The organism is Cellulomonas sp. ICMP 17802 (genome assembly GCF_041295535.1).
Taxonomy (GTDB): Bacteria; Actinomycetota; Actinomycetes; order Actinomycetales; family Cellulomonadaceae; genus Cellulomonas.
The window spans coordinates 1-45,129 of the sequence record NZ_JBGFQZ010000030.1 but is presented as its reverse complement, the minus strand read 5'-3'; the positions used below and the strand labels follow the sequence as shown (position 1 = coordinate 45,129).

Annotated in this window: 40 protein-coding genes; 30 read left to right on the top strand and 10 right to left on the bottom strand. The window is 74.5% G+C overall.

The genetic code is table 11. The features are described from left to right. Positions 1-168: 168 nt before the first annotated feature. From AB5970_RS16545 to AB5970_RS16530, 4 genes are read left to right on the top strand one after another with little or no spacing between them, the layout of a single operon-like run. Entirely contained in the window at positions 169-681 is a 513-nt protein-coding gene (locus AB5970_RS16545; RefSeq protein WP_370505047.1) for a YbjN domain-containing protein, read from the top strand. A 5-nt stretch (positions 682-686) separates the two neighbouring features. Then, positions 687-1,643: a tRNA (adenosine(37)-N6)-dimethylallyltransferase MiaA gene (miaA, locus tag AB5970_RS16540; RefSeq protein WP_370505046.1), complete on the top strand. Its 957-nt coding sequence runs from the start codon at positions 687-689 to the stop codon at positions 1,641-1,643. After that, positions 1,640-2,596 carry a diaminopimelate epimerase gene (gene dapF, locus AB5970_RS16535; protein WP_370505045.1) on the top strand — a complete coding sequence of 319 codons (957 nt, stop codon included), beginning with the start codon at positions 1,640-1,642 and terminating at the stop codon, positions 2,594-2,596. The genes miaA and dapF overlap by 4 nt, the downstream gene beginning before the upstream one ends. 2 nt (positions 2,597-2,598) lie before the next feature. Further along, the gene (locus tag AB5970_RS16530; RefSeq protein ID WP_370505044.1) at positions 2,599-2,928 is read left to right on the top strand and encodes a TlpA family protein disulfide reductase; all 330 of its coding nucleotides are present in this window, start codon (positions 2,599-2,601) and stop codon (positions 2,926-2,928) included. Here AB5970_RS16530 and AB5970_RS16525 read toward each other — a convergent pair. Next, positions 2,877-4,244, bottom strand: a complete 1,368-nt coding sequence (locus AB5970_RS16525) for an MFS transporter (RefSeq protein ID WP_370505043.1) — start codon at positions 4,242-4,244, stop codon at positions 2,877-2,879. The genes AB5970_RS16530 and AB5970_RS16525 overlap by 52 nt on opposite strands. Then, the gene (locus AB5970_RS16520; RefSeq protein WP_370505042.1) at positions 4,241-4,846 is read right to left on the bottom strand and encodes a class I SAM-dependent methyltransferase; all 606 of its coding nucleotides are present in this window, start codon (positions 4,844-4,846) and stop codon (positions 4,241-4,243) included. The genes AB5970_RS16525 and AB5970_RS16520 overlap by 4 nt, the downstream gene beginning before the upstream one ends. A 107-nt stretch (positions 4,847-4,953) precedes the next feature. Here AB5970_RS16520 and hflX point away from each other — a divergent pair, with 107 nt between their 5' ends. Genes hflX through AB5970_RS16505 form a run of 3 tightly spaced genes read left to right on the top strand, consistent with a single transcriptional unit; the run spans position 4,954 to position 9,587 of the window. Further along, complete coding sequence (gene hflX / locus AB5970_RS16515; RefSeq protein WP_370505041.1) at positions 4,954-6,477, top strand: GTPase HflX; 1,524 nt, start codon at positions 4,954-4,956, stop codon at positions 6,475-6,477. 29 nt (positions 6,478-6,506) lie between these two features. Next, complete coding sequence (locus AB5970_RS16510; RefSeq protein ID WP_370505040.1) at positions 6,507-8,579, top strand: ATP-dependent DNA helicase; 2,073 nt, start codon at positions 6,507-6,509, stop codon at positions 8,577-8,579. Positions 8,580-8,588: 9 nt separating this feature from the next. Continuing rightward, the gene (locus AB5970_RS16505; protein WP_370505039.1) at positions 8,589-9,587 is read left to right on the top strand and encodes an L-lactate dehydrogenase; all 999 of its coding nucleotides are present in this window, start codon (positions 8,589-8,591) and stop codon (positions 9,585-9,587) included. A gap of 66 nt (positions 9,588-9,653) precedes the next feature. Here AB5970_RS16505 and lexA read toward each other — a convergent pair whose 3' ends face one another. Further along, complete coding sequence (gene lexA / locus AB5970_RS16500) at positions 9,654-10,406, bottom strand: transcriptional repressor LexA (protein ID WP_370505038.1); 753 nt, start codon at positions 10,404-10,406, stop codon at positions 9,654-9,656. Positions 10,407-10,725: 319 nt separating this feature from the next. On the opposite strand from lexA, the gene AB5970_RS16495 reads away from it, so the two are divergent. From AB5970_RS16495 to AB5970_RS16485, 3 genes are all read left to right on the top strand, one after another. Further along, complete coding sequence (locus tag AB5970_RS16495) at positions 10,726-11,160, top strand: LysM peptidoglycan-binding domain-containing protein (protein ID WP_370505037.1); 435 nt, start codon at positions 10,726-10,728, stop codon at positions 11,158-11,160. Positions 11,161-11,373: 213 nt separating this feature from the next. Then, positions 11,374-11,910: a transcriptional regulator NrdR gene (nrdR, locus tag AB5970_RS16490; protein WP_370505036.1), complete on the top strand. Its 537-nt coding sequence runs from the start codon at positions 11,374-11,376 to the stop codon at positions 11,908-11,910. Positions 11,911-11,953: 43 nt separating this feature from the next. Further along, the gene (locus AB5970_RS16485; protein WP_370505035.1) at positions 11,954-13,942 is read left to right on the top strand and encodes a S9 family peptidase; all 1,989 of its coding nucleotides are present in this window, start codon (positions 11,954-11,956) and stop codon (positions 13,940-13,942) included. Position 13,943: 1 nt separating this feature from the next. Here AB5970_RS16485 and AB5970_RS16480 read toward each other — a convergent pair whose 3' ends face one another. Beyond that, the gene (locus tag AB5970_RS16480) at positions 13,944-14,966 is read right to left on the bottom strand and encodes an aldo/keto reductase (RefSeq protein WP_432205897.1); all 1,023 of its coding nucleotides are present in this window, start codon (positions 14,964-14,966) and stop codon (positions 13,944-13,946) included. A gap of 116 nt (positions 14,967-15,082) precedes the next feature. On the opposite strand from AB5970_RS16480, the gene AB5970_RS16475 reads away from it, so the two are divergent. Beyond that, positions 15,083-15,283 (top strand): DUF5302 domain-containing protein, encoded by a 201-nt coding sequence (locus AB5970_RS16475; protein ID WP_370505034.1) that lies wholly within the window; start codon positions 15,083-15,085, stop codon positions 15,281-15,283. Between the two features lie 58 nt (positions 15,284-15,341). On the opposite strand, the gene serA is transcribed toward AB5970_RS16475, so the two are convergent. Together serA and AB5970_RS16465 are read right to left on the bottom strand one after the other, a co-directional pair. Beyond that, on the bottom strand, positions 15,342-16,541 hold the full coding sequence (gene serA / locus AB5970_RS16470) for a phosphoglycerate dehydrogenase (protein ID WP_370505033.1): 1,200 nt from the start codon (positions 16,539-16,541) through the stop codon (positions 15,342-15,344). Between the two features lie 73 nt (positions 16,542-16,614). Beyond that, the gene (locus AB5970_RS16465; protein WP_370505032.1) at positions 16,615-18,852 is read right to left on the bottom strand and encodes a HelD family protein; all 2,238 of its coding nucleotides are present in this window, start codon (positions 18,850-18,852) and stop codon (positions 16,615-16,617) included. A gap of 253 nt (positions 18,853-19,105) precedes the next feature. Between AB5970_RS16465 and AB5970_RS16460 the strand changes: the two genes are divergently transcribed. The 5 genes from AB5970_RS16460 to AB5970_RS16440 all read left to right on the top strand — a co-directional run bounded on the left by AB5970_RS16460 (position 19,106) and on the right by AB5970_RS16440 (position 23,778). Continuing rightward, positions 19,106-20,287 carry a PP2C family protein-serine/threonine phosphatase gene (locus AB5970_RS16460; RefSeq protein ID WP_370505031.1) on the top strand — a complete coding sequence of 394 codons (1,182 nt, stop codon included), beginning with the start codon at positions 19,106-19,108 and terminating at the stop codon, positions 20,285-20,287. After that, complete coding sequence (locus AB5970_RS16455) at positions 20,284-21,855, top strand: sensor histidine kinase (RefSeq protein ID WP_370505030.1); 1,572 nt, start codon at positions 20,284-20,286, stop codon at positions 21,853-21,855. The genes AB5970_RS16460 and AB5970_RS16455 overlap by 4 nt, the downstream gene beginning before the upstream one ends. A 74-nt stretch (positions 21,856-21,929) precedes the next feature. Beyond that, the gene (locus AB5970_RS16450; protein ID WP_370505048.1) at positions 21,930-22,307 is read left to right on the top strand and encodes a response regulator; all 378 of its coding nucleotides are present in this window, start codon (positions 21,930-21,932) and stop codon (positions 22,305-22,307) included. Between the two features lie 72 nt (positions 22,308-22,379). Continuing rightward, complete coding sequence (locus AB5970_RS16445) at positions 22,380-23,315, top strand: PAC2 family protein (protein ID WP_370505029.1); 936 nt, start codon at positions 22,380-22,382, stop codon at positions 23,313-23,315. Between the two features lie 259 nt (positions 23,316-23,574). Further along, positions 23,575-23,778, top strand: a complete 204-nt coding sequence (locus tag AB5970_RS16440) for a cold-shock protein (protein ID WP_028049841.1) — start codon at positions 23,575-23,577, stop codon at positions 23,776-23,778. Between the two features lie 42 nt (positions 23,779-23,820). On the opposite strand, the gene AB5970_RS16435 is transcribed toward AB5970_RS16440, so the two are convergent. Further along, entirely contained in the window at positions 23,821-24,699 is an 879-nt protein-coding gene (locus tag AB5970_RS16435; RefSeq protein ID WP_370505028.1) for a spermidine synthase, read from the bottom strand. Between the two features lie 55 nt (positions 24,700-24,754). Between AB5970_RS16435 and AB5970_RS16430 the strand changes: the two genes are divergently transcribed. From AB5970_RS16430 to AB5970_RS16420, 3 genes are read left to right on the top strand one after another with little or no spacing between them, the layout of a single operon-like run. Next, entirely contained in the window at positions 24,755-25,276 is a 522-nt protein-coding gene (locus tag AB5970_RS16430; protein WP_370505027.1) for an SAV_6107 family HEPN domain-containing protein, read from the top strand. Between the two features lie 22 nt (positions 25,277-25,298). Next, the gene (dinB, locus tag AB5970_RS16425) at positions 25,299-26,573 is read left to right on the top strand and encodes a DNA polymerase IV (protein WP_370505026.1); all 1,275 of its coding nucleotides are present in this window, start codon (positions 25,299-25,301) and stop codon (positions 26,571-26,573) included. A gap of 40 nt (positions 26,574-26,613) precedes the next feature. Continuing rightward, positions 26,614-27,018 carry a DUF3040 domain-containing protein gene (locus tag AB5970_RS16420; RefSeq protein WP_370505025.1) on the top strand — a complete coding sequence of 135 codons (405 nt, stop codon included), beginning with the start codon at positions 26,614-26,616 and terminating at the stop codon, positions 27,016-27,018. On the opposite strand, the gene AB5970_RS16415 is transcribed toward AB5970_RS16420, so the two are convergent. From AB5970_RS16415 to AB5970_RS16405, 3 genes are read right to left on the bottom strand one after another with little or no spacing between them, the layout of a single operon-like run. After that, positions 26,963-29,245, bottom strand: a complete 2,283-nt coding sequence (locus tag AB5970_RS16415; protein WP_370505024.1) for a transglutaminase TgpA family protein — start codon at positions 29,243-29,245, stop codon at positions 26,963-26,965. The two genes, AB5970_RS16420 and AB5970_RS16415, sit on opposite strands and share 56 nt — an antisense overlap. Beyond that, positions 29,242-30,489 (bottom strand): DUF58 domain-containing protein, encoded by a 1,248-nt coding sequence (locus AB5970_RS16410; protein WP_370505023.1) that lies wholly within the window; start codon positions 30,487-30,489, stop codon positions 29,242-29,244. The genes AB5970_RS16415 and AB5970_RS16410 overlap by 4 nt, the downstream gene beginning before the upstream one ends. Beyond that, positions 30,489-31,490 carry an AAA family ATPase gene (locus AB5970_RS16405; RefSeq protein WP_370505022.1) on the bottom strand — a complete coding sequence of 334 codons (1,002 nt, stop codon included), beginning with the start codon at positions 31,488-31,490 and terminating at the stop codon, positions 30,489-30,491. Before AB5970_RS16405 ends, AB5970_RS16410 begins: the two co-directional genes overlap by 1 nt. 358 nt (positions 31,491-31,848) lie before the next feature. Here AB5970_RS16405 and mraZ point away from each other — a divergent pair, with 358 nt between their 5' ends. The 11 genes from mraZ to murC all read left to right on the top strand — a co-directional run. Beyond that, positions 31,849-32,325 carry a division/cell wall cluster transcriptional repressor MraZ gene (gene mraZ / locus AB5970_RS16400; RefSeq protein WP_370505021.1) on the top strand — a complete coding sequence of 159 codons (477 nt, stop codon included), beginning with the start codon at positions 31,849-31,851 and terminating at the stop codon, positions 32,323-32,325. A 148-nt stretch (positions 32,326-32,473) separates the two neighbouring features. Continuing rightward, positions 32,474-33,487 carry a 16S rRNA (cytosine(1402)-N(4))-methyltransferase RsmH gene (gene rsmH / locus AB5970_RS16395; RefSeq protein WP_370505020.1) on the top strand — a complete coding sequence of 338 codons (1,014 nt, stop codon included), beginning with the start codon at positions 32,474-32,476 and terminating at the stop codon, positions 33,485-33,487. 137 nt (positions 33,488-33,624) lie between these two features. After that, positions 33,625-33,900 carry a hypothetical protein gene (locus AB5970_RS16390; RefSeq protein ID WP_370505019.1) on the top strand — a complete coding sequence of 92 codons (276 nt, stop codon included), beginning with the start codon at positions 33,625-33,627 and terminating at the stop codon, positions 33,898-33,900. After that, positions 33,897-35,783, top strand: a complete 1,887-nt coding sequence (locus tag AB5970_RS16385) for a peptidoglycan D,D-transpeptidase FtsI family protein (protein WP_370505018.1) — start codon at positions 33,897-33,899, stop codon at positions 35,781-35,783. Before AB5970_RS16390 ends, AB5970_RS16385 begins: the two co-directional genes overlap by 4 nt. 60 nt (positions 35,784-35,843) lie before the next feature. Beyond that, positions 35,844-37,415 (top strand): UDP-N-acetylmuramoyl-L-alanyl-D-glutamate--2,6-diaminopimelate ligase, encoded by a 1,572-nt coding sequence (locus AB5970_RS16380; protein WP_370505017.1) that lies wholly within the window; start codon positions 35,844-35,846, stop codon positions 37,413-37,415. Further along, positions 37,412-38,863 (top strand): UDP-N-acetylmuramoyl-tripeptide--D-alanyl-D-alanine ligase, encoded by a 1,452-nt coding sequence (locus tag AB5970_RS16375; protein WP_370505016.1) that lies wholly within the window; start codon positions 37,412-37,414, stop codon positions 38,861-38,863. The genes AB5970_RS16380 and AB5970_RS16375 overlap by 4 nt, the downstream gene beginning before the upstream one ends. Next, the gene (gene mraY, locus AB5970_RS16370) at positions 38,860-39,942 is read left to right on the top strand and encodes a phospho-N-acetylmuramoyl-pentapeptide-transferase (protein WP_370505015.1); all 1,083 of its coding nucleotides are present in this window, start codon (positions 38,860-38,862) and stop codon (positions 39,940-39,942) included. The genes AB5970_RS16375 and mraY overlap by 4 nt, the downstream gene beginning before the upstream one ends. Next, on the top strand, positions 39,943-41,379 hold the full coding sequence (gene murD, locus AB5970_RS16365; protein WP_370505014.1) for a UDP-N-acetylmuramoyl-L-alanine--D-glutamate ligase: 1,437 nt from the start codon (positions 39,943-39,945) through the stop codon (positions 41,377-41,379). Between the two features lie 22 nt (positions 41,380-41,401). Beyond that, positions 41,402-42,646 (top strand): putative lipid II flippase FtsW, encoded by a 1,245-nt coding sequence (gene ftsW, locus AB5970_RS16360; RefSeq protein ID WP_370505013.1) that lies wholly within the window; start codon positions 41,402-41,404, stop codon positions 42,644-42,646. Further along, positions 42,639-43,775: a UDP-N-acetylglucosamine--N-acetylmuramyl-(pentapeptide) pyrophosphoryl-undecaprenol N-acetylglucosamine transferase gene (locus tag AB5970_RS16355; RefSeq protein ID WP_370505012.1), complete on the top strand. Its 1,137-nt coding sequence runs from the start codon at positions 42,639-42,641 to the stop codon at positions 43,773-43,775. Before ftsW ends, AB5970_RS16355 begins: the two co-directional genes overlap by 8 nt. Beyond that, the coding region (gene murC, locus AB5970_RS16350) for a UDP-N-acetylmuramate--L-alanine ligase (protein ID WP_370505011.1) at positions 43,772-45,129 on the top strand (1,358 nt) is incomplete at its 3' end. The genes AB5970_RS16355 and murC, both read left to right, overlap by 4 nt.

Here is a 45,129-nt window from a genome sequence, read left to right as displayed (position 1 = left end):
CAGGTGCTGCTCGGCGCGGTCGGCCCGACGGCCGTGCGCAGCCGCCTGCTCGCCGCCAGCACCGAGCTGGGCGCGCAGCACGCGGTTCTCCTGTGGGACCCCGTCTGGGAGCCCGTGCCGGACGCCGGGTAGGGTCGCGCTGTCCGCCCCCCGACACCCGAGGTCCCGATGTCTTCCGACGCGCACGAGCCCGCCCTCCCGCCCCTGACGATCGACCGCGTCGCCGCGCGGCTCGACCTGCGGGGCTCGGTGTACGGCCGCGACGACGACGGCGACCTGGTGGGCCGCTGGGACGGGCACCCGTTCTGGTTCATCACCATGGGCCGGGCCAAGGAGTACTTCCAGGTGCGCGGCCGGTGGGCGCGGCAGGTGCAGGCGACCGAGTTCGGCAACGTGCTGCTGGCCGCCAACTCGTGGTCCGAGACCATGGTCTGGCCCAAGCTCTACGTCCGCATCGAGGCCGAGCAGGTCGCCGTCTACACCGAGCACACCGTCGACTACGAGCACGGCGTCACCGACGAGCAGCTCGACCTGCACGTGACCGGGGGGATCGCGAGCGCGCTGCGGTTCTTCGCCAAGCTCGACGAGATGTACCCGGAGGCCGCCGCGACGCAGCCGTTCCGCCCCGAGCCGCCCGCACCCGTCGCCTACCACGACCCGGCCCGGCCGACGATCGACTGACGCCGATGACCCTCGTGGTCGCCCTCGTCGGGCCGACGGCGACGGGCAAGTCCGACCTGGGGCTCGCGCTCGCGCACGCGCTCGGCGGCGAGGTGGTCAACGCCGACGCGATGCAGCTGTACCGCGGCATGGACGTCGGCACGGCCAAGCTCACCCCGGAGGAGCGCCAGGGGGTCCCGCACCACCTCCTGGACGTCCTCGACGTGCACGAGGACGCCTCGGTGGCCGACTACCAGGCCCGCGCCCGCGCCGCGCTGCGGGAGATCGCGTCGCGGGGCGCGCGCGCGGTCGCCGTCGGGGGCTCGGGGCTGTACGTCCGCGCGCTGCTCGACCACATGGAGTTCCCCGGCACCGACCCCGAGGTCCGGTCCCGGCTCGAGGCGCGGGTCGAGGCGGAGGGGGCGCGCGCGCTGCACGCGGAGCTCGTCGCCGCGGACCCGCTCGCCGCGGAGGGCATCGGCCCGCGCAACGCCCGACGGATCGTGCGCGCGCTCGAGGTCATCGCGCTCACCGGCCGCCCGTACTCCGCCAGCCTGCCCCAGCACGTGTACGAGGTGCCCGCCGTGCAGATCGGGCTGGACTGCGACCGCGCGGTGCTCGACGAGCGGATCACGGCGCGCGTGGACCGGATGTGGGCGCGGGGGCTGGTCGAGGAGGTCGAGCGGCTGCGCGCGCACGGGCTGGGCCGCACCGCGTCCCGCGCGGTGGGCTACGCCGAGGTGCTCGCCATGCTCGACGGCGCGCTCACGGCTGACGAGGCGCAGGCGGCGATCGCGGCCGGCACGCGCCGGCTGGCGCGCAAGCAGATGGGCTGGTTCGGCCGGGACCCGCGGGTGCACTGGCTCGACGCGCGCGACCCCGACGTCGTGGCGCGCGCCCTCGAGCTGGTCGCGGCCGCCGACGCCGGCGACCTCGGGCTCGCCACGGACGACCCCGCGCCACGACGTAGCCTGGGATCATGACCGTCGTGGCCGCCCCGACGCTGCACGTGACCAAGGGTCACGGCACGCAGAACGACTTCGTGCTGCTCGACGACCGCGAGGCGCGGGTGGACCTGACGGCGACGCTGGTCCGGGAGCTGGCGGACCGGCGCGCGGGCGTGGGCGGCGACGGCGTGATCCGGGTGGTCGCCAGCGAGCTCGTGCCGGAGGGCGTCGAGGTCCTGGCCGAGGAGCCGGCGGCGCGCTGGTTCATGGACTACCGCAACGCCGACGGCTCGGTCGCGGAGATGTGCGGCAACGGCGTCCGGGTCTTCGCGGCCTACCTGGAGCGGCTCGGCCTGTGGGACGGCTCCGACGGCGAGCTGGCCCTGGGCACGCGCGCCGGGGTGCGCCGCGTCCGCCGGGTGCCCGTGCCGGCCGGCGTCGGCGACGACGTCTGGTACGCGGTCGACATGGGCCGCTGGCACCTGCCGGGCGGCACCGACGCGGTGCGGGCCGGTGCGGACGCCGAGGTCGAGGTCGCGGGCCTGGCGGTCGCCCGCGCCGGGCTGAGCGTGGACGTCGGCAACCCGCACGTCGTGCTCGCGCTGAGCGACGCGGCCGAGCTCACCGCGGCCGACCTGACCCGGGCGCCCCAGGTGACCCCGGTCCCGCCGAACGGCACCAACGTCGAGCTCGTCGTCCCGCTGGGCGAGCAGCAGCAGCCCGACGGCTCGCTGGTCGGTCGCGTGCGCATGCGCGTGCACGAGCGCGGCGTGGGTGAGACCCGGTCCTGCGGCACGGGCGCGTGCGCGGCGGCGCTCGCGGTCCGCACGTGGGCCGGTGCCGGGGCTCCCGACGTCTGGCTGGTGGACGTGCCGGGCGGGACCGTGCGGGTCAGCGTGCTGCCGGACGGTCACGTCGAGCTGGCCGGTCCCGCGGTGCTCGTCGCGGCCGCCGACGTCGACCTCTCGGCCCTCGCCGCCGGACGGTGACCGTGCCCACCCTGACCTCCGCCGACCTGGGCGGCGTGCCGCTCGGCGAGCGCGCGACGGTCGTCCAGTTCTCGAGCACCTTCTGCGCGCCGTGCCGGTCCACCCGGTACGTGGTCGAGCGGGCCGTCGCCACCACGAGCGGCGTCGCGCACGTCGACCTCGACGTGGCCGACCACCTGGCGCTGGGGGAGCGGCTCGGCATCGACGTCACCCCGACCGTGCTCGTGCTCGACGCCCGCGGGGCCGTCGTGCGGCGGGCGTCCGGGGTGCCGACGCTGGCTCAGCTGCGCAGGGCGCTCGAGGCCGCGTCCGGGGTCGCCCGCTCCGCCTGACGCCGGGCTGCGACGCGCGGGCCCACCAGCGCGGCACCGAGGGCGAAGAGCGCGGCGACCGAGAGCGCGGCCGCGAACGGGACGCCGTCGGCCGCGGCGAACGCCAGCGCCGTGAGCGCCAGGGCTAGCGCGGAGCCGATCGAGTCGGCGATCGAGAGGGCCGAGCTGTTGACGCCCTGGCTGCCCGGCGCCGAGTACGCCAGCACCAGGACGGTCAGGCGCGAGTAGACCAGGCCCATCCCGGCCCCGGCGAGCGTCCACGACGAGATCGCGACGGCGGCCGGCAGGTGTGCCGCCGCGGTCACCAGCGTGCCGGCGATCGCCACGACGACGAGCGCCGAGCCGACCACCACGGCCGTCCGGTGCGGCAGCCGCTCCCCGAGCCGACCCTGCAGCCACGACGTGCCCGCCCAGGCGATCCCCGCGAGCGTGAGGGCGATACCGGCGGTGGTGGGCGAGAACGCGTACCGCTCGGTGAGCAGGTACGGCAGGTAGACCTCGGCGCCGACGAACGCCCCCGCCACCAGCCCGCGGGTCGCGATCACGCTGGGCAGGCCGCGCGCGGCGCGCATCGTGCCCGCGGGCACCACGGCGCGGAGCGCGACGACGGCCACCACGCCCGTGACCGCGGCGACGAGCGCCGACCACGGCTGCGGCACCTGCGCGGCGAGGTTGAGGCCGAGGACGGCCACGGCGGCGAGCCCGGCCCACGCCAGCCGTCCGCGCGGCGCGGCGTCGCCCGGCGTGCCCGGCGGCCCGATGCGGCGCAGCGCGGGGACGAGCACGAGGGTGGTCGGCACCACCAGCAGGGCGACGCCCAGGAACACCCACCGCCACCCGGCGTGCTGGGCCACCGCACCGGCACCGGCCGGCCCGACGAGCGAGGGGACGATCCAGGCGGCGGCGAACCAGGCGAACACCCGCGGGTGCAGGATCGCGGGATAGAGCCGGGCCACCACGACGTAGAGGGCGACGGTCATCGCGCCGCCGCCCAGGCCCTGGACCAGCCGCCCGCCCACCAGGACGCCCATCGACGGCGCGGCGCCCGCGACGAGGATGCCCGCGGTGAACAAGCCGATCGCCACCAGCAGCGGGGCGCGCGGCCCGCGGCGGTCGCTCCACGGGCCGGCCACCACCATCCCGACCACGCCCGTGGCCAGCGGGCCTGCGAACGCGAACGCATACAGGGAGGCGCCCTCGAGATCGCGGGAGACCGTCGGCATCACGGTCGTCACGGCCAGCGACTCGAACGCCACCATGAAGATGAGCGCGACCATGCTCCACGTGGTGGCGCGCAGGGCCCGCCAGTCGCTCATCGGTCGCGGACGGCGAGGACGCGGAAGCCCTTCGCGCTCGCGGTCCGCTCGACCGCCACGCCCAGCTCCGCCGCCATCCAGCGCTGGAGCGAGTCCGCCCCGAGGTTCTTGCCGACGACCAGGTGCGCCTCGCCGCCCCGCTCCCGCCGCCCGAGCCACTGCGTGAGCATCGCGTGCAGGGCCTCCTTGCCCACCCGGATGGGCGGGTTGGACCAGATGGCGGCGAAGACGACGTCCTCGGGCACCCGGTCCGGGGTCACCGCGTGCAGGTTGGTCGCGCCGAGCCGCTCGGCGTTGCGCCGGGTGAGGTCGAGCGCGCGCTCGTTGACGTCGACCGCCCAGACCCGCGCGCCGGGCGACTCCAGCGCCAGCGTCAGGGCGATCGGGCCCCAGCCGCAGCCGAGGTCCAGCAGGTCGCCCTCGGCCGGGGGAGCCGGCACGTGGTCGAGGAGCACGCGCGTGCCCAGGTCGACGTGGTCGGGGGAGAAGATGCCGCCGGCCGTCTCCACCTCGACGTCCCGGCCCGCCAGGTGGACGCGCAGGACGCGGCGCTCGTCGGGGGACGCCGGGGTGGCGGTGAAGTAGTGGTCGGGCTCGCTCACGGCGCCGACGATACCCACGCGCGCGCGCTCGGCCCGCAGCGAAATACCTCGTCGCCCTCCGAGCCGGCGTGCGACCCTGGAGATACCGCACGAGAAAGAGGATCCCCTTGACCGACCCGCAGCCCCTCACCCGCGAGACCGACGACGACACCACGCTCACGCGCTCCGCGCAGCAGGTGGCCGACGACGTCGTGGCCCGGGTGCTCGCCAGGGCGGGGACCTCGCTGCACGCCGGCGGGACGGTGCACTCGTCCTACGACGGCGACCAGCTGGAGCTCGAGGAGCGCACCTCGCTGCGCCGCGTGGCGGGCCTGTCCACCGAGCTCGAGGACGTCACCGAGGTCGAGTACCGGCAGCTGCGGCTGGAGAAGGTCGTGCTCGTCGGCGTCTGGGGCTCCGGCACCGTGACCGACGCGGAGATCTCCCTGCGCGAGCTCGCGGCCCTGGCCGAGACGGCGGGCTCCGAGGTGCTCGACGGGCTGCTCCAGCGCCGGCAGAAGCCGGACCCGGGCACCTACCTCGGCTCGGGCAAGGCCTCCGAGCTGGCCGCGCTGGTCGCGAGCCTGGGCGCGGACACCGTCGTCGTCGACGGCGAGCTCGCCCCGTCCCAGCGGCGCGCGCTGGAGGACATCGTCCGCGTCAAGGTCATCGACCGGACCGCGCTGATCCTCGACATCTTCGCCCAGCACGCCAAGTCCCGGGAGGGCAAGGCGCAGGTCGAGCTCGCGCAGCTCGAGTACCTGCTCCCGCGCCTGCGCGGCTGGGGCGACTCGATGTCACGGCAGGCCGGTGGCCAGGTCGGCGGCGCCGCGGCCGGCATGGGCTCGCGCGGACCCGGTGAGACCAAGATCGAGCTCGACCGGCGGCGGATCCGCAACCGGATGGCCAAGCTGCGCCGCGAGATCGCCGCGATGGAGCCGGGCCGCGTCACCAAGCGGGCGTCGCGCAAGAAGCACGCCATCCCGTCGGTGGCCATCGCGGGCTACACCAACGCGGGCAAGTCCTCGCTGCTCAACCGGCTCACCCACGCGGGCGTGCTGGTGGAGAACGCGCTGTTCGCGACGCTCGACCCGACGGTCCGGCGCGCCGAGACCGTCGACGGGCGGATCTACACGCTGGCGGACACCGTCGGCTTCGTCCGCGCGCTGCCGCACCAGCTGGTGGAGGCCTTCCGGTCCACGCTGGAGGAGGTCGCGGACGCGGACCTGATCCTGCACGTCGTCGACGCCTCGCACCCCGACCCGGAGGGCCAGATCGCGGCCGTCCGGCACGTGTTCGCCGACATCCCGGGCGCCATGGACGTGCCCGAGATCATCGTCCTGAACAAGGCCGACCTGGCCACGCCCGAGGCGATCGCCCGCCTGCGCTCGCGCGAGGTGCACTCGATCGTCGTGTCCGCGCACTCGGGCGAGGGCATCGACGAGCTGCAGGCGCTGGTCGCCGACCAGCTGCCGCGGCCGGGCGTCGCCGTCGACCTCGTCGTCCCGTACCACCGGGGCGACCTGGTCAGCCGGGTGCACGAGCACGGGGACATCGAGGCCGAGGACCACACGGCCGACGGGACGGCCATCCGCGCGCGGGTCGACGCCGGCCTGGCGGCCGAGCTGCAGGCGGCGGCCCACCGTCCGTGAGCGTCGTCGGCCGCCACTAGGCTGACGCGGTGCCAGACGCCGACCCCTCCGTCGAGACGCTGCTCGACGTCGCGGTCGAGGCGCTCGGCGGTGTCCGCCGCGACGGCCAGCACCAGATGGCCGTCGCCGTCGCGGAGACGATCGAGAAGGGCGAGCACCTGCTGGTGCAGGCCGGCACGGGCACGGGCAAGTCGCTCGGCTACCTCGTCCCGGCGCTCCGCCATGCCGTCCTGGAGAACGAGCACGTGGTCGTGTCGACCGCCACGCTCGCGCTCCAGCGCCAGATCATCACGCGCGACCTGCCGCTCGTCGCCAAGGCCCTCGAGCCGCACCTGCCGCGGACGCCCTCGATCGCGCTGCTCAAGGGCTGGCACAACTACCTCTGCGTGCACAAGGTCGCCGGCGGCTACCCGGAGGACGACGCGGGGACGCTGTTCGACCTGGGCGAGCACGCGGGCGCGGCCGAGCACCCGGCGCCGGCCCGGACGGGGGCGACCGGACCGTCCGAGAGCCTGGGCGAGCAGGTGCTGCGGCTGCGGGAGTGGGCCGACGAGACGGACACCGGAGACCGCGACGACCTGGTGCCCGGCGTCACCGACCGCGCCTGGCGGCAGGTCTCCGTCACGTCGCTGGAGTGCCTGGGCGGCAAGTGTCCGATGCTCGCCGAGTGCTTCCCCGAGAAGGCGAAGGCCGCGTCGCGCGAGGCGGACGTCGTGGTGACCAACCACGCGATGCTCGGTATCGCCGCGTCGGGGTCGCCCGGGGTCCTGCCCGAGCACCAGGTGCTGGTGGTCGACGAGGCGCACGAGCTGACCGACCGCGTGACGGCGCAGGCCACGTCCGAGCTGTCGGTCGCCACCATCGAGCACGCCGCCCGGCTGGCCCGGCGGCACGGCGGCATCCCGACCACGGACCTCGACTCGGCCAGCCAGGCGCTGGCGACCGTGCTGGTGGGGCTGCCCGAGGCCCGGTTCCGCGACGGCCTGCCGCCCGCCGCCCGCGACGCGGTGGCGAGCGTGCGGGACGCCTCGCGCGCGCTGCTCAGCGTGCTCAAGCCCGAGACCGGGCCGAACGCGCCGCCCGAGGGCGGTCGCAAGATGGCGCAGGCGACCATGCTCGCGCTGCACGAGGTGGCCGACCGGATGGCCGCCGACCCCGACGACAACCGGCACACGGTCCTGTGGTGCTCGCGCAGCGAAGACCGCCGCGGCGGCATGCTCACGCGCCTGTACGCGGCCCCGCTGGCCGTCAACGGGCTCATCCGCACCCACCTGCTGTCGGGTCGGTCCGGCGTGCTCACATCGGCCACGCTCGAGCTGGGCGGCTCGTTCGACCCGATCGCGCGCGCGGTCGGCCTCGAGGTGCGCCCGGACGCGGAGCCCGTGGGACCGACCTCGCTGGGCGGGGAGCAGACGCCGGCCCCCAGCGGTCAGCCGTGGCACGGGCTCGACGTCGGCAGCCCCTTCGACTACCCCAGGCAGGGGATCCTCTACCTGGCGCGGCACCTGCCCAAGCCCGGCCGCGAGCCCGCGACCGACGCGCAGCTCGACGAGATCGCCGAGCTGGTCACCGCCGCGGGCGGGCGCACGCTCGGGCTGTTCTCGTCGCGGCGTGCCGCCAACGCCGCCGCGGCCGCCATGCGCGAGCGGCTCGACGTGCCGATCCTGGTGCAGGGCGACGACCAGCTGCCCACGCTGGTCTCGCAGTTCATCGCCGACGAGCCCACGTGCCTCTTCGGCACCCTGTCGCTCTGGCAGGGCGTCGACGTGCCGGGTGCGACCTGCCGGCTGGTGCTCATCGACCGCATCCCGTTCCCGCGGCCCGACGACCCCGTCAGCTCCGCGCGGTCGGACGCGATCGAGGCGGCCGGCGGCAACGGCTTCCTCGCGGTCTCCGCCACGCACGCCGCCCTGCTGCTGGCCCAGGGCGCCGGCCGCCTGATCCGGACCAGCGAGGACCGGGGCGTCGTCGCGGTGCTCGACCCCCGGCTCGCGACCGCCGGCTACGGCAGCTTCCTCACGCGGTCGCTGCCCGACTTCTGGCGCACCACCGACCGCGCCGTCGCCGTCTCGGCGCTGCGGCGGCTCGCTGCGGCCGGATAGCCTCCAGGAATGACCGAGAGCCTGGACATGGAGGACGTGGGCCTGGCCCCGTCGCGGACCGCCCGTCGCACGTCGAAGCTCGCGATCGTGGGTGCCGGGGCCGTCGGGTCGACCATGGCCTACGCCGCGCTCATGCGGGGGGCGGCGCGCTCGGTGGCGCTGTTCGACATCAACGCCGCCAAGGTCGAGGCCGAGGCGCTCGACCTCGGGCACGGCATCCAGTTCATGCCCATGGCCCAGGTGGTGGGGTCCGACGACATCGCCGTGTGCGCCGACGCGGACATCGTGATGTTCACGGCGGGCGCCAAGCAGAAGCCCGGGCAGTCCCGGCTCGACCTCGCGGAGGCCACGATCGGCCTGGTCCGCAAGGTGCTCCCGGCGCTCGTCGACGTCGCGCCCGACGCGGTGTACGTCATGGTGACCAACCCGGTCGACGTCGTCACCTACGCCGCCCTGCAGATCTCGGGCCTGCCGCCCACCCAGCTGTTCGGGTCCGGCACGGTGCTCGACTCGTCGCGCCTGCGGTACCTCATCGCGCAGCACACGGGTGTCGCGGTGCAGAACGTGCACGCGTACATCGCGGGGGAGCACGGCGACACCGAGCTGCCGCTGTGGGGCTCCGCGAGCATCGGCTCGGTCCCGCTGCTCGAGTGGACCGGCCCGGGCGGCTCGTCGTTCACCCCCGAGGTGCGCGAGCACATCGCCGCCGAGGTGGTCGGCTCCGCGTACCGGATCATCGAGGGCAAGGGGGCGACCAACTACGCGGTGGCCCTGGCGGGTTCCCGCATCATCGAGGCCGTGCTCAAGGACGAGGGCCGGGTGCTGCCCGTCTCGTCGCTGCTGGACGACTACTACGGGATCAGCGACGTCTGCCTCTCCGTCCCGGCGATCGTCGGGGCGCTCGGCGTCGGCAAGCGGCTGCCCGTGCCCCTCTCGGACGACGAGCTGGCCGGCCTGCGGAGCTCCGCGGACGCCGTGCGCTCGGTGGCGCGGCAGTTCGGGTTCTGAGCCCGGCGCGCCGGACGGCACCGTGTCCGGTGCCGTCCGGCGTCCCCCGCGGTGCGTCCGCAGGCGTCAGAGGCTGCGCAGCACGCTGACGACGCGGCCGAGGACCGTGGACTCGTCGCCGGGGATGGGCGAGTACGCCGGGTTGTGCGGCATCAGCCACACGTGGCCGTCGATGCGCTTGAGCGTCTTGACCGTCGCCTCGCCGTCGATCATGGCCGCCACGATCTCGCCGTTCTCCGCCACCGGCTGGCGACGGACCACGACCCAGTCGCCGTCGCAGATCGCCGCGTCGATCATGGAGTCGCCGCTGACCTTGAGCAGGAAGAGGTCGCCGTCGCCCACGAGCTGGCGGGGGAGCGGGAACACGTCCTCGACCACCTGCTCCGCGAGGATCGGCCCGCCCGCCGCGATCCTGCCGACGACCGGCACGTACGACGGCGCCGGCATGCGCTCGCCGTCCGCCTGGTCGGGGAAGCTCGACCGGCTGCCGTCCGGGGCGGTCCAGGTGCCCACGCCGCGCGAGTCGTCCGCGTGCACGACCTCGATGGCCCGCGGGCGGTTGGGGTCGCGCCGCAGGTAGCCCTTGCGCTCGAGCGCGGTGAGCTGGTGCTTGACGCTCGACGGGCTGGTGAGGCCGACGGCCTCGCCGATCTCGCGCATGCTCGGCGGGTAGCCGCGGGACTCGACGGACGACCGGATGGTGTCGAGCACGAGCCGCTGGCGCGCCGTGAGGCCGTCCGGGCCCGGCGCGCCGTCCGGCAGCGCGTGGACCGTCGCCAGGTCCTTCTCGGGCTGGGACGTGTCCCGTGAGTCCGTCACTGCGCTCCTCCTCGGTCCGGCGGCCGCCTCTCGGCCTGATCCGCCACGGCACTGCTGCTGCTCTGCTGCTCGAGCTCCCCGTCCCACAGGCCCCTGACCTGCGCCGACGGGTGCTGCCCGCGGTCGTGTCAGTGGCTCGTGGTGCGCTTTGCCTGCATCGCCAGCCTAGGGATGTCGGGACCGAAGATCAAACATCTGTTCGATCGTGTCTCGACAGTGTCGGTGGATGCTGGTAGACATCGTACAGACGTTCGACGAACAGGCGTTCGACGATCAGCACCACCCCGGGCCACCGGGCCGAGCAGGAACGAGAGACGTGATGAGCGCGATGGTGATGGGACCGGCGATGCCGAGGATCTCGACCTCGAGCGCCCGGACGGTGGGCCGCCGAGCTGAGGGCCTGCGCGCGGTCGGCGCGGGGTCGGTCGCCGACCGCCGGGCCGAGGCGCGTCCGGCGGCGAGCGCGCACCTGCGGCTCACCACCCGGGGTCGCGTCGTGCTCTGGGTCCTCGCCGCGAGCCTCGTCGCGCTCGTCACGCTGCTCGGCAGCCGCGCCGCCGCCGACGGCCCGGCCGGTGCGCAGGAGGTCGTGCGGCACGTGGTCCAGCCGGGGGAGACGATGTGGCAGATCGCGGAGACCGTCGCCGGGCCGTCCGACGACGTCCGGGACGTGGTGTTCGACCTCGTGCGCCTGAACGAGCTCCCCGACTCCGGCCTGATGGCCGGGCAGGTCATCGTGGTGCCGGCCGGGTAGTGCCGGCGAGGGTGGACCCCGACCGCGGGTGAGCACGGCTCGCGGTGGTGTTGGCCGGGCGGCCCGTCGTGCGAGGTTCGGGCTGGTCGTTCGCCCACGGCGAGGGGCCTTGCACCGCTGGGGGGCGTGGCCTAGCGTCACGGAGGCGTTCTCGAGACGCCACCGCCGCGGGTCGACGTCCCGGCCCGGCGCGCCAGCTCGAAGGGGATCACGGTGCACTGTCCGTTCTGCCGTCACCCGGACTCGCGGGTCGTGGACTCGCGCACCTCGGACGACGGGTCGACCATCCGGCGTCGCCGCCAGTGCCCGCACTGCAACCGGCGCTTCACCACGGTGGAGACCGCGAGCCTCTCGGTCGTCAAGCGCTCCGGTGCCACCGAGCCGTTCAGCCGCGAGAAGATCGCGGGCGGCGTGCGCAAGGCGTGCCAGGGACGGCCGGTCAGCGAGGACGACCTCGCGCTCCTGGCGCAGAAGGTCGAGGAGACGCTGCGCGGCGCGGGCTCGGCGGAGATCGACGCCTACGAGATCGGCCTCGCCATCCTGGGGCCCCTGCGCGAGCTCGACGAGGTCGCCTACCTGCGCTTCGCCAGCGTCTACCAGGCCTTCGACTCGCTCGAGGACTTCGAGGCGGCGATCACGGTCCTGCGGGCGGAGCGCGAGGACGACGGCGACGCCGACGACGACGGCGCCGCCCACGAGGGCGCCGAGGCAGTCGCGGAGCCCGCCGACGAGGGCGCTCGCACCAGCTGATACGGGTTGGGCGTCGCGCGGCGACAGCACGTAGGTTCGTCGGGTGCTTCCTACCGACCTCGAGCTCCTCCACGTCCCCGGCGCGCCCGCCGTCCTGCCCGACGGCAGCCGCGCCATCGTCTCGGTCGTCCGCCCCGACCTCACGGGCGACGAGTACACGGGCCACCTCTGGTCCGTCGACCTCGTCGGCGACCAGCCGCCCCGGCCGCTGACCCGGGGCCACCTCGACACCGCGCCGGACGTGTCGCCGGACGGTCGGTGGGTGGCGTTCCTGCGGTCGGAGCCCGAGGGCAAGCCGCAGGTCCACGTCGTCGAGTCCGCCGGGGGCGAGCCGTTCCGGCTGACCGACGCGCCGCTGGGCGCCGCGGAGCCGCGGTTCTCGCCGGACGGCACCCGGATCGCCTACACGGCCCGGGTGCCCGAGCCGGGCCGGTACGACGCGGACGGCAAGCCCGGGTCGGAGGACCCGCGGCACATCACGGAGCTGAAGTACCGCGCGGACGGCATCGGGTTCGTGCGGGACCGGCCGCAGCACGTGTTCGTCGTCGACGTGCCCACCGATGGCGAGCGGCCGGCGTCGGTCCCCGAGCCGGTGGCGCTGACCGCCGGGCCGGTCGGCGTGGCGGGTGCGCGGTGGCTGCCGTCGGGCGAGGCCCTCGTCGGCGTCTCCTCCCGGCACGCGTCGCGCGAGGACGACCTGCGCAGCGACGCGGTGCTGGTCGCCGCCGCTCCGGACGGCGACCCCGCGGCGCCGGTGGCCCTCACCGACGCCGACGCCGGCAGCACGCTCGGCGTCGAGGCGGTCCTGCCGTCGGCGGACGGGAGCACGCTGTGGCTGCTCGCCGGCGACCTGGGGTCGACCGGCCGCGACTTCGTCGCCGCGCAGGTGGGGCTGTTCCGCCTCCCGCTGGGCGTCGAGGGTGCCACCCCCGAGCGGCTCACCGACCTGGACGACGACCAGCTGACCGGCGTCCTGGTCGAGGTGCACGGCGACCCGGTGGTCGGCGTGGAGCGGCGGGGTGCCCAGCACCTGGTCCGGCTCCACGACGACGGCACGGCGACCACGCTGGTCGGCGGCACGTCCGTGGTCTCGGGCGCGGCGGCGGCTCCCGGGCGGGTCGTCGTGACCGCCGGGTCTCCCACGTCGTCGGGCGAGGTCCTCGCGGTCGACCTGGGCACGGGGGCCGTCGAGGCGCGCACCGACCTGTCGGGCCCGCTGCGCGAGACCGGCCGCGTGCGCGTCCCGGCCGAGCTGCTGGCCACCGCGCCCGACGGCTACGAGGTGCACGGCTGGGTGGTCACGCCGGACCCGGAGCGGTTCGGCGCCGGCCCCCACCCGACGATCCTCATGATCCACGGCGGCCCGTTCGCGCAGTACACGCACGGACTGTTCGACGAGGTGCAGGTGCTGGCCGAGGCCGGGTACGCGGTGGTCTTCGGCAACCCGCGCGGGTCCTCCGGCTACGGGCGGGCGCACGGGCTGGCCATCCAGGGCGGGTTCGGCACGGTCGACACCGACGACGTGCTGGCCCTGCTGTCCGCCGCGCTGCAGGACCCGGCGCTGGACGGCGAGCGCGTCGGGGTGATGGGCGGCTCGTACGGCGGCTACCTGACCGCGTGGCTGACCACGCGGACGGACCGGTTCGCCGCGGCGATCGTCGAGCGCGGCTTCCTCGACCCGGTGAGCTTCGTGGGGTCCAGCGACATCGGCTGGTTCTTCGGCACCGCCTACCTGGGCGACGCCGCGGACGAGCAGGGCGCGGTCGCGGTCGCCGCCCAGTCGCCCATGGCCCACGTCGGGGCGGTCCGCACGCCGACCCTCGTGATCCACTCCGAGCAGGACTGGCGCTGCCCGGTGGAGCAGGGCCAGCGGTGGTTCGTCGAGCTCAAGCGGCGGGGGGTCGAGGCCGAGCTGCTGCTGTTCCCGGGCGAGGGTCACGAGCTGTCCCGGTCCGGCAACCCGAAGCACCGCCGCGCCCGGTTCGAGCACGTGCTGCGGTGGTGGTCCACGCACCTGCCCGTGGGCGGCTGACCTACCGGTCGCTCGAGCGCACGCCCCACAGGTTGATCCCGGCGTCGACGGCGTGCGGCTCGATCGTCGCGACCTCGTCGTCGGTGAGCGGGGGCAGCGCGACGGCGGCGAGGTTCTCGTCGAGCTGGTCGGTGGTCCGCGCACCGACCAGCACCGACGTGACCCGCGGGTCCCGCAGCACCCACGCGAGCGCGAGCTGGGGGAGCGTCCGACCGCCCTCCCGGGCGATCCGGTCGAGGGCGCGTACGTGGTCGAGCACCTCGTCGGTGAGCCACTCGGTACGCAGGGGGCCGCCGCGCGCGGCGCGGGAGTCGGCCGGGACGCCGTGCAGGTAGCGCGCGCTGAGCATGCCCTGGGCCAGCGGCGAGAACGCCACGACGGCCAGGTCCCCGTCGCCCGCGACGTCGAGCAGGGACCGGCCGTCGGCCCCCGGCCGCTCGATCCAGCGGTTGAGGATCGAGTAGGCGGGCTGGTGCACGGCGAGCCGCAGGCCGAGGGACTGCGCGACGGCGAGGGCCGCGACGGTCCGGTCGGCCGAGTACGACGAGATGCCGGCGTGCCGCGCCTTGCCGGACCGCACGGCGCGGTCGAGCGCGCCAATCGTCTCCTCGAGCGGCGTGGTCGGGTCGAACCGGTGGCTGTAGAACACGTCGACGCTGTCCAGCCCGAGCCGCCGCAGCGACTCGTCGAGGGACGCGCGCAGGTACTTGGCGGAGCCGTGCTCGCCGTACGGCCCCGGCCACGCCCGGTAGCCCGCCTTGGTGGTCAGCAGCAGCTCGTCGCGGTGCCCGCGCAGCTCGCGCGCCAGGAGGCGGCCCACGGACTCCTCGGCGGCGAAGGGCGGCGGGCCGTAGTTGTTGGCCAGGTCCAGGTGCACCACGCCCCGGTCGACCGCGTGCAGGACGAGCCGGCGCTGGTCGTCGAACGGGGTCGCCGCGCCGAAGTTCTGCCAGAGGCCGAGCGAGACCATGGGCCAGGAGAGGCCGCCCGCCCGGCGGTGGGGGAGTTTGTCGGCATCGGGCACGGAGCCGACGCTACCGGCCGCCAGAAGAGGTGGCGCCCGGGGTTCGAGTCCGTAGGCTGGGCAGGTCGCGGGCGCAGACGTCCGTCGGCACAGAGCACCGCATCGGAGGAGACGCCATGGCGAAGGATGACGAGACGGCGACCACGGAGGCGGCGGTGAGCGACGACACGAAGGCGAAGTTCCGCGAGGCGCTCGAGCGCAAGAAGTCGAACCAGCACAGGACCGCGGACGGCTCGGCCAACACCGGTCAGGTGCACGGCTCCGAGACCGCCGGACCGTCGCAGCGTCGCTTCCAGCGCAAGTCCGGCTCCGCCTGACACCGACGGCAGAAGGGCCCGACCACGCAGGTGGTCGGGCCCTTCCGCACACCGACGGTCAGGACAGCAGGCGCAGCCGCACCGACTCGGGCCGCGACGAGAGCGCGTCGACCACCGCGGCGTCGACGGGCGCGCCGGCGTCGGTCACCACGTAGCCCAGCTCCCCGCGCGTGGCGAGCAGCTGCCCCTCGATGTTCACGCCGTGCTCCGCGAGCGTCGCGTTGACCGCGGCCAGCACGCCGGGGACGTTGCGGTGCAGGTAGGCCAGCCGGTGCACGCCGGGCTGCTGCTCGAGCGCGAGGTTGGGCACGTTGACGCTCAGCGTGGTGGAGCCGGTGGCCAGGTAGTCGCGGACCTTGTTGGACACGAACTGCCCGATGGCCTCCTGCGCCTCCTCGGTGGAGCCGCCGGTGTGCGGCGTGAGGATGACGTTCGGCAGACCGCGGAGCTCCGACTCGAACGGGTCGCCCTTGCGCTTGGGCTCGACCGGGAACACGTCCACGGCGGCGCCGGCCACGTGGCCGGACACGATCGCGTCGCGCAGGGACGCGTAGTCGACGACGAACCCGCGCGAGAGGTTGAGGAACACCGCACCGGGCCGCATCTGCGCGAACTGCTTGGCGCCGAACAGGCCCGCGTTGCCGCTGCGGCCGTCGACGTGCAGGGTCACGATGTCCGCGGCCTCGAGCAGCTCGTCGAGCGTGTGCATGCGGCGGGCGTTGCCCAGCGCGAGCTTCTCGGCCGTGTCGTAGAACACGACCGACATGCCGAGGTTCTCGGCCAGCACCGACAGCTGCGTGCCGATGTTGCCGTAGCCGATGATCCCGAGCGTGCGGCCGCGGATCTCGTGCGCGCCCGTGGCCGACTTGTTCCAGATGCCGTCGTGCATCGCGCGGTCCAGCTCGGACTGCCGGCGCGTCAGCGAGATGATGTCGGCGATCGCGATCTCCACCACCGAGCGCGTGTTGGAGAACGGCGCGTTGAACACCGCGACGCCGCGGGAGGCGGCCTCGGCGAGGTCGATCTGGTTGGTCCCGATGCAGTAGGCGCCGATCGCGACCAGGGAGGGGGCCTGCGCCAGCACCTCCGCGGTGACGTGCGTCTTCGACCGGATGCCCAGCAGGTGCACGCCGTCGAGCGCCTCGACCAGCTCGGACTCGTCGAGCGCCCCCGTGCGGGTGGTCACGTCGAAGCCGGCCGTCTCGAGGATCGAGCGAGCCTGGGGATGGAGGTTCTCGAGCAGCAGGGCCTTCAGCACGCCCCTATGGTGCGCCTCACAGCCGCCGCGGCCCACAGCGGTCCGGCCCTCGGACACGCGTGAGACGGCGGGATCAGCCCTCGGCGGCCCAGCCCGCGGGCAGCGGGCGGTCGTGGAGCACGTGCAGCGCGCGGGTCGGCCGGGTCATCGACACGTAGAGGTCCCCGGCGCTCGCCTCGCCCACCTCGGCCGGCTCGACGAGCACGACGACGTCGAACTCGAGCCCCTTGGCCTCGCGCGGGGTCAGCACGACGAGGGGTGCGTCGAGGTCCGCGGCGCTCGACCCGGTGCCGAGCGCGGGGCGCAGGCCGGCCGCGCCCAGGGCGTCGGCGATCTCCGCGAGCCGGGCGTCCACCGCGATGACCGCGATGCGGCCGGCGCCGGACGCGTCGGTGACCTCCGCGACGAGCTTCCCGGTGCGCTCGGTGACCGCGAGCACGAGGTCGGTCCGGCGCTCGACGACGAGGGAGTCGTCGACGTCGCGCGCCGACGTGAGCGGGCTCACCGGAAGGTTCGCGGCGACGGCGACGCGGCGCGCGGTGTCGGCCACCTCGGCGGGCGTGCGGTAGTTCACGGTGAGCTCGTTGAGCCGCCACGACGTGCGCAGCACGGGGTCCAGCTGCGCCGCCCAGCTGTGCGCGCCGGCCGTCGAGGTGGTCTGGGCGACGTCGCCCACGATCGTCAGCGACCTCGTGGGCACCCGACGCAGCAGCGAGCGCCACGCCATGGCGGAGAGCTCCTGCGCCTCGTCGACCACCACGTGGCCGTAGGTCCACGAGCGGTCCGCGGCGGCGCGCTCGGCGGTGGTCAGCGTCGGGCCGGTCACGGCGAACCGGTCGGCCAGCATCTCGGCGGACACCATGCCGCTGCTGCCGGTCGACTCGAGCACCTGCCGGGCGTACGCCAGCTCGGACGCCCGGCGCTCGGAGGCGGCCCGGGCCTCGGCGCGGGCGGCCTGGTCGTCCTCGCCCAGCAGCTCCGCCGCCTCGTCGAGCAGCGGGACATCGGCGGGGGTCCACGGAGCGTCGGCGTCGCGGACGAGCATCGCCCGCTCCCGCGGCGTGAGCTGCGGGGCGGCGGACGCGAGCCGGTGCGGCTTGGACCACAGGTCGGCGACCAGCTTCTGCGGCGTGATCGGCATCCAGGCCAGGTTGAGCGCCACGCGGATCTCGCGCGTGGTGCGCAGCTCCTCGACGATCTCGCCCCGCTCGTCCGACGGCACGTCCCCGCCCAGCTGCAGCACGTACTGCTCGGCGAGGCGGCCCAGCATGTCGCGCACGAACGAGACCCGGGCCTGGTTGTGCGGCTTGTGGTTGCGCCGGGCGCGGGCCATGGCCGACGCGATGTCGCTCGGCCGGATCACCAGGTCGTGGCCGTCGACCCGCACGTGGACGGGCTGCGCGGGGATCCGCTCGCGGTCGCGCACGGCGCGGGCGATGACGCCGCCCCACAGCGCGCGGCCCTTGAGCTCGGCGACGGCCTCGTCCTCGGTCGCGGTCGCCTGGATGCCCGGGTAGAGCTCCGCCACGGTCGTCGTGACGACGCCCGTCTCACCGAGCGACGGCAGCACCTGGTCGATGTACCGCAGGAACGTGCGGCTGGGGCCGACGAGCAGGACGCCCGAGCGCTCGAGCATGCGGCGGTGCGCGTACAGGAGGTAGGCGGCGCGGTGCAGCGCCACGGCGGTCTTGCCGGTGCCGGGACCGCCCTGCACGACGAGCGCGCCGCCCAGCTCGGAGCGGATGATCGCGTCCTGCTCGCCCTGGATCGTGGCGACGATGTCGCCCATGCGGCCCGTGCGGCCCGCGGCGAGGCCCGCCAGCAGCGCACCCTCGCCCGACAGCCCGCTGAGGCGCGCGTCGGAGTCCTCGCTCAGCAGGTCCAGGTCGAGCACCTCGTCCTCGACGCTGGTGACCGTGCGGCCCCGCGTCACCACGTGGCGCCGGCGGACGACGCCGTCGGGGTGGGCGGCGGTGGCGCGGTAGAACGCCTGCGCCGCGGGGGCCCGCCAGTCGGTGAGCAGCTGCGACTGCTCCTCGTCCGTCAGCCCGAGGCGGCCGATGTAGCGGCGCGAGTCGTCCTGCAGGTCCAGCCGGCCGAACACCAGGCGCTCCTCGACGGCCTCGAGCTGCGCGATCCGGTCCTCGTAGAGCGTGGCGAACGCGTCGCGCTCGCTGCGGTTCTGCGGAGAGCCCGACGGCCCCTCCCGGCGGACGTCCGCGAGCCGGGCCCGCATCTGCGCGCGCAGGTCGTCGAGCCGCCCGTACAGCTGGTCGACGACCTGCTGCTCACCGGTCAGCTCGTTGTCCATGCCTGCCACCTGGGCGATCTCCGTTCCGCCGGGGCGACCCGGCCGTGCGTTGCTCCGCTCCTGCACCCGCCGAGGGACGGCGCGGCGCGCGGAGCGGCCGTCCATTATCCGTTGTCCGGCGCCCCGGCGCACACGTCCGTGCGGGTGGGTCGCGCGGGGAGCGGGTGAGATGGCGCGCGGGCCCGCGTCCGGGCCCCTACGCTTCGGATGTTCTGTCGAGCAAAGGCAGGCGCACTGCTCGGGAGGAGGCCCGTTGAGCGAGGTACGCACCGCGCTGGACGCCGCGCGTCCGGACGTCGCGGTCGGCGGTACCCCGATCCGCCTCCTGCTCGTGGAGGACGACGAGGGCGACGCGGTCCTGGTGCGCGAGCACCTGGACGACGCCGGCCTCGATGTCGACCTGTCGTGGGTGCGCACGCTCGACGAGGCGATCGACCGGCTGGACGCGGACCTCGTGCTGCTCGACCTGGGCCTGCCCGACGCCATGGGCATCGCGGCCCTCGAGCGGCTGCTCGCCGCCGGGGCCCCGGCCGTGGTCGTGCTCACCGGGCTGGCCGGCACCGACGTCGGGCTCGCGGCCGTGGCCGCCGGCGCCCAGGACTACCTGGTCAAGGGCGAGGTCGACGGCGAGCTGCTCGGGAGGTCGGTCCGGTACGCCATCCAGCGCCGCCGGCTCGAGGACACCGACCGTGCCCTGTACCGCAGCCTGATCCGGGCCGAGGAGGTCAACCGGCTCGAGCGTGCGCTGCTGCCCACGCCGTCGGTGCTGGACCAGCACCTCGAGGTGCGGGTCGGCTACCGCGCGGGCCGCGACGGCGTCCTCGGCGGCGACTTCTACGACGTGGTCGAGCGCGCCGACGGCTCGGTGCTCGCCCTCGTCGGCGACGTCTGCGGGCACGGTCCCGACGAGGCCGCGCTCGGCGCCACCCTGCGCACCGCGTGGCGCACGCTCGTGCTGGCGGAGGTGCCGACGGTCCAGATCCTCGGGCTGCTCGAGCGCGTGCTGGTGTCCGAGCGGGCGCGCCCCGAGGTGTTCACCACGGTGTCCATGCTGGACGTCGCGGCCGACCGTACCTCCGTCGACCTCTACCTCGCCGGGCACCCCGTCCCGCTGCTGCTCGGCACCCCGTCGAAGCTGCTGCCGACGCACGGCCGCGGGCGCGCGCTGGGCATCCCGGTGCCCGGGGGCTGGGAGCCCGTGCGGCTCGAGCTCGAGGCGTCGTGGCGCATCCTCCTGTACACGGACGGCGTCCTCGAGGCCACCATCGCCGGCGGCTCGGACCGGGTCGGCAAGACCGGCCTGCTGCGCATCGTCGACGGCGCCCTGGCCTCCCGCGAGGACCTGGTCGACCGCGTCCTGCACGACGTGCGCGCGCTGCACGGCGGCGACCTGGTCGACGACGCGGCGGTCGTCGTCCTCGGATGGTCTGCGTGAGCGTTGTCCCGACGCCCGCGCGGCGTCCCTCGACGCTGCGCCGCCGCTTGCGCACCGTCATCGTCGCGGCCGGCGCCTCGCTGGCCGTGCTCGTGCTCGGCACGGCGTTCGTGCTGGTCAGGCTGGTGGACCGCCAGGAGGCGGTCACGCAGACGTACTTCGACGCCATCACGCTCGCGGACGGCGCCTACATCCAGCTCATCGACGCCGAGACGGCCGTGCGCGGCTTCGCGCTGACCGGCGACCAGATCACGCTCGAGCCCTACGACCGGGCGGTCGCCGACGACCTGTCGTTCCGCACTCTCGCCGCCAAGGCGAAGACGGGCGGCGACCGGGAGGTCGCCGCGGCCGCCCAGGACGCCGCCGACGCGGCCCGCACGTGGAACGAGGAGTTCGCCGTCCCCGTCATGGCCGAGGTCCGGGCCGGTGGTCCGGACGCGGTGACGGCGGACGAGATCGAGCAGGGCCGGGTGATGTTCGACCAGGCGCGGGTCGCGGCCGAGCGCTACACCGACCTCCTGCGCGAGCGCCGCGCCGACGCCCTCGACGAGCTCCGCGTGTGGACGTGGATCGCCGCGGCCACGGTCGTCGTGCTGGTGCTCGCGGCCGTCGCGCTGGGCATCGCCCTGTGGGTCACCCTGCGGCGCTGGATCCTCGAGCCGCTCGACTCCCTGGCCGCCGACGCGCGCGCGGTGTCGTCGGGGGACCTCCAGCACCCCGTCGCCGGCATCGGCCCCGGCGAGATCGTCGCGCTCGCGGACGACGTCGAGCGCATGCGGGTCGCGCTCGTCGACCAGGTCGGCACCCTCGAGGCGTCGCGCGCCGAGATCGAGACGGCCCACGCGCTGCTCACCGAGCAGGCCGAGGAGCTCCGCCGCTCGAACCGGGACCTCGAGCAGTTCGCCTACGTGGCGTCGCACGACCTCCAGGAGCCGCTGCGCAAGATCGCGAGCTTCACGCAGCTGCTGCAGAAGCGCTACGGCGGGCAGATGGACGAGCGGGCCGACCAGTACATCGCGTTCGCGGTGGACGGCGCCAAGCGCATGCAGCAGCTGATCCAGGACCTGCTGGGCTTCTCGCGCGTCGGACGCGTGGGCGGCGAGGTGACCGACGTGGACCTCGGGGAGGCGCTCGCGGACGGCGTCGACAACCTCAGCGAGGCGGTCGCCGAGTCCGGCGCCGTGGTGACGCACGACGAGCTCCCGGTGGTGCGCGGCGAGGCGCCCCTGCTGGTCCAGCTGTTCCAGAACGTCGTCGGCAACGCCATCAAGTTCCGCGACCCGTCGCGGCCGCCCACGGTCCACCTCGGCGCACGCCGCGTGGGAGACTTCTGGGAGCTCGAGTGTCGAGACAACGGCATCGGGATCGACCCGCAGTACGCGGACCGGGTGTTCGTCATCTTCCAGCGACTGCATGCCAAGGACGTCTACGAGGGCACCGGGATCGGTCTCTCGTTGTGCAAGAAGATCGTCGAGTTCCACGGCGGTCGCATCTGGATCGAGCAGCCCGAGGGCGAGGGCACCAGCATCCGCTGGACGCTGCCCGCTGCCGACGACCGAGCCCTCTGAAGGAGAACCGCGTGCCGAACAGCACCAAGATCATCGACGTCCTCCTGGTCGAGGACGACCCGGGCGACGTGCTCATGACCCGCGAGGCGTTCGAGGACAACAAGCTGCGCAACCGGCTCTCGGTGGTCTCCGACGGCGTGAGCGCCCTGGACTTCCTGCGCAAGGAGGGCGAGCACGTCGACGCCCCGACGCCGGACCTGATCCTGCTCGACCTGAACCTGCCGCGCATGGACGGCCGCGAGGTCCTGCAGGCCCTCAAGGCGGACGCCGCGCTGCGCTCGATCCCCGTGGTGGTCCTGACCACGTCGGAGGCCGAGGAGGACGTCGTGCGCAGCTACTCGCTGCACGCGAACGCGTACGTGACCAAGCCGGTGGACTTCGACCGGTTCATCGAGGTCGTGCGGCAGATCGACGAGTTCTTCGTCGAGGTCGTCCGGCTGCCCGGCCGCTGACCGACCGCCCGGGAAGAACTCGCGCGGGGTGGGCGTTGTCCCGGTAACCCGGACGGAAGTGAGCGCACACCCATGCTGAACCCGAGCGAGATCTACGACGTCGACCCCGAGGTCGCCGCTCAGGTCGAGGCGCGGACGGTCAACGGCGTCGGACCCGTCCTCGTGCACGCGGTACGCGGGTTCGTGGACGCAGGCAACGCCGGCCAGCTGGCCGCCGAGCACCTGGTCGACGAGCTGCCGACCACCCGCCTGGCCACGTTCGACGTGGACCAGCTGCTGGACTACCGGTCGCGCCGCCCCCTCATGACGTTCGACCAGACGACGTGGGCGTCGTACACCGAGCCCGAGCTCGTGGTCGACCTGGTGCAGGACGCCGCCGGCGTGCCCTTCCTGCTGCTGCACGGCGTCGAGCCGGACGTGCAGTGGGAGCGCTACGTGGCGGCCGTGCGGCAGATCGTCGAGCGCTTCGACGTGCCCCTGACGGTCGGCGTGCACGGCATCCCCATGGGCATCCCGCACACCCGCCCGCTGTCGGTCACCGCCCACGCCACGCGGCCCGAGCTGGTGGCCGACCACACGTCGTGGTTCGGCACGGTGCAGGTGCCGGCCAGCGCCAGCGCGCTGCTGGAGCTGCGGCTCGGGCAGTCGGGGCACGACGCGGTGGGCTTCGCGGTGCACGTGCCGCACTACCTGGCGCAGTCGGCGTTCCCGTCGGCCAGCCAGGCCGCGCTGACCAACGTCGAGCGCGCGACCGGCCTGGACCTGCAGGTCGCGGGGCTCACGGCCGCCGCGGACGAGGCCATGCACGAGATCGAGCGGCAGGTCTCCGGCTCCGACGACGTCGCCGCGGTGGTGCACGCGCTCGAGGAGCAGTACGACGCGTTCACGCGCAACATCGGCCGGACCAGCCTGCTGGCGGGGTCGACCGACCTGCCGACAGCGGACGAGCTGGGCGCCGAGTTCGAGCGCTTCCTGGCCCAGCAGGGCGACGACGGTCCCACGATCTGAGACCGCGCCTTTACCAGATCGTTGTCAAAGCGTGTGCGCCGGAGGAGCGAAACCGTGGCGCGGCGCGGGGGGCCGATGTAAAGATGCACGGGTTGCAGTGACGTACTCGCTTGACCGGCGTCGTCACCTGGGCCATCGCCCGGGGGTCGGTTCCGACCAGTCGTTCTCGGCTGGGCCACCCGGTGCAGGACGTGAGGCATTGCGGCACGGTGCAGGCAGAAGGCCAGCGCCGTCACCGGTGGGACAGAAGGAAACGAACATGGCACAGGGTGCTGTCAAGTGGTTCAACGCTGAGAAGGGCTACGGGTTCATCGCCCAGGACGGCGGCGGCGCCGACGTCTTCGTCCACTACTCCGCGATCGACTCCTCGGGCTACCGCAGCCTCGACGAGGGCCAGCGCGTCGAGTTCGAGATCACGCAGGGCGCCAAGGGCCCCCAGGCCGAGAGCGTCCGCCCGCTCTGATCGTGACCGAAGGGCCGCACCCGCTCCGGGTGCGGCCCTTCGTCATGCCGGGGGGTCGGCCAGGACGGGTGCGTTGCCGACGAACGCCGTGACCTCGTCGCCGTGCAGCAGCCGTGCGGGCGCGGGCAGGCTGCGGATGGCGCGGGCGAGCGCCGCGGACCCGAGCAGGTCGGGGTCGTCGGTCGCCGCGAGAACGACGTTCCCGTAGCCCCGGCCCCGGAGCAGCCCGGGCTCGGCGACCACCGCGACGTCGGCGAACGCCTCGCGCAGGGTCGCCCCCTCCGCCCGTGCGCCGGTCAGCGGCGGGCGGTCGGCGCAGTTGACCAGGTAGACGCCGCCGAGCCGCAGGACGCGGGCCGCGTGCGCGACCATCTCGCGCGTGCGCACGTGGGCCGGCGTGGTGTCGCCCGCGAACACGTCGCGCACGACGACGTCCGCCGACGAGTCCGCCAGCCTCGCCAGCTCCGCCCGCGCGTCCCCGGCGCGGATGCGCAGGGCGGGGGAGCGCGGCAGGTCGAACCACCCGCGGACCAGCTCCGCCAGGGTCACGTCGAGCTCGACGGCCAGCTGGTGCGAGCCGGGGCGCGTGGCATCGACCGCCCGGGCGAGCGCGCACCCGGCGGCGCCCAGGTGGACGACGTCGAGGGGACCGCCCACGTCGCCGACCCGTTCGATCACCGCCGCCATCTGCTGCATGTACTCGAAGTCGAGCCGCGTGGGGTCGACCAGGTCGAGGTAGGAGCTGGGCACGCCGTTGACCAGCACCGTGACGCCGTCGGGGTCGTCGAGGTCCCGGACCAGCTCGACCGTGCCCGTGGCGATCGGCAGCGGGCCTGTCGGCCAGGGCGCCCGCGCGGCGCCGCGTGTGGGTGGTCGGTGCGAGCCTGGGCTGCGTCGGGCGGAGCGGTCGCGGGCAGCCATGGGCACACGCTACGGGGCGCACGGGCCGGCGCAGCACTTGACGGGGATCGAACAGGTGTTCGATACTGGGGAGACGATCGACGGCGCGGCGGAGGGGACGGCGGACATGGACGAGCGGCTGGCGCAGCACGGCACCGGTGGGACGACCACGGAGGCGCCGGTCCCGGCGCGCGTGCTCGAGCTCCTCGGCCGCGCGGACGCCGAGCTGCTCGCGGCCCAGTTCTCGCCCGAGCCGTGGGAGCAGCTCTCGCACGCCCACCTCGCCGCGCTGCGCGCCGGAGCCGCGGCCGTGGCGTACCGCGGCACCCCGTCGGGCCGCGGGGCACCCCGCACGGTCTGGGGCATGCTCGGGGTGGTGGCACCGGAGCTGCGCTCGTGGTCCACCTACTTCGCCGAGGCGGCCCCGCTGCGGTCGGCGGTCGACGCCGGGCGGTTCGAGCTGGTCGGGCCCGAGCGCGGCGAGGAGGCCGTCTGCGCCGCGGAGGACTTCGTCGACGCGGTGCGCGGGCTGGTGCAGGGCGGCTCCGCCGCGGTCGCGGGCCGGTCGCTGAGCATGCGCGCCCTGCGGGCGTCGTGAGCGCCGACGGCCGGGCCGTCGCATGAGCCGCGGGCCTCGCGCGCTCGAGGCGAGGCGGGACTGGGGACGTGCCGAGATCGGCTGCTCGATCCTGCACGTCGACATGGACGCCTTCTTCGCCTCGGTCGAGCTGGCCCGGCGGCCGCAGCTGCGCGGGCTGCCGGTGATCGTCGGGGGAGCGACGCGCGGGGTGGTGCTGGCGGCGACGTACGAGGCGCGCGCGTTCGGCGTGCACGCCGCGATGCCGATGTCGGTCGCGCTGCGGCAGTGCCCCCACGCCGTCGTCGTCCCGCCCGACCACCACGCCTACCACGAGGTCTCGACCGGGGTCATGCGGGTGCTCGGGGACGTCACGGCCCTGGTCGAGCAGGTCAGCGTCGACGAGGCGTTCCTCGACGTCGCCGGAGCGCGCCGGCGGCTCGGGCCGCCCACGGTCATCGCGCAGCTCATCCGCCGGCAGGTCCGCGAGCAGTTCGGGATCACGTGCTCGGTCGGCATCGCCTCGACCAAGTTCGTCGCCAAGCTGGCCTCGGGGCACGCCAAGCCGGACGGCGTGCTGCTGGTCCCGCGGGCGGCCACGGTCGACTTCCTGCGGGTCCTGCCCGTCGGTGCCCTCTGGGGGGTGGGTGAAAAGACGGAGGCGGCGCTGGCCCGGTGGGGCATCCGGACGGTGGCCGAGCTGGCGGACAGCGACCTGTCGACCGTCCAGCACGCGGTGGGCAAGGTCGCCGGTGCGCACCTGCACGACCTGTCGTGGGGCCGCGATCCCCGCCCGGTCCGGCCGGGCCGGGAGGAGAGGTCGCTGAGCGCGGAGGAGACGTTCCCGGTCGATGTCGCGGACCTCGGCGTGGTGCAGGCAAAGACGCGCGACCTGGCCGACCGGTGCGCCGTCCGGCTGCGCAGGAACGGCCTGGTCACCCGCACGATCACCGTCAAGGTGCGCACGTCCGACTTCCGCACGCTGACCCGTTCGCGCACCCTGCTGACCCCGACGGACGTGGGTCGCGAGCTCTACCTGGCGGCGCGTGAGCTGCTCGCCGGGGTGGACCTCGGGGGACTGCCCGTGCGCCTGGTCGGGGTCCGGGCCGAGGGGTTGTCGCCCGCGGCCTCGACCGTGCGCCAGCCGACCCTCGAGGAGGCGTCGGAGGGGCAGCTCCCCGCACGTCGGGACGCCGAACGGGCCATGGACGTGGTGCGCGAGCGGTTCGGGAGGTCGGCGATACAGGCCGGTCCCTCTCAGCCAGGGGGCGTATCCTCGCGGTCGACTACCACCTTCGTTCCGGCGGATCTATCCTGAACCGGACGACAGGTCCATACAGCTGACAACGGGGGTCAGGATGCCTCTCTCGGAGTACGAGCAGCGCGTGCTCGAGCAGATGGAACGGCAGCTGACCTCTGACGATCCTCGGCTCGCGAACACGCTGACCCAGCGCGGGCACCGCCCGTTCGGCCGATACGTCATCGCGGGAGCTGGTGCGTCCGTCGGTCTGCTGCTGCTCGTCCTGGGTGCGGCCAACAGCCGGGCCTGGTTGGGCGTCGTCGGCTTCGTCGTGATGTTCGCCGCGGTGGCCTTCGCGTTCGCGGACCCTCGCCGTGGGTCGACGCGACGGTCCGGGCCGCAGGGCGTCGTGCAGAACGACGGCCACGTCAAGAAGGCCGCGCCGTCGAGCCGTCAGCGCGGCAGCTTCATGAGCCGTCTCGAGGAGCGCTGGGAACGGCGCCGCGGCGAGAGCGGTCGCTGAGCAGCGTCTCGACGCCGCTCATCATCTGGTCCACCCACCCGGCCAGCACGGCCGGGCTCACGTCGGGCTGCTGCGGCGCGTAGCGCTCGCGCTCGACGGTCCGTGCCAGCGACTCCAGCGCCGCCTCGTGCTCCCCGGTCAGTGACGACCCGGACGCCTGCCGCAGCTGCTCCTGCACGGAGAGCACCACCGTGCGCGGCGTCTCCGAGTCCGACCACGTCACGCCGCGGGCGGCGAGCTTGCGCCGGGCCCGCAGCCAGGCGCGCTCGGGGGTCAGGTCGGCGAGGAACCGGGTGCGGCGGCGGACCACCGCGAGCCCGAACGAGGCCACGGCCAGCACGATCGCGACCGTGATGGCGACGGGCAGCCAGCCGCGTCCGGCGTCGGCGCTGGACCCGTTGTTCGACTGCCCGCCCGGCGCGCTCGACGTGCTGGGCGCCGGGCGCGAGGTGGGCAGGACGTCGTCGGGCTGGCCGGCGGGCGCGGAGACCCCGCGGAACGGGTCGCTCCACTGGGGCGGCGACCCGGACTGCACGGCCGGCGTCGGCTCGAACCGCACCCAGCCGTAGCCCTCGAAGAACAGCTCGGGCCAGGCGTGCGACTCGTGCCCGGTGACGACGTACGCGCCGTTGCGGTCGGACTGCCCGGGCAGGAAGCCGACGCCCACGCGGGCGGGGATGCCGAGGGTCCGGGCCATGATCGTCATCGACGTGGAGAACTGGACGCAGTACCCGCGCGTCGACTGCAGGAAGTCCCAGACGGCGTCGTCGGACCGCGACGGGGCGACGCGCGTGTCGTAGGTGAAGTTCGACGTGGCCCGGAAGTACGTCTGCAGGGCCATCGCCTGCTGGTACGGGGTCGTCGCGTCGGCGGTGATCTCCTTGGCGAGGTCCGCGATGTCCTGCGAGTGGCTGGTCTCCGGGACCTCGAGCGAGGCGCCGTCGTCGCCGGGGTCGCCCACCTGCGCGTCGGCCAGGTCGTCGGCAGTGAGGGAGGGGATCTGGACGGTCATGGAGTAGGTCATGCCGTCGAAGGTGCCGCGGCGGCCCACCACCTCGTCGCGGCCCGGGTCGTACTCCCAGGTGCCGGGGACGTTCACCGTGCGCGGGAAGGTGCTGACCGGCAGCCGGCGCTCGCGCAGGCCGGCCACCTCGACCTGGACGTCCGCGAGCGTGCCGAGGTCGGCGTCGGGCGTGGTGCCGCGCAGCGCGGGGTCGGAGGACAGGAGCGTCGCGGGGTCCCACGCCACCATGTCGACGGAGTCGGCGCGGTCCCAGGCCCGGCCGTCGAACGAGGTGAGCGTGAAGGCGCGCAGCGGTCCCACGGCCGAGGCCGAGACCGAGGTGGCGCTGGCCGAGGGCGACGGCGTCGCTCCCGCCTGCGGGTCGGTCGCCGGGGCGTTGACGGAGTAACGGAGGACCACCTGCCCGGACCGCGAGCCGAGGCTCTCGCGCAGGTCGAGGTTGTCGCTCAGCGACATCGGGCCCACGGGACCGCTGCCGAAGCTCGGCATGCTCATCGAGGCCCAGCCGGGGAACGCGGCGACGGCGGGCCCGGCGAGCAGGGTCGCGACGATGAGCGTCACCGAGCAGAGGATCGCGACCGAGATCCGGCGCGCGCGGTCGGTGTGGGCGGACGCGGGGGCGGCGCTCAGCGCGAGCAGCAGCAGATACAGGAACGCGGTCCACCCGATCGCCCAGCCGCTCGCGGGGAAGCCCAGGATGATCGCGGGCACCCAGAGCGCGGCGAAGGCGACCCCGGAGAGCGCCGGCAGGCCCAGCCCGATCGCGACGAGGTCGGAGAGCAGGAAGACGGCGACGGCGCCGACGACCACCAGCAGCTCGGCGGGCCGGACGCCGGCCATGGGCACGAGCGAGGCGTTGATGACCGCGACGCCCTCGCGGGCGGTCGCGAGCGTCCGCTCGAACGAGCCGGTGTCGGGGATGACCTGCAGGCGGCCCGGGGGAGCGCCGTACCGGACCAGGATGATGCCGAGCGCGACGAGCGTGCCGGCGAGCGTGGGTGCCCACCACGAGCGGGTCACCGCGCGGACCCCGACGACCACCGCGGCGACCACGAGCACGATCAGCCAGGTGGCCAGCAGCCAGCTGCCGCGCACGATCAGGCCGGTGAGCGCGAACAGGCTGGCGCAGGTCGCGGCGGCGCACAGGGCCGAGCCCAGCACCGACCGGGGCCCGCGCGGGATGCGGTGCGTGCGCCCGGTCACTGGGCCGACCCCAGGAGTCGCAGCCAGCAGTCGACGATCGGCTCGCCCGGTGTCACGCGGCACGCGCGCCAGCCGGCCCGCCGCAGCGCCTTGATCGTGTGCTCGGCCTCGGCCTCGTGCGCCGGGGTGTCGGCGCGGACGACGGCCCAGGCCTGCGCGTTGTCGGCGACGTGCGCGAGGGCGGCGCGCGAGGCCGCCCCGAGGGGGCCGAGGACTGCGAGGACGATCTCCCCGCCGGCGTCCGTCGACTGCAGGAGGTGCGCCGCGGAGACGAGCTCCGCCTCGCCCACCGCGGCCGTGCGCGGCGCCTCGAGGTCGATGGTCCGGTCGAGCACCGCGTTGCGGGCGCCGGGGCCGGTCCGGTTGTGCACGAAGGCCAGGGGGTAGACGCCGGCGTCCTCTCGCAGGCCGCTGACCAGCCGCACGGGGTGCCCGCCGTCGAGCATGGCCAGCGACATCGACGCGGCGAGCGAGATCGACCACTCGAGGCTGGCCACGCGGGCCGGCAGGTCGAGCAGCACGGACACGGGCCGCATGCCCGCGCGCTCGTCGGACCGCACCATGAGGGCGCCCTTGCGCGCGCTGCTGCCCCAGTGCACCCGGCGCAGGTCGTCGCCCTCGCGGTAGTCGCGCAGCGAGGCGTCGTCGGTCGACGGGGTGCGGGCACCGAGCGCGACGCGGTCCGGCTCGCCGACGAGCACGTCCGACGGCGTCGGCAGGGGGACCACGGCGGGCCAGACCGACACCTCGGCCTGCTCGCCGAGCGTGGCGGAGGTGCGGACCACCCCGAACGGGTCGCTGCGCGTCACCACGAGCGGGCCGAGCGGCCACCGGCCGCGCCGCGCCGCCTGCACCGCGTAGGTCACGGTGACCCGCCGCGGCGCGCGGCTGACGCGGGCCCGCAGCGGCCGGCCGCCGGACAGCTCGGTGGCGGCCTGCTCGGCGAACTTCAGGCCGGCCAGCCGCACGCGGGCGGCGGGGTCGGTCGCGGCGATGGTGACCTCGATCTGGGCCTCGTCGCCGGCGTGCACCGGGTTCGGGGTGGCGCGCCGCTGGACGCTGAGCCGGTGCCTGCCCCGGCCCGGGTCCAGCAGCCCGACGCCGACCGCGGCCCCCACGACGAGGAGCAGCGCGAGCGTGCCGATCCGGACCAGGTCGACGGCGCCGAGGACCACCCCCAGCTGCAGGGCAGCCAGGCCCGCGACGCCGATCGCCCAGCCGCGCGGGGTGGGCCGGAGGCGCATCAGCCGATCGCGCGGCGGGAGCGCGCGGTGCCCGCCGCCGACGGGAGCGGGATCCGGTCGAGGATGTCGGCCACGATGTCGGACGTGCTGCGGCCGGACAGGCGCGACTCGGTGCTGGGCAGCAGGCGGTGCGCCAGGACGGGCACCCCGAGCTGCTGCACGTCGTCGGGGAGCACGTGGTCGCGGCCGTCCATGGCGGCGAGCGCCTTGGCGGCCCGGAGCAGCTGGATCGCCGCGCGGGGCGAGGCGCCGAGCCGCAGCCCCTGGTCCTCGCGCGTGGCGGTGACCAGGTCCACCACGTACCGCTTGACCGCCGGCGCGGCGAACAGGCGGCGGGTGGTCTCGATGAGCGCCTTGATCTGCGCGGCGTCGGTGACCGGCCGGAGCGTGTCCAGGGGGTCGGACGTCTCCTGCAGGTCCAGCATGTCGAGCTCGGACTCGACGCTCGGGTAGCCCACGGTCAGGCGCGCCATGAACCGGTCGCGCTGGGCCTCGGGGAGCGGGTAGGTCCCCTCCATCTCGACCGGGTTCTGCGTCGCGACGACGAGGAACGGGCGCGGCAGCGGGTAGGTGCGGCCGTCGACCGTCGCCTGCGCCTCCTGCATGCACTCCAGCAGGGCCGACTGCGTCTTGGGCGAGGCGCGGTTGATCTCGTCGCCGATGACGACGTGCGCGAAGACGGGGCCGGGCCGGAACTCGAACTCGTGGGTCTGCGACCGGAAGATGTTGACGCCCGTGAGGTCGGACGGCAGCAGGTCCGGCGTGAACTGGATCCGACCGACCGTGCAGTCGATCGTCTTGGCGAGCGCCTTGGCCAGGGTGGTCTTGCCGACGCCGGGGACGTCCTCGAGGAGCAGGTGCCCCTCCGCGAGCAGGACGGCGACGGTGACCCGGACCAGCTCGGGGCGGCCGGTCACCACGCCCTCGATGGCGGCCCGCATCCGGTGCGTGGTCGCGACGACGTCCTCGAGCTCGCTCGACGACGGGACTGCCTGCAGCATGACGCCTCCTTTGGCGGAACTGGGTCCGAGCCTAAAGGTCGATCGCTCACAGTTCATCGCCCTTCGCCCCCCACTTCGCTCCACCACCCGCCCGGCCGAGGGTCCCCGCGCGGTCGTCGGCGGGCTGACCTGGGGTGATTCGCCTGATCAGTCCCGAATTCCGGGCGCTCAACACGCCCCGGTGCGCGTCCGGGGCGTGATCGCCCTCCACTTCACCCCACCGCCTCTGACCTGGGGTTTTATGACTTCTATCGGGTGAATCCTGGCATTGTCCAGTAGCAGGTGGAGTGAAGTGGAGTACCGTGGAGGCACGTGGTGAGGCAGGGAGTCTCGCGTCGGACGAGCGGAGGGGGGCGGGGTGTCGCATGAGTCGTCGTCCGGCGTCTTCAGCTCGTTCGCGCCCTTCCTCGGGACGTACACGCCGCGCCTGGACGAGAAGGGCCGGCTCATCCTCCCGGCCAAGTTCCGGGGCCAGCTGGCCCCGGGTCTCGTGATGACCCGCGGGCAGGAGCGCTGCTTGTTCCTGCTGCCCGTGGACGAGTTCCGCCGCATGCACGACCAGCTCCGGCAGGCCCCGGTCACCAGCCGCCAGGCCCGCGACTACCTCCGCGTGTTCCTGTCCGGCGCCAGCGACGAGCTGCCCGACCGGCAGGGCCGCATCTCCATCCCGCCGATGCTCCGCAAGTACGCGGGTCTCGAGCGCGACGTCGCCGTCATCGGCACCGGCACCCGGGTCGAGATCTGGGACCTGACCGCGTGGGAGACGTACCTGGCCGAGCAGGAGGCCGGCTACGCCGACACCGCGGAGGAGGTCTTCCCGAACGGTCCCTTCTAGAGCACTGGCCTGCACGGGCCGCCCGGTGAGACCTCCTCCCGAATCTCTGCCGCACTTCCCCGGTGGCAGAGGGTCGGTGGGGGATCTGGTCGGACGGCGGAGGGGCCGCCTGACCACATTTCTTTGCCGCCTGGGGAGGGGAGCAGCGATGACCGAGCAGACGCCAGACGACGCAGCCTCCCGGCACACCCCGGTGCTGCTGCAGCGGTGCCTCGACCTGCTGGCCCCGGCCTTCGAGGTCGAGCACCCCGTCATGGTCGACTCGACGCTGGGCATGGGCGGGCACACGGAGGGCGTCCTGCAGGCGTTCCCGCACGTGCGCGTCGTCGGTCTCGACCGCGACACGCAGGCGCTCGATCTCGCGGGGCGGCGGCTCGCGCCGTTCGGCGACCGGTTCACGGGTGTCCACGCGATCTACGACGAGATCAACGACGTGCTCGACCGCCTGGGCATCCCGGCGGTGCAGGGCGTGCTCATGGACCTCGGCGTCTCGTCCCTGCAGCTCGACGAGCGCGAGCGCGGCTTCTCCTACTCGGCCGACGCCCCGCTGGACATGCGGATGGACGCGACCACCGGGCAGACCGCCGCCGACGTGCTCAACACCTACGACGAGCGCGAGCTCGCCCGGATCCTGCGCGTGTACGGCGAGGAGCGGTTCGCGCCGCGCATCGCCCGGGCGATCGTCGCGCAGCGCCAGCGGAGGCCGCTCGAGCGCACCGGCGAGCTGGTGAGCATCGTGCGGGCCAACATCCCCGCGGCGACGCGCAAGACCGGCGGCAACCCGGCCAAGCGCACGTTCCAGGCGCTGCGGATCGAGGTCAACGGCGAGATCGAGGTGCTGGAGCGCGCGCTGCCCCAGTCGATCGAGGCGCTCGCGGTCGGCGGCCGGATCGTCGTCGAGTCCTACCACTCGCTCGAGGACCGTGCGGTCAAGCGCGCGCTCGCCGTCGGTGCCACGTCCAGCGCGCCCCCGGACCTCCCCGTCGAGCCCGAGTCGCACGCGCCGTTCCTGCGGCTGGTGACGCGGGGCGCCGAGGAGGCCGACGAGGCCGAGCTCGCGCACAACCCCCGCTCGCAGTCCGTCCGCCTCCGCGCCGCCGAGCGCGTCCGTCCCACGCCCGACCACCTCAAGCCACGCCAGACCGGAAGGAGGGCAGCATGAGCGCCCAGTCCGCTGCCCGAGCAACCGCCTACCCGGCCCCGGCCCGCCCGCGGGCGACCACCGCCCCCGCGCCACGACTTCGCGTCGTCCGCGCGCCGGAGCACGCACGGACGCGAGTTCCGTTCATCCTTGCCTGCATGGCCGTCCTCGCCGGTGCGCTGCTGTCCGCGCTGCTGCTCAACACCTCCATGGCGGCGAGCGCCTACGCCAAGTACGACCTGTCCAACGAGCTGGGCCGGCTGAACCAGGACCAGCAGGACCTGACCGCGCAGCTCGACGCCAAGGCCGCGCCCACGCAGCTCGCCGCGGCCGCGGCCGCGCTCGGCATGGTCCCCACCAACGGCACGGGCTGGCTCCGGCTGTCCGACGGCAGCGTGCAGGGCACGCCCGAGCCGGCCGGAGCGGGCGGATGAGCACACCGGTCGCGCGCCCGCGCGCCCGCACCGAGCCGACCGGTACGCGCCGCCCGGTCCCGTCCAACCGGACGCCCGGCGTGGCCGCGCCGCGGCAGCGCACCGTCGAGGTGCCGCCCGGCACGCGCGGCGGGAGGCCACCGGCAGGACCGGTGCAGCCGGGCTCCCGCGGCCGCATGGCCCTGCTCACGGCCCTCGTGGTCCTGGCGCTCGCCGTCTTCGGCGGGCGCCTGGTCTACGTCCAGGGCCTGCGGGGGGCGAGCATCGCCGAGGAGGCCCGCAACGCGCGCCTGACGTCGATCACGCTGATCGGCGGCCGCGGCGAGATCACGGACGCCAACGGGAACCCCCTGGCCACCTCGGTCGAGCGGTACGACATCTCGGTGAACCAGCGGCTCGTCGCCAAGTTCCACGGCACCACCAACCCGGCCGTGCCGGACGGGCCCGCCGGCGTCGCCGCGGTGCTGGCGCCCCTGCTCGACATGAACGCCGCCGAGCTCGGCGGCTCGCTGGTGGGGGACCGCCCGTTCGTGTACATCCGCAAGGGCGTGCTGCCCGAGGTCGCGCGCGAGATCCGCAAGCTCGGGCTCGACGGCGTCAACGTCGACCGGGTGGCCGAGCGCGTCTACCCGAACAACACGCTCGCGGGCAACGTCATCGGCTTCGTCAACTCCAACGGCGTGGGCCTCGCGGGTCTCGAGTCCTCGCTGGACCAGCGGCTCACGGGCACGGCCGGCAGCGAGACGTACGAGCGCGGGCGCAAGGGGCAGGCGATCCCCGGCGGCTACTCCACGGACACCCCCGCCCGGCAGGGCGACTCGGTGCAGCTCACGCTGCTGTCCGACGTGCAGTGGAAGGCGCAGTCGGCGCTCGACGCCCAGGTCGCCGCCACCGGCGCGGACTCCGGCTCGCTCATCGTGATGGACACCCGCACGGGCGAGATCTACGCGCTGGCCGACTCCGGCTCGGTGGACCCCAACCACCCGGGCGAGTCGTCCGGGTCGCTGTCCAGCGCGGTCTCGGACGTCTTCGAGCCGGGCTCGACCGGCAAGGTCATCACCATGTCCGCGATCCTCGACAACCACCTGGCGACGCCGACCTCGCAGTGGTCGGTGCCGTACACGTACTCGCCGGACGGCCACGAGACGTTCAAGGACTCGCACGAGCACGGCCTCCTGCAGCTGACCACGACGGGCGTGCTGGCCGAGTCGTCGAACACGGGCACCGTGATGATCGGCCAGAACCTGCCGGTGCAGACGCGGTTCGACTACCTGTCGAAGTTCGGCTTCGGGTCGAAGACCGGCATCGAGATGCCGGGGGAGTCCAACGGCATCCTGCACCCGGTCGACACGTGGCAGCGGCGCGACAAGTTCGCCGTGCTGTTCGGCCAGTCGGTGTCGGTGACCGCGATCCAGGCGACGCAGGTGTTCCAGACGATCGCGAACGGCGGCGTCCGCGTGCAGCCGCACATCATCAAGGGCTGGACGTCGCCCGACGGCACCTACACGCCGGTCGCGCCCGCCGCGACGACGCAGGTGGTCTCGGCCGAGACCGCGAAGACCGTGCTCACCATGATGCAGAGCGTGGTCGACGACGGCACCGGCTCGAACGCAGCGATCCCCGGCTACCAGGTGGCCGGCAAGACGGGCACCGCGCAGAACTGGGTCGGCGGCGTGCAAGGCATCACGGCGTCGTTCATCGGCGTCGCGCCCGCCGACGACCCCCGCATCGCCGTCGCGGTGATCCTGCACAACCCGCGGACCTCGGTGTACGGCGGCACGGTCGCCGCGCCGGTGTTCTCGGACGTCGCCGGGTACACGCTCAGCGAGCTCGGCGTGGCGCCGTCGGGCACCACCGGGACGCTCTTCCCGACGACGTGGTGACCGGGCGGTGAGCCGCCGCACTCGGGCTGCCGACGCCCCCGTCCGGGGTAGATTCTCCCCATGACGACCCCCGCCCGGATGCGCCCGCTGCATCCCGCGGCCCACCGGGTCGCCGACCTCGTCCAGGCGTTCGGCCTGGTCACGCACGGGTTGCCGCTGCCGGCCGACGCCCGCCTGACGGGTGTGACCCTCGCCAGCGGCGACGTCCAGCCCGGCGACGTGTTCGTCGCCGTGACGGGGTTCAAGGTGCACGGCGCCGCGTACGCCGCGCAGGCGGTCGACTCCGGCGCCATGGCGGTGCTCACGGACGAGGCGGGCCTGGCGCACCTGGAGGCGGCCGGCCTGACCGGCCGCGTCGCGGTCCTGGTCGCCGACGACCCGCGGGCGCTCGCCGGTCCGGTGGCCGCGTGGGCGCACGACGCCCCGGGCGAGCGGCTGGTCACGGTCGGCGTCACGGGCACCAACGGGAAGACCACCACGACGTACTTCCTCGACGCGGCCCTGCGCGCCGCGCACGCGACGACCGCCGTGCTGGGCACTGTCGAGCTGCGGATCGGCGAGGACGCGGTCGAGAGCCCGCGGACCACCGTCGAGGCACCCGCGCTGCAGGCGATCCTCGCGCTGGCCGTCGAGCAGGGCGCGACCGCCCTGGCCATGGAGGTCTCGTCGCACGCGCTCGCGCTCGGTCGGGTGGGCGGCCTGACGTTCGACGTGGTCGGCTTCACCAACCTGCAGCGCGACCACCTCGACTTCCACGGCGACATGGAGGGCTACTTCCGCGACAAGTCCCGGCTGTTCGCCGCCGGTCAGGCGCGCCGCGGGGTCGTCGTGGTCGACGACGAGTGGGGCCGCCGGCTCGCGGCCGAGGCGCCCATCCCGGTCGAGACGGTGTCGACGCACGCGGGCGAGGACCTCGGCGCGGACTGGGCGGTCGTCGCCGCGGACATCGGCCTGGACGGCGTGGGGTCCAGCTTCACGCTGCGCGGGCCCGACGGCGTCGAGCACGAGGCGGCGAGCCCGCTGCCGGGCATGGTCAACGTCTCCAACGCCGCGCTGGCGATCGTGCTCGCGCACGCGGCCGGGGTGGACCTCGACGCGGCGATCGCCGCGGTGGCCGTCGCGCACCAGATCCCGGGCCGCATGGAGCGCGTCATCGAGCGCGGCGACGGCTTCCCGCTCTCGATCGTCGACTACGCGCACACGCCCGACGCGCTCGTCCTGGCCCTGGAGGCGGTGCGCCCCATCACGCCCGGCCGGCTGGTGATCGTGTTCGGCTCGGACGGCGACCGCGACCAGGGCAAGCGGCCGATCATGGGCGAGATCGCCGCGCGGCTGGCGGACGTGATCGTCGTCACCGACGAGAACCCGCGTTCCGAGGAGCCGGCGGCCATCCGATCCGCCATCCTCGACGGTGTCCGGTCACAGCGGCCGGACCTGGTCGACGTGCACGAGGCCACCAGCCGCGCGCAGGCCATCCGCGACGCCCTCGACCTCGCCGCCGAGCAGGACACCGTGATCATCACGGGCAAGGGCCACGAACCGACACAGGAGATCGCCGGCGTGTTCCACCGGTACAACGACCGCGACGTGCTGATCGCAGCGCGCACCAGCCGGCAGGAGCAGCACGCGTGATCGCCCTGACGGCGGCCGAGATCGCGGCCGCGACCGGTGGCGTGCTGCGCGGCGCCGCGGCGACGGACCCCGCGCTGGTCGTCAGCGGTCCCGTGGTGGTCGACTCGCGCGACGACGTCACCGGGGGGCTGTTCGTCGCGCTGCCCGGCGAGCACGCCGACGGCCACGACTACGCCGCGGTGGCGGTGACCCGCGGTGCCGCGCTCGTCCTGGCGGCGCGCGACGTGACGGGGGCCGGCGGTGCCGTGCTGCCGAGCGTCGTCGTCACGGACGTCGAGCGGGCGCTGGGCGACCTCGCGCGCGTCGTGCTCGAGCGCCTGCGCGAGGCCTCGTACGAGCCGGGTGGCAGCGGGCTGCGGGTGGTCGGCATCACCGGCTCGGTCGGCAAGACGACCACCAAGGACCTGCTGGCCCAGCTGTGCGGGAGCGTCGGGCCCACCGTTGCGCCGGTCCGCTCGTTCAACAACGAGATCGGGCTGCCCCTCACGGTGCTGCGCGCCGACGAGTCCACCCGGTTCCTCGTGCTCGAGATGGGCGCCAGCGGACCCGGCCACCTGACCTACCTCACCGACATCGCGCCGCCCGACGTGGCCGTCGTCCTCATCGTCGGCCACGCCCACCTCGGCGGGTTCGGCGGCATCGAGGCGGTCGCCGTGGCCAAGTCCGAGATCGTGCAGGGCCTGGTCGCCGACGGCGTCGCCGTGCTCAACGCCGACGACCCGCGGGTGTCCGCCATGGCGTCGCTCGCACCGGGCGACGTCGTCACGTTCGGCGCGGCCCCGCAGGCCACGGTCGGCGTCCGGGACGTGCGGCTCGACCGGACCGGCCGCGCCACCTTCACGCTGGTCCAGCGGGGTGCCACCGAGCGGACGTCGGAGGTCTCGCTGCGGCTGGTGGGCGAGCACCACGTGCACAACGCCCTCGGCGCGGCCGCCGCGGCCCTGGCCGTCGGGCTCGACCTGGACGAGGTCGCGGCCGGCCTCAGCGCCGCCGACGCCCTGAGCCCGCACCGCATGCACGTGGTCGACCGCCCGGACGGGGTCACCATCGTCGACGACTCCTACAACGCGAACCCCGACTCGATGCGTGCGGCCCTCAAGGCCCTCGCGGTGCTGGCCGGGCGCGACCGCCGCTCGATCGCGGTGCTGGGCGAGATGCTCGAGCTCGGCCCGGGGGCGCGCGAGGCCCACGACGCGATCGGCCGCCTCTGCGTCCGGCTCAACATCGGCCTGACCATCGTGGTCGGCGACGGCGCCCGCGCGATCCGGGACGGCGCCAACCACGAGGGCTCGTGGGGCGACGAGGTCGTGCTCGCCGACGACCTCGCGGTGGCCACCGCGTTCCTCGAGAGCGAGCTGCGGCCCGGCGACGTCGTCCTGGTGAAGTCGTCGTACGGCGCCGGCCTGTGGAAGCTCGGCGACGCGCTCGTCGGGGAGGCGGCGTCATGAGAGCCGTCCTGATCTCCGGCGGGCTCGCGATGCTCATCGCGCTGCTGGGCACGCCGCTGTTCATCCGCTTCCTGGTGCACAAGCAGTACGGGCAGTTCATCCGGCAGGACGGTCCGACCGCGCACTTCACCAAGCGCGGCACCCCGACCATGGGCGGCGTCGTCATCATCGGCGCCACGCTGCTGGGCTGGGTGGGCGGCCTCATCGCGACCGGGACCCCGCCGAACGCGTCGGCGGTGCTCGTCCTGTTCCTCATGACCGGGCTCGGGGTGGTCGGGTTCCTCGACGACTTCATCAAGATCAGCCGGCAGCGCAGCCTGGGTCTGCGGGCCCGCTGGAAGATCGTCGGCCAGGGCGTCGTGGGGATCACGTTCGCGGTCGCCGCGCTGCAGTTCCCCAACGAGAAGTTCCGCACGCCGGCCTCGACGAAGATCTCGTTCATCCGCGACACCACCCTCGATCTCGCGTTCTGGGGCGTGACGCTGGGCATCATCCTGTTCGTCGTCTGGGCCAACTTCCTCATCACCGCCTGGTCCAACGCGGTCAACCTCACCGACGGGCTGGACGGCCTGGCCACGGGCGTGTCGCTCATCGTGTTCGGCGCCTACGTGATCGTGGGCGTCTGGCAGTTCAACCAGAGCTGCCAGTTCCTGGCCAGCGCGGGGCCACGCTGCTACGAGACCCGGGACCCGCTCGACCTCGCGGTGGTCGCCGCGGCCATCACGGGCGCGTGCTTCGGGTTCCTGTGGTGGAACGCCAGCCCCGCCAAGATCTTCATGGGCGACACCGGCTCGCTGGCGCTGGGCGGCGCCCTGGCCGGCCTCTCGATCCTGTCCCGCACCGAGATCCTCGCCGCGATCATCGGCGGCCTCTTCGTGGTCATCGTCCTGTCGGACGTGATCCAGATCGGCTTCTTCAAGCTGACCGGTAGACGGGTGTTCAAGATGGCACCGCTGCATCACCACTTCGAGCTCTCGGGGTGGGGCGAGGTGACGATCGTCATCCGGTTCTGGATCATCGCCGGCCTGTTCGTGGCGCTCGGCGTCGGCATCTTCTACGCCGAGTGGGTGGCCGGGTAGGTGTCCGGGCTCGTGCTGGAGGGCGCCCTCGTGGTCGTCGCCGGGCTCGGGGTCTCGGGGCGGGCCGCGGTCGAGGTGCTGGCCTCCCGGGGCGCCCGCGTGGTGCCGGTGGACGACCACGCCGACGACGTCATCGGCTCGGCCGAGCTGCTCGAGGGCACCGTGCTCGACCGCGCGGACCTCGTGGTCGCCTCGCCCGGCCTCGCGCCGCACCACCCGCTGCTCGCGGCCGCGCTCGAGCGCGGCGTGCCGGTGTGGAGCGAGGTCGAGCTGGCCTGGCACGTGCGGGTCGACCGGGCCGCCGGGGGCGGGCCGGCGCCGTGGCTCGCCGTGACCGGCACCAACGGCAAGACCACGACCGTGGGCATGCTCGAGTCGATCCTGCGGGCGGCGGGCGAGAACGCGCTGGCGGTCGGCAACGTGGGCACGCCGGTGGTGCTGGCGGCCACGGACCCGAGCCTCGACGTGCTCGCCGTGGAGCTGTCCAGCTTCCAGCTGCACTTCACGCACTCCCTGTCGGCGCAGGGCGCGGCGGTGCTCAACCTGGCGCCCGACCACCTCGACTGGCACGGCTCGCTCGAGGCGTACGCGGCCGACAAGGGACGCATCTTCGAGCGCGCGCAGGTGGCGTGCGTCTACAACCTGGCGGACCCGGCGACGGAGGACCTCGTGCGCGAGGCGGACGTCGTCGACGGCTGCGTCGCCGTGGGGTTCACGCTCGGCACCCCGCTGGTCGGGCAGGTCGGCATGGTCGAGGACGTGCTGGTGGACCGCGGGTTCGCGCGGCTGCGGCACACGCACGCGGCCGAGCTGGGCACGCTCGACGACCTGGTCCAGCTGGCCGGCCCCGACGGGACCGTGCCGCCGCACGTCGTGGCGAACGCGCTGGCGGCCGCGGCGCTGGCGCTGGCGCACGACGTCGCCCCGGCCGCCATCCGCGAGGGCCTGCGCGCGTACGGCCCGGGCGCGCACCGGCTGGCCACGGTCGCCACCGTCGACGGCGTCGCGTACGTGGACGACTCCAAGGCCACGAACGCCCACGCGGCGGCGGCGGCGCTCGGTGCCTTCCCGGCCGGCGGCGTCGTGTGGATCGCGGGCGGCCTGGCCAAGGGGGCGCAGTTCGACCAGCTGGTCGCCTCGCGGCGCGACCGGCTGCGCGCGGTCGTGCTGATCGGCGTGGACCGGGCACCGTTGCGCGAGGCACTCGCCCGACACGCACCCGAGGTCCCCGTGGTCGAGGTCGACGCCGGTGAGACTGGCACGGTGATGACCCGCGCCGTGCACGAGGCTGCCTTGCTCGCCGCCGCGGAGCCCCGGACGGACGCGGTCACGGTGCTGCTCGCACCCGCGTGCGCGTCGATGGACCAGTTCACGTCGTACGCGGCGCGGGGTGACCAGTTCGCTGCTGCCGTGCGTGCGCTCGGCGGGGACGCGTGAGACGCACAGAGGGGACACCGGGATGACCGCGACGACACCCCGCCCGAGCGTGCGCCGCACGGACGAGCCCGGCGCGTCCACCAGCTCGCTGCTCGGGCAGTGGAACAGCGCGGTGACCAGCTACTACGTGCTGCTCGGTGCCACCGCGCTGCTGCTGGTCATCGGGCTGGTCATGGTCCTGTCGAGCTCGAGCGTGGAGTCCCTCGACGACGGGCACTCGCCGTACGCGGTGTTCCTCGACCAGGCGAAGTACGCGCTCATCGGCCTGCCCATCCTCATCGGGCTGTCGCGCGCGCCCGTGCGGTTCTTCCAGGTCATCGCGTGGCCCGCGCTGGCGTTCGCCGTCGTGTTCCAGCTCACCGTGTTCACGCCGCTCGGCTGCGGCGCGGGCGGCAACCAGAACTGGGTGTGCATCGGCGGCCTGTCGGCGCAGCCGTCGGAGACCATCAAGCTCGCGCTCGCCATCTGGCTCGGCGCCGTCCTGGCCCGCAAGCTGCCGCTGCTGCGCCAGTGGAAGCACGCGCTCATCCCCGCCGTGCCGGTCGCGGGCGTCGCGATCCTCGTGGTCCTGGCCGGCCACGACCTCGGCACCGCCCTGGTCCTCATCATGCTGGTGGCCGGCGCGCTGTTCGTGGCCGGGGTCCCCATGCGGATGTTCGGGTTCGCGGCGCTGCTGGCCGGCGGGCTCACGGCGCTGCTCACCGTCACCAGCAAGAACCGCACCGACCGCATCACGTCCTGGCTCTCGGACCAGTGCGACTCGTCGGGCGCGTGCTACCAGACGCTGCACGGGGGCTGGGGGCTGGCGAGCGGCGGCTGGGGCGGACTCGGGCTGGGGGAGAGCCGCGAGAAGTGGGCGTACCTGCCCGCGGCGCACAACGACTTCATCTTCGCGATCCTCGGCGAGGAGCTCGGGCTCATCGGCACGCTGCTGGTGCTCGGGCTCTTCGGCCTCCTGGCGTTCGCCATGATCCGCGTCATCCGCCGCCACCCGGACCCGTTCGTGCAGATCACCACCGGCGGGATCCTGTGCTGGATCATCGGGCAGGCGATGGTCAACATCGCCGTCGTCATCGGCCTGGCGCCGGTGATCGGTGTCCCGCTCCCGCTGGTGTCCGCGGGCGGCTCCGCGCTCATCATGACGATGGCGGCGCTCGGTGTGCTCATCGCCTTCGCGCGCTCGGAACCGGGCGCGGCCGAGGCGCTGGCCGCGCGGCCGAGCGTGGTGCGCCGGTCGCTGGCCGTGATCGGGCGGTCCCGTGCCTGAGGGCCGCGGGGCGCCCTCCGTGCTCCTCGCCGGCGGGGGCACGGCGGGACACGTCAACCCCCTGCTCGCGGTCGCCGACGAGCTGCACCGACGCCACCCGAACGCCCGGCTCACGGTGCTGGGCACGGCGCAGGGCCTCGAGGCGCGGCTGGTGCCCGAGCACGGGCTGCCGCTCGCGGTCGTGCCGCGCGTCCCGCTGCCGCGCCGCCCGACCCTCGACTGGTTCCGCCTGCCCGGACGCCTGCGGGCCGCCGTGCGAGCCGCGGGCACGGCCATCGACGAGTCGGGCGCGCAGGTGGTGGTCGGATTCGGCGGCTACGTCGCGACGCCCGCGTACCTGGCCGCCCGCCGCCGCCGCATCCCCGTCGTCATCCACGAGCAGAACGCGCGCCCCGGCCTGGCCAACCGGCTGGGCGCCCGGTGGGCCGCGTCGGTCGCGGTGACCTTTCCCGGCACCGCCCTGCGCGGCGCGCAGGTGACCGGCCTGCCGCTGCGCGCGCCCATCGCCCGGCTGGTCGAGCAGCTCGAGGACGACCGCGCGGGGACACGGGCGGCGGCCGCGGCCGAGCTGGGCCTCGACGCCTCCCTGCCGACGCTGCTGGTCACGGGCGGCTCGCTCGGCGCGGTGAGCGTCAACGCCGCCGTCGCGGGCGCCGCGGCCGACCTGCTCGCAGCGGGCGTCCAGGTGCTGCACCTGACGGGTGCCGGCAAGGCCGACGCCGTGCGCGCCGCGCTCGACGGCGTCCCCGGTGCCGAGCGCTACCACGTGCGCGAGTACCTGACCGAGATGCACCTCGCGCTGGCCGTCGCCGACGTGGTGGTCGGGCGCTCCGGCGCCGGCACCGTGTGCGAGCAGGCGGCCCTCGGCATCCCCGCCGTCTACGTGCCGCTGCCCATCGGCAACGGCGAGCAGCGCCTCAACGCGGCCGCGGTGGTCGCGGCCGGCGGCGGGCTGCTCGTGGACGACGCCGACCTGGACCCTGCCTGGGTCCGGGCGCACCTGCCGGTGCTGCTGGTGGGCGAGACCGCCGTCGAGACGCGCGAGCGGATGGGCCACGCGGCCGCCCGCGTCGGCGTGCGCGACGCCGCCGCGCGGGTGGCCCGGCTGGTCGAGGCGGAGCTCCCGTGACCGCGCAGCCGACCGAGCTGCGCCCCGCCGACCTCGGCCGCGTGCACCTGATCGGCGTCGGCGGGGCCGGGATGTCCGCCGTCGCGGCGCTGCTCGCCGCGCGCGGGGTGGTGGTCAGCGGGTCCGACGCCGCCGACGGCCCCGCGCTGCCCGCCCTGCGGGAGGCCGGCGTCGACGTGCACGTGGGCCACGACGCCGCCCTGGTCGACGGCGCCGACACGGTCGTGATCTCGTCCGCCGTCCGCGAGTCCAACCCCGAGCTGGCCCGCGCGCGCGAGCTCGGGCTGCGCGTGCTGCACCGGTCCGAGGCCCTCGCCGCGCTCATGGTGGACCGCGACGCGGTGGCCGTCGCGGGCGCCCACGGCAAGACGACGACCTCCGCGATGATCGCGACCGCGCTGCTGCACGCCGGGGCGGACCCCTCGTTCGCGATCGGCGGCACCGTGTTCTCCGCCGACGGCCCGCTCGGCGGTGGCCGGGACGGCGCGGGCCCGGCGTTCGTGGCCGAGGCGGACGAGTCCGACGGCTCGTTCCTGGCGTACGCGCCGCTCGTCGCCGTCGTCACCAACGTCGAGCCCGACCACCTGGACCACTACGGCTCCGCGGAGGCGTTCGAGGACGCCTTCGTCGCGTTCGCGGGGCGGATCCGGCCCGGTGGGGCGCTCGTGGCCTGCGCCGACGACGCGGGTGCCGTCCGGCTGGTCCACCGCGTCCGGGACATGCTCGCCGAGCGCGACGTCGCCGTGGTCACCTACGGCACGTCGCCCGCTGCGGACGTGCGGGTGGGCGACCTGGTCGCCGACGCCGGCCGCTGGGTGTTCGAGCTCGTCACGGCGGACGCGCGCACGACGGTCCGCCTGGCGGTCCCCGGCGCCCACAACGTGCTCAACGCGGCGGCCGCCTGGGCCGCCGTGCGCCGGCTCGGCCTGCCCGACGCGGCCGACGGTCTCGGCGCGTTCCGCGGCACCGGTCGCCGGTTCGAGGACCGGGGCACGGCCGGGGGAGTGCGCGTGGTCGACGACTACGCGCACCACCCCACGGAGGTCGCGGCGATCCTGCGCGCCGCGCGGTCCGTGGCCGGCGAGGGGCGGGTGCTCGTGCTCTTCCAGCCGCACCTGTTCTCGCGCACGCGCACCTTCGCGGCGGAGTTCGGCGCCGCGTTCGACCTGGCCGACGTCGTCGTCGTCACCGACGTCTACGCCGCCCGCGAGGACCCGGACCCGGCCGTCACGGGCGCGCTGATCGTCGACCACGTCCCGACGCCCGGGAAGGCGGTCTTCGTCGCCGACAAGGAGGCGGCCGCCCGCGCGGTGGCCGCCGCCGCCCGGCCGGGCGACCTGCTGCTCACCATGGG

Excerpts from the sequence above, each read along its gene's own strand:
- AB5970_RS16545 (WP_370505047.1), top strand. The coding sequence starts at position 169 with ATGTCTTCCGACGCGCACGAGCCCGCCCTCCCGCCCCTGACGATCGAC.
- miaA (WP_370505046.1), top strand. The coding sequence starts at position 687 with ATGACCCTCGTGGTCGCCCTCGTCGGGCCGACGGCGACGGGCAAGTCC.
- dapF (WP_370505045.1), top strand. The coding sequence starts at position 1,640 with ATGACCGTCGTGGCCGCCCCGACGCTGCACGTGACCAAGGGTCACGGC.
- AB5970_RS16525 (WP_370505043.1), bottom strand. The coding sequence starts at position 4,244 with ATGAGCGACTGGCGGGCCCTGCGCGCCACCACGTGGAGCATGGTCGCG.
- AB5970_RS16505 (WP_370505039.1), top strand. The coding sequence starts at position 8,589 with ATGACCGAGAGCCTGGACATGGAGGACGTGGGCCTGGCCCCGTCGCGG.
- AB5970_RS16495 (WP_370505037.1), top strand. The coding sequence starts at position 10,726 with ATGAGCGCGATGGTGATGGGACCGGCGATGCCGAGGATCTCGACCTCG.
- AB5970_RS16475 (WP_370505034.1), top strand. The coding sequence starts at position 15,083 with ATGGCGAAGGATGACGAGACGGCGACCACGGAGGCGGCGGTGAGCGAC.
- AB5970_RS16465 (WP_370505032.1), bottom strand. The coding sequence starts at position 18,852 with ATGGACAACGAGCTGACCGGTGAGCAGCAGGTCGTCGACCAGCTGTAC.
- AB5970_RS16450 (WP_370505048.1), top strand. The coding sequence starts at position 21,930 with ATGACCCGCGAGGCGTTCGAGGACAACAAGCTGCGCAACCGGCTCTCG.
- AB5970_RS16445 (WP_370505029.1), top strand. The coding sequence starts at position 22,380 with ATGCTGAACCCGAGCGAGATCTACGACGTCGACCCCGAGGTCGCCGCT.
- AB5970_RS16440 (WP_028049841.1), top strand. The coding sequence starts at position 23,575 with ATGGCACAGGGTGCTGTCAAGTGGTTCAACGCTGAGAAGGGCTACGGG.
- AB5970_RS16435 (WP_370505028.1), bottom strand. The coding sequence starts at position 24,699 with ATGGCTGCCCGCGACCGCTCCGCCCGACGCAGCCCAGGCTCGCACCGA.
- dinB (WP_370505026.1), top strand. The coding sequence starts at position 25,299 with ATGAGCCGCGGGCCTCGCGCGCTCGAGGCGAGGCGGGACTGGGGACGT.
- AB5970_RS16420 (WP_370505025.1), top strand. The coding sequence starts at position 26,614 with ATGCCTCTCTCGGAGTACGAGCAGCGCGTGCTCGAGCAGATGGAACGG.
- AB5970_RS16410 (WP_370505023.1), bottom strand. The coding sequence starts at position 30,489 with ATGCGCCTCCGGCCCACCCCGCGCGGCTGGGCGATCGGCGTCGCGGGC.
- AB5970_RS16405 (WP_370505022.1), bottom strand. The coding sequence starts at position 31,490 with ATGCTGCAGGCAGTCCCGTCGTCGAGCGAGCTCGAGGACGTCGTCGCG.
- rsmH (WP_370505020.1), top strand. The coding sequence starts at position 32,474 with ATGACCGAGCAGACGCCAGACGACGCAGCCTCCCGGCACACCCCGGTG.
- AB5970_RS16390 (WP_370505019.1), top strand. The coding sequence starts at position 33,625 with ATGGCCGTCCTCGCCGGTGCGCTGCTGTCCGCGCTGCTGCTCAACACC.
- AB5970_RS16385 (WP_370505018.1), top strand. The coding sequence starts at position 33,897 with ATGAGCACACCGGTCGCGCGCCCGCGCGCCCGCACCGAGCCGACCGGT.
- AB5970_RS16380 (WP_370505017.1), top strand. The coding sequence starts at position 35,844 with ATGACGACCCCCGCCCGGATGCGCCCGCTGCATCCCGCGGCCCACCGG.
- mraY (WP_370505015.1), top strand. The coding sequence starts at position 38,860 with ATGAGAGCCGTCCTGATCTCCGGCGGGCTCGCGATGCTCATCGCGCTG.
- ftsW (WP_370505013.1), top strand. The coding sequence starts at position 41,402 with ATGACCGCGACGACACCCCGCCCGAGCGTGCGCCGCACGGACGAGCCC.